Annotated in this window: 55 protein-coding genes, 3 tRNA genes and 3 rRNA genes (2 of these 61 running past the window's edge); 42 read left to right on the top strand and 19 right to left on the bottom strand. The window is 40.2% G+C overall.

Going from position 1 to position 57,671, the window contains the following annotated elements; genetic code table 11:
• The 4 genes in view from ABLB96_RS03345 to ABLB96_RS03360 are tightly spaced (at most 53 nt apart) and all read left to right on the top strand, a layout consistent with a single transcriptional unit that may run on beyond the window.
• Positions 1-2,119: the 3' portion of an outer membrane lipoprotein-sorting protein gene (locus tag ABLB96_RS03345; protein WP_348896880.1), read on the top strand. Its footprint begins 1,628 nt before the window's first position; the window shows 2,119 of its 3,747 coding nt (coding positions 1,629-3,747); the start codon falls outside the window, past its left edge; it ends in the stop codon at positions 2,117-2,119.
• Positions 2,116-3,387: a porin gene (locus ABLB96_RS03350; protein WP_348896879.1), complete on the top strand. Its 1,272-nt coding sequence runs from the start codon at positions 2,116-2,118 to the stop codon at positions 3,385-3,387. Before ABLB96_RS03345 ends, ABLB96_RS03350 begins: the two co-directional genes overlap by 4 nt.
• A gap of 53 nt (positions 3,388-3,440) precedes the next feature.
• Entirely contained in the window at positions 3,441-5,306 is a 1,866-nt protein-coding gene (locus ABLB96_RS03355; protein ID WP_348896877.1) for an alpha/beta fold hydrolase, read from the top strand.
• Positions 5,299-6,060: a 4'-phosphopantetheinyl transferase superfamily protein gene (locus ABLB96_RS03360; RefSeq protein ID WP_348896876.1), complete on the top strand. Its 762-nt coding sequence runs from the start codon at positions 5,299-5,301 to the stop codon at positions 6,058-6,060. Before ABLB96_RS03355 ends, ABLB96_RS03360 begins: the two co-directional genes overlap by 8 nt.
• Positions 6,061-6,236: 176 nt before the next feature.
• Here ABLB96_RS03360 and ABLB96_RS03365 read toward each other — a convergent pair.
• Positions 6,237-6,312 (bottom strand) — tRNA-Gly (locus tag ABLB96_RS03365).
• A 230-nt stretch (positions 6,313-6,542) separates the two neighbouring features.
• Here ABLB96_RS03365 and ABLB96_RS03370 point away from each other — a divergent pair.
• From ABLB96_RS03370 to ABLB96_RS03390, 5 genes are all read left to right on the top strand, one after another.
• Positions 6,543-6,851 carry a BolA family transcriptional regulator gene (locus tag ABLB96_RS03370; protein ID WP_002114074.1) on the top strand — a complete coding sequence of 103 codons (309 nt, stop codon included), beginning with the start codon at positions 6,543-6,545 and terminating at the stop codon, positions 6,849-6,851.
• Between the two features lie 11 nt (positions 6,852-6,862).
• Positions 6,863-7,255, top strand: a complete 393-nt coding sequence (locus tag ABLB96_RS03375; RefSeq protein WP_348896874.1) for a SirB2 family protein — start codon at positions 6,863-6,865, stop codon at positions 7,253-7,255.
• Between the two features lie 76 nt (positions 7,256-7,331).
• Positions 7,332-8,174 (top strand): ParA family protein, encoded by an 843-nt coding sequence (locus ABLB96_RS03380; RefSeq protein ID WP_348896873.1) that lies wholly within the window; start codon positions 7,332-7,334, stop codon positions 8,172-8,174.
• 10 nt (positions 8,175-8,184) lie between these two features.
• Positions 8,185-8,571, top strand: a complete 387-nt coding sequence (locus ABLB96_RS03385; RefSeq protein ID WP_111811517.1) for a hypothetical protein — start codon at positions 8,185-8,187, stop codon at positions 8,569-8,571.
• Between the two features lie 214 nt (positions 8,572-8,785).
• Entirely contained in the window at positions 8,786-9,376 is a 591-nt protein-coding gene (locus ABLB96_RS03390) for a LysE family transporter (protein WP_348896871.1), read from the top strand.
• Positions 9,377-9,384: 8 nt separating this feature from the next.
• Here ABLB96_RS03390 and ABLB96_RS03395 read toward each other — a convergent pair whose 3' ends face one another.
• Positions 9,385-10,032 (bottom strand): DedA family protein, encoded by a 648-nt coding sequence (locus tag ABLB96_RS03395; RefSeq protein WP_348896870.1) that lies wholly within the window; start codon positions 10,030-10,032, stop codon positions 9,385-9,387.
• Between the two features lie 194 nt (positions 10,033-10,226).
• Here ABLB96_RS03395 and ABLB96_RS03400 point away from each other — a divergent pair, with 194 nt between their 5' ends.
• Positions 10,227-10,664, top strand: coding sequence for a DoxX family protein (locus ABLB96_RS03400; RefSeq protein ID WP_004711072.1), 438 nt, complete (start codon positions 10,227-10,229; stop codon positions 10,662-10,664).
• Positions 10,665-10,732: 68 nt separating this feature from the next.
• On the opposite strand, the gene ABLB96_RS03405 is transcribed toward ABLB96_RS03400, so the two are convergent.
• Positions 10,733-11,950, bottom strand: a complete 1,218-nt coding sequence (locus ABLB96_RS03405) for a DUF445 family protein (RefSeq protein ID WP_348896918.1) — start codon at positions 11,948-11,950, stop codon at positions 10,733-10,735.
• 387 nt (positions 11,951-12,337) lie between these two features.
• Here ABLB96_RS03405 and guaA point away from each other — a divergent pair, with 387 nt between their 5' ends.
• The 4 genes from guaA (at position 12,338) to ABLB96_RS03425 (ending at position 16,464) form a co-directional block, all read left to right on the top strand.
• Positions 12,338-13,906, top strand: coding sequence for a glutamine-hydrolyzing GMP synthase (gene guaA / locus ABLB96_RS03410; RefSeq protein ID WP_348896869.1), 1,569 nt, complete (start codon positions 12,338-12,340; stop codon positions 13,904-13,906).
• A 424-nt stretch (positions 13,907-14,330) separates the two neighbouring features.
• On the top strand, positions 14,331-15,278 hold the full coding sequence (locus tag ABLB96_RS03415; protein WP_348896868.1) for a pirin family protein: 948 nt from the start codon (positions 14,331-14,333) through the stop codon (positions 15,276-15,278).
• A complete protein-coding gene (locus tag ABLB96_RS03420; RefSeq protein WP_348896867.1) occupies positions 15,275-15,682 on the top strand; it encodes an OsmC family protein in 408 nt (135 codons plus the stop codon). Before ABLB96_RS03415 ends, ABLB96_RS03420 begins: the two co-directional genes overlap by 4 nt.
• 113 nt (positions 15,683-15,795) lie before the next feature.
• Complete coding sequence (locus ABLB96_RS03425) at positions 15,796-16,464, top strand: glutathione S-transferase (RefSeq protein ID WP_348896866.1); 669 nt, start codon at positions 15,796-15,798, stop codon at positions 16,462-16,464.
• A 43-nt stretch (positions 16,465-16,507) separates the two neighbouring features.
• Here the strand turns inward: ABLB96_RS03425 and ABLB96_RS03430 are convergent, their stop codons facing one another.
• On the bottom strand, positions 16,508-17,131 hold the full coding sequence (locus ABLB96_RS03430) for an SPOR domain-containing protein (RefSeq protein ID WP_348896865.1): 624 nt from the start codon (positions 17,129-17,131) through the stop codon (positions 16,508-16,510).
• A gap of 140 nt (positions 17,132-17,271) precedes the next feature.
• Complete coding sequence (gene argS, locus ABLB96_RS03435; RefSeq protein WP_348896864.1) at positions 17,272-19,062, bottom strand: arginine--tRNA ligase; 1,791 nt, start codon at positions 19,060-19,062, stop codon at positions 17,272-17,274.
• Between the two features lie 496 nt (positions 19,063-19,558).
• On the opposite strand from argS, the gene ABLB96_RS03440 reads away from it, so the two are divergent.
• Positions 19,559-21,256, top strand: a complete 1,698-nt coding sequence (locus tag ABLB96_RS03440; RefSeq protein ID WP_348896863.1) for an NAD-dependent malic enzyme — start codon at positions 19,559-19,561, stop codon at positions 21,254-21,256.
• A 237-nt stretch (positions 21,257-21,493) separates the two neighbouring features.
• Positions 21,494-21,931 (top strand): hypothetical protein, encoded by a 438-nt coding sequence (locus ABLB96_RS03445; RefSeq protein ID WP_348896862.1) that lies wholly within the window; start codon positions 21,494-21,496, stop codon positions 21,929-21,931.
• Positions 21,932-22,068: 137 nt separating this feature from the next.
• Here ABLB96_RS03445 and ABLB96_RS03450 read toward each other — a convergent pair whose 3' ends face one another.
• A complete protein-coding gene (locus ABLB96_RS03450; protein ID WP_348896861.1) occupies positions 22,069-22,989 on the bottom strand; it encodes a Dyp-type peroxidase in 921 nt (306 codons plus the stop codon).
• 157 nt (positions 22,990-23,146) lie between these two features.
• On the opposite strand from ABLB96_RS03450, the gene ABLB96_RS03455 reads away from it, so the two are divergent.
• Positions 23,147-23,773, top strand: coding sequence for a LysE family transporter (locus tag ABLB96_RS03455; protein WP_348896860.1), 627 nt, complete (start codon positions 23,147-23,149; stop codon positions 23,771-23,773).
• A gap of 1 nt (position 23,774) precedes the next feature.
• Here ABLB96_RS03455 and znuB read toward each other — a convergent pair whose 3' ends face one another.
• The 3 genes from znuB to ABLB96_RS03470 are packed head-to-tail and all read right to left on the bottom strand — an operon-like array spanning position 23,775 to position 25,846.
• The gene (gene znuB / locus ABLB96_RS03460) at positions 23,775-24,584 is read right to left on the bottom strand and encodes a zinc ABC transporter permease subunit ZnuB (RefSeq protein WP_348896859.1); all 810 of its coding nucleotides are present in this window, start codon (positions 24,582-24,584) and stop codon (positions 23,775-23,777) included.
• Between the two features lie 3 nt (positions 24,585-24,587).
• Positions 24,588-25,376: a zinc ABC transporter ATP-binding protein ZnuC gene (gene znuC / locus ABLB96_RS03465; protein WP_348896858.1), complete on the bottom strand. Its 789-nt coding sequence runs from the start codon at positions 25,374-25,376 to the stop codon at positions 24,588-24,590.
• Positions 25,349-25,846, bottom strand: coding sequence for a transcriptional repressor (locus ABLB96_RS03470; protein WP_002054239.1), 498 nt, complete (start codon positions 25,844-25,846; stop codon positions 25,349-25,351). Before ABLB96_RS03470 ends, znuC begins: the two co-directional genes overlap by 28 nt.
• 127 nt (positions 25,847-25,973) lie before the next feature.
• On the opposite strand from ABLB96_RS03470, the gene ABLB96_RS03475 reads away from it, so the two are divergent.
• The 10 genes from ABLB96_RS03475 to ABLB96_RS03520 all read left to right on the top strand — a co-directional run bounded on the left by ABLB96_RS03475 (position 25,974) and on the right by ABLB96_RS03520 (position 34,150).
• Positions 25,974-26,813, top strand: coding sequence for a metal ABC transporter solute-binding protein, Zn/Mn family (locus ABLB96_RS03475; protein WP_348896857.1), 840 nt, complete (start codon positions 25,974-25,976; stop codon positions 26,811-26,813).
• Between the two features lie 170 nt (positions 26,814-26,983).
• Positions 26,984-27,382, top strand: coding sequence for an ATP synthase subunit I (locus ABLB96_RS03480; RefSeq protein WP_000084237.1), 399 nt, complete (start codon positions 26,984-26,986; stop codon positions 27,380-27,382).
• Positions 27,383-27,486: 104 nt separating this feature from the next.
• On the top strand, positions 27,487-28,362 hold the full coding sequence (gene atpB, locus ABLB96_RS03485) for a F0F1 ATP synthase subunit A (protein ID WP_309455850.1): 876 nt from the start codon (positions 27,487-27,489) through the stop codon (positions 28,360-28,362).
• Between the two features lie 84 nt (positions 28,363-28,446).
• Complete coding sequence (atpE, locus tag ABLB96_RS03490; RefSeq protein WP_000424060.1) at positions 28,447-28,692, top strand: F0F1 ATP synthase subunit C; 246 nt, start codon at positions 28,447-28,449, stop codon at positions 28,690-28,692.
• Positions 28,693-28,730: 38 nt separating this feature from the next.
• Positions 28,731-29,201, top strand: coding sequence for a F0F1 ATP synthase subunit B (locus ABLB96_RS03495; protein WP_001024691.1), 471 nt, complete (start codon positions 28,731-28,733; stop codon positions 29,199-29,201).
• Between the two features lie 12 nt (positions 29,202-29,213).
• On the top strand, positions 29,214-29,750 hold the full coding sequence (locus ABLB96_RS03500; RefSeq protein WP_348896856.1) for a F0F1 ATP synthase subunit delta: 537 nt from the start codon (positions 29,214-29,216) through the stop codon (positions 29,748-29,750).
• Between the two features lie 46 nt (positions 29,751-29,796).
• Entirely contained in the window at positions 29,797-31,341 is a 1,545-nt protein-coding gene (gene atpA / locus ABLB96_RS03505; RefSeq protein WP_004705937.1) for a F0F1 ATP synthase subunit alpha, read from the top strand.
• Positions 31,342-31,418: 77 nt separating this feature from the next.
• Positions 31,419-32,288, top strand: a complete 870-nt coding sequence (gene atpG / locus ABLB96_RS03510; RefSeq protein ID WP_002114131.1) for a F0F1 ATP synthase subunit gamma — start codon at positions 31,419-31,421, stop codon at positions 32,286-32,288.
• Positions 32,289-32,318: 30 nt separating this feature from the next.
• Positions 32,319-33,713 carry a F0F1 ATP synthase subunit beta gene (gene atpD, locus ABLB96_RS03515; protein ID WP_004705936.1) on the top strand — a complete coding sequence of 465 codons (1,395 nt, stop codon included), beginning with the start codon at positions 32,319-32,321 and terminating at the stop codon, positions 33,711-33,713.
• Positions 33,714-33,730: 17 nt separating this feature from the next.
• Positions 33,731-34,150: a F0F1 ATP synthase subunit epsilon gene (locus tag ABLB96_RS03520; RefSeq protein ID WP_348896855.1), complete on the top strand. Its 420-nt coding sequence runs from the start codon at positions 33,731-33,733 to the stop codon at positions 34,148-34,150.
• Positions 34,151-34,209: 59 nt separating this feature from the next.
• On the opposite strand, the gene ABLB96_RS03525 is transcribed toward ABLB96_RS03520, so the two are convergent.
• From ABLB96_RS03525 to ABLB96_RS03540, 4 genes are all read right to left on the bottom strand, one after another.
• Positions 34,210-34,809 (bottom strand): hypothetical protein, encoded by a 600-nt coding sequence (locus ABLB96_RS03525; protein WP_348896854.1) that lies wholly within the window; start codon positions 34,807-34,809, stop codon positions 34,210-34,212.
• A 145-nt stretch (positions 34,810-34,954) separates the two neighbouring features.
• A complete protein-coding gene (locus ABLB96_RS03530; RefSeq protein ID WP_348896853.1) occupies positions 34,955-35,500 on the bottom strand; it encodes a glutathione peroxidase in 546 nt (181 codons plus the stop codon).
• A gap of 122 nt (positions 35,501-35,622) precedes the next feature.
• A complete protein-coding gene (locus tag ABLB96_RS03535) occupies positions 35,623-36,387 on the bottom strand; it encodes an AraC family transcriptional regulator (protein WP_348896852.1) in 765 nt (254 codons plus the stop codon).
• Positions 36,388-36,408: 21 nt separating this feature from the next.
• Entirely contained in the window at positions 36,409-37,623 is a 1,215-nt protein-coding gene (locus ABLB96_RS03540) for an MFS transporter (protein WP_348896851.1), read from the bottom strand.
• Positions 37,624-37,758: 135 nt separating this feature from the next.
• Here ABLB96_RS03540 and ABLB96_RS03545 point away from each other — a divergent pair, with 135 nt between their 5' ends.
• Entirely contained in the window at positions 37,759-38,412 is a 654-nt protein-coding gene (locus tag ABLB96_RS03545) for a TetR/AcrR family transcriptional regulator (RefSeq protein WP_348896850.1), read from the top strand.
• Between the two features lie 105 nt (positions 38,413-38,517).
• On the top strand, positions 38,518-39,438 hold the full coding sequence (locus ABLB96_RS03550) for a DMT family transporter (protein WP_348896849.1): 921 nt from the start codon (positions 38,518-38,520) through the stop codon (positions 39,436-39,438).
• Positions 39,439-39,828: 390 nt separating this feature from the next.
• Here ABLB96_RS03550 and ABLB96_RS03555 read toward each other — a convergent pair whose 3' ends face one another.
• The 3 genes from ABLB96_RS03555 to ABLB96_RS03565 are packed head-to-tail and all read right to left on the bottom strand — an operon-like array spanning position 39,829 to position 42,759.
• Positions 39,829-40,398 carry a Sua5/YciO/YrdC/YwlC family protein gene (locus ABLB96_RS03555; protein WP_348896848.1) on the bottom strand — a complete coding sequence of 190 codons (570 nt, stop codon included), beginning with the start codon at positions 40,396-40,398 and terminating at the stop codon, positions 39,829-39,831.
• Positions 40,399-40,448: 50 nt separating this feature from the next.
• Entirely contained in the window at positions 40,449-41,585 is a 1,137-nt protein-coding gene (gene dprA, locus ABLB96_RS03560) for a DNA-processing protein DprA (RefSeq protein ID WP_348896917.1), read from the bottom strand.
• 19 nt (positions 41,586-41,604) lie between these two features.
• Positions 41,605-42,759, bottom strand: a complete 1,155-nt coding sequence (locus ABLB96_RS03565; RefSeq protein WP_348896847.1) for a LysM peptidoglycan-binding domain-containing protein — start codon at positions 42,757-42,759, stop codon at positions 41,605-41,607.
• Between the two features lie 122 nt (positions 42,760-42,881).
• Here ABLB96_RS03565 and def point away from each other — a divergent pair, with 122 nt between their 5' ends.
• From def to cysK, 11 genes are all read left to right on the top strand, one after another.
• Complete coding sequence (def, locus tag ABLB96_RS03570; RefSeq protein WP_004705924.1) at positions 42,882-43,412, top strand: peptide deformylase; 531 nt, start codon at positions 42,882-42,884, stop codon at positions 43,410-43,412.
• Positions 43,413-43,448: 36 nt separating this feature from the next.
• A complete protein-coding gene (locus ABLB96_RS03575) occupies positions 43,449-43,877 on the top strand; it encodes a DUF2946 family protein (RefSeq protein ID WP_348896846.1) in 429 nt (142 codons plus the stop codon).
• 73 nt (positions 43,878-43,950) lie between these two features.
• The gene (locus ABLB96_RS03580; protein WP_348896845.1) at positions 43,951-46,065 is read left to right on the top strand and encodes a TonB-dependent copper receptor; all 2,115 of its coding nucleotides are present in this window, start codon (positions 43,951-43,953) and stop codon (positions 46,063-46,065) included.
• Between the two features lie 54 nt (positions 46,066-46,119).
• Complete coding sequence (locus tag ABLB96_RS03585) at positions 46,120-46,326, top strand: hypothetical protein (RefSeq protein WP_348896844.1); 207 nt, start codon at positions 46,120-46,122, stop codon at positions 46,324-46,326.
• Between the two features lie 912 nt (positions 46,327-47,238).
• Positions 47,239-48,775 (top strand): 16S ribosomal RNA (locus tag ABLB96_RS03590).
• Between the two features lie 59 nt (positions 48,776-48,834).
• Positions 48,835-48,911: transfer RNA gene (locus ABLB96_RS03595), tRNA-Ile, on the top strand.
• Between the two features lie 56 nt (positions 48,912-48,967).
• Positions 48,968-49,043, top strand: a tRNA-Ala gene (locus tag ABLB96_RS03600).
• A 360-nt stretch (positions 49,044-49,403) separates the two neighbouring features.
• Positions 49,404-52,295: ribosomal RNA gene (locus ABLB96_RS03605) — 23S ribosomal RNA — on the top strand.
• A gap of 177 nt (positions 52,296-52,472) precedes the next feature.
• Positions 52,473-52,587, top strand: a 5S ribosomal RNA gene (gene rrf, locus ABLB96_RS03610).
• The 16S, 23S and 5S rRNA genes sit together here with 2 tRNA genes alongside, the layout of an rRNA operon.
• Positions 52,588-52,754: 167 nt before the next feature.
• The gene (locus tag ABLB96_RS03615) at positions 52,755-53,297 is read left to right on the top strand and encodes a GNAT family N-acetyltransferase (protein ID WP_348896922.1); all 543 of its coding nucleotides are present in this window, start codon (positions 52,755-52,757) and stop codon (positions 53,295-53,297) included.
• A gap of 274 nt (positions 53,298-53,571) precedes the next feature.
• A complete protein-coding gene (gene cysK, locus ABLB96_RS03620) occupies positions 53,572-54,570 on the top strand; it encodes a cysteine synthase A (RefSeq protein ID WP_348896923.1) in 999 nt (332 codons plus the stop codon).
• 52 nt (positions 54,571-54,622) lie between these two features.
• On the opposite strand, the gene ABLB96_RS03625 is transcribed toward cysK, so the two are convergent.
• The 3 genes from ABLB96_RS03625 to ABLB96_RS03635 form a co-directional block, all read right to left on the bottom strand.
• On the bottom strand, positions 54,623-55,204 hold the full coding sequence (locus ABLB96_RS03625; protein ID WP_348896924.1) for a transglycosylase SLT domain-containing protein: 582 nt from the start codon (positions 55,202-55,204) through the stop codon (positions 54,623-54,625).
• Between the two features lie 541 nt (positions 55,205-55,745).
• Entirely contained in the window at positions 55,746-56,306 is a 561-nt protein-coding gene (locus tag ABLB96_RS03630; RefSeq protein ID WP_348896925.1) for a flavodoxin family protein, read from the bottom strand.
• Positions 56,307-56,324: 18 nt separating this feature from the next.
• Positions 56,325-56,810 (bottom strand): DUF2938 domain-containing protein, encoded by a 486-nt coding sequence (locus ABLB96_RS03635; RefSeq protein ID WP_348896926.1) that lies wholly within the window; start codon positions 56,808-56,810, stop codon positions 56,325-56,327.
• Between the two features lie 81 nt (positions 56,811-56,891).
• On the opposite strand from ABLB96_RS03635, the gene ABLB96_RS03640 reads away from it, so the two are divergent.
• Together ABLB96_RS03640 and ABLB96_RS03645 are read left to right on the top strand one after the other, a co-directional pair.
• A complete protein-coding gene (locus ABLB96_RS03640; RefSeq protein WP_348896927.1) occupies positions 56,892-57,296 on the top strand; it encodes a helix-turn-helix domain-containing protein in 405 nt (134 codons plus the stop codon).
• A 143-nt stretch (positions 57,297-57,439) separates the two neighbouring features.
• A protein-coding gene (locus ABLB96_RS03645) for an esterase-like activity of phytase family protein (protein WP_348896928.1) crosses the window boundary here: on the top strand, positions 57,440-57,671 show its 5' portion. Its footprint extends 1,028 nt past the window's final position; the window shows 232 of its 1,260 coding nt (coding positions 1-232); its start codon is at positions 57,440-57,442; its stop codon lies off the right edge, out of view.

Consider the following 57,671-nt stretch of genomic DNA (forward strand, 5'->3'; position numbering starts at 1 on the left):
CTTTAACATTCCGACTATTCGTTCATTTGGTATTTTTACAGGAATCGGGATCATCAGCACGCTGGTGATTGAAATGACGTTCATCCCGGCACTGCGCTCAATGTTGCCACCACCTTCGGCGACCAAGGTTAAGCGTAAAGGGTTACCGATTTGGGATTGGATCCCAAGCCGTATTGGTGACGCCATTTTATCAGTTCGTCCGCGAATGATATTAATGACTGCAATTGCGGCAGTGGGTGTGTTTCTTGCTATCGGCACCAGCCGTATTGTGGTGGATAACGATAGCCGGAACTTCTTCTCGCGCGATCTACCAATGCAGCAGGATGACAGATTCTTGAATCAGTCTCTTGGTGGCACAAACAGCCTTTACATTATGGTCGATACGAAGGTTCGCGATGGTATTGAAAACCCTGAAATTCTAAAAGCGATTGATAATACAGAGAAGTTCGCCAACTCAATTCCAGAGGTCGGTAAAACCATCTCTATCGTGGACTATATCAAACGCATGAATCAGGCAATGAATGCTGATCAGCCGCAGGCATTTCAGGTTCCTGCAACCAAAGATGTTGTTGCTCAGTATCTGCTGTTGTATTCAATGTCTGGTGAACCGACCGATTTTGATTCATACATTGATACTACTCAACGATATGCCAAGATCACAATCCTGATGAAAACGGGCAGTAATCATCGCATCAAAGAAATTCTTGAGTCGCTAAAAACATATATGGCGGGACAATTGGGCGATAAGGCTGTCATGAGTTTTGGTGGGGATGTGACCCAGACCATTGCTTTAACTGAAACAATGGTTCACGGCAAACTCATGAACATATTACAGATTTCATTTGCCGTATTCTTTATTTCAGCGCTGGTCTTCCGTTCGGTTTCAGCGGGAATGATAGTCCTGACACCACTTTTATTCTCAATTCTTGCGATCTTTGGTGTGATGGGCTGGCTCAACATTCCGCTCAATATTCCAAATTCCTTGATCTCAGCCATGGCTGTGGGTATTGGCGCAGACTATGCCATTTACTTCCTCTATCGCTTGCGTGAAATCTTGCGCGATGAAGAGGGTGATATCAAAGATGCTATTCGTAAAACTTTAAGTACTGCTGGTAAGGCTTCTCTTTTTGTCGCGACTGCTGTTGCTGGTGGTTATGGTGTGCTGGCCTTATCGCAAGGCTTCCATGTACATCAATGGCTAGCGATGTTTATTGTGATTGCGATGCTTTTCAGTGTATTTGCAACTTTAATTATGGTGCCTACAATGATTCTAATATTGAAACCTCGTTTTATTTTTCCCTCAAACAAGAAGAACATTTCCGTTGCACAAACTGTCGTGACTAGCCTTTTGTTGGGTACGGCACTCACCATGTCAATGCCTAAAACATCTTATGCAGATGAAGTTCAAGACATTGTGAGCCGTAGTGATGATGCCTCTAAATTTTTGTCTTCAACTGCGAGTGCCAAATTTATTTTGACTTCTAAAAATGGCGAGCAACGTGTACGTCTGACTAAAAACATGACGAAGCTGGCTGGAAATACCCAGAACAATATGCGTTTGACCGAATTCATCTCACCTGCCGATGTACAAGGAACCACAACGCTATTAATCGAGAATGCAAAAGGCAGTGATAGCATGTTTGTCTATTTGCCTGCATTGAAAAAAGTACGCCGTCTTGCATCGGCGAATAAAGGTGATGCTTTTATTGGTACGGACTTCAGTTATGGTGATGTACTGGGCTATAAGCTAAGTGACTGGAAATACACGAAACTGGCAGATGGCAAATTTAATGGCAAAGATTGCTACATGATTGAAGCAACACCGATCAATAATACGGTGAAGAGTGACTTTGGTTATAGCAAACGTCGTATGTGCATAATGAAAGACAACTTTGTTACAGCAACTATCGACATTTGGGATACCGCAGGTAAGCCATTAAAGCATATTGAGTTCACGGATATTCGCGCTTATGGCAAGGTGAAACCAAGATGGCAGGCCATGAAGTCTATGGCAAAAAATTTGCAAACTCAGCATATGACACAAGTGATCGTCAACGATTTTGTCGCGGAGAAAACCTTATCTGATAAGCTGTTCTCACCGCAGAGTCTTGAAAAATGACGCAAGGTGCCTATTGGGTATTTGCATGCTGCAGTGGCTTTATGCTACTGCAGCATGCTTATGCGGAAGACAGCGAAATGAGTTTTGTGAGCCAGAACTCAGCTAGGCTTGATGTGTGGTCATCTGATCGTGACTTAAGTTCGTTAAAAAACATTGGACAAGCAAGTTTCTGGTCCAATGGTACCCTCAAGTTTAACCCCGCGTTTAAGATCCATTACGACATTAGTATTGGTGATGAAACGGACCATACTGTAAACCCAGATCATGTGACTAAAGTGAATCGCAACTTACGTGAGTTGTATGCGTCTTATAACTGGGATCAGACCTTCTATCTCGACTTTGGCCGGCAGATTGTCGTCTGGGGGAGAGCTGATGGGATTAATCCAACAGACAATCTATCGCCGCGTGACTATACACGTCTAGTGCCTGATGAGACAGATCAGCGTCTTGGAAATGATGCACTCAAATTAACGTATATTCCTGAATCTGGAACCAACAAATGGACCGCATTGTGGTATCCGCGTAGCCGTTCAGATGTAATTCCACTACGTCAGGTTGCTGGTGTTCAATATGAAATAGATCGTAAGAGCCGTCCTGCCTTTGCCATGCGTTGGGATTATTCCGTAGATGGTCTAGATATAGGTGCATCGTATTTTTCAGGTTTAGATCACATGCCTGATCTGTCACTACAATCATTATCTCCGACAGGTGCAACATTACAGCTGAAAAATAATCCTATGTCTGTTTATGGTGTGGATTTCAGTTATAACCATAACGATATCGTGTGGCGAGGGGAAGCTGCGTATACAAAGACTGACTCGGATGGCAGTGAAGATATTACGCATAAGCAAAATAATTTAACTGTGGTCATGGGTCCAGAATGGTCATTAAAGAATTCCACGCTGAGTTTAGTAGGTGTCTACAAGCATACGGAAGATGTAAGGTCTGCCGATAGCTTAACAGATCCATTATTGAGAGAAGTTTATCGTTATCAGCAAACGATCAGTGATCAATATCAGCAGAATCAGTATGGAGCTATGCTGCGTTATGCGCTGAACCTACTGAATGACAACCTAAAGCTCGAGGTAACGGGATTCTATTTTGCACCGAAACCTAATGAATTATTAAGAGTACGTATTAATTATAACCTCAATGATCACTGGCAGTTGAATGCAGGTGGTGACCGTTTCTGGGGTCCAAATGATACGGTGTTTGGACAATTTAAAGATAACAATTTGGTGTACGCACAGGTTCGATACAATTTTTAAGATCATTCGCTCCAAAGCAATGTTGGAGTTTGCAGTCCCTAATAAGGTGATATATGGATAATTTAAATAACGCAAAAAAAGATAATTTTTCACAAAAGACCATATTAGTAACAGGTGCAGCAGGGTTTATTGGCAGCAGACTGATCGTTGAACTTTTACGTGAAGGTCATCAAGTGATTGCTGCACTGCGTAATGCTGCAACCAAGAAAAACAAATTGTTAGGCTTTATTGCAACACAAGGGTTGGCTAATCCATCTATTTCTTTTGTCGAATATGATTTGAGTCGAGACTTTGAGCTAGGCGCTCTACTCTCGGATGCTCAGGCCAAAATCCATGTTGTGTATCATCTTGCTGCATCATTTAATTGGGGTATTGATAAAGCTGAAGCTCATCTTACGAATGTCAAATCCGGTCTTGCTTTGATTGAATGGGCAGCGACATTGAAGCAGCTTGAGCGATTCATCTGGATCGGTGGGTATCGCATGACTATTCCACCGCAAGAATCGGCTGATGAGTTATATCGCAAATACGGTGGTTATGAAGCTTCGAAATTTTTGGGTCATCAAGCTTTCATTGAGGCCTGTAAGCGTTTAAATGTGCCATGGACTGCACTACATCCTGCAACCGTTATTGATGGTTTTTATACGTATGGCGATATGCAATATATTGGTATTGCCGAAATGATTGATAAGTTATATCAGGGGCGTCTACGGGTACTTCCTGGTGGAAGTGATACTTTCTTACCACTATGCAATATGCAGTATATCGTGAGCTTTCTAATTCGAACGATGTTTTATTCTGAAACCATTGCTCAAGAGTATATATTGCTTGATCCTGCGACACCGAAATTTCATCACTTAATTCATCTGGCTGCTGAGTATTTAGGCGTTAGCACACCACAATTACAACTACCTAAAGTTTTGCTCGAGAAATTGCCTGAGGCATTGCTTGATAGTTCTAAAGAGCAACTGGCCTTCATTTCTAATGAGCACTACCATGTCGCTGATACAGAGAGTATGGCCGCGAAGATGGGCATTGCAGACCTGATCAATATTAGTCCATATTTCTCTCATTGGATTGATCGTCTGGTGCTGACACGCTTTGGTCGTATGCAGGTATCGACACCGAATCTTTTTAGCTATCAAAATCGATACTGGACAGAAATTTATACGAAACAGCCGGTTGACTCGGAAAAATCGTCTGCATTATTTTTACATGGAATTCCATTCGATAGCACATGCTGGTCTCCAATCATCAATAGAATCACATATGATCAGGTCGCTATGATGGATTTGCCGGGGCTGGGCCGTTCAGGTAGTTATGAAATGTTGGAAGATAATAACCATCAGTTCATTGAGACCGCTTCAAAACTTTTAGCTCCAAACAGTGTTGTTATTGCACACTCATTAGGCTGTTTCTTTGCCTTGAATCTTGCAAAGAAATATCCAGATAAAGTTGCACGCATTATCCTTATATCGCCTTATTTTGTTCAGGTACAAGCCGCTAAAATGTTTAGAATACAAGCGGTATCCAATCTGATTTTCCGTTTTGTACCAAAAGATGTGATTGCTAAAGATTTACATCCAGATGGACAAAAAAATCTATCAGTGGGATATGCGATGGACTCATTACATCGTGTGTCGGTATCTAAGCATATTAGTGAATATATGCACCACGTTAATTTGCCACAGCAGCGTGCAATTCAGATCGCTTTGCTAAACGAGCTTCGATCTAAAGTTGAAATTATTGTGGGAGAAAAAGACCCAATTGTTAGCACAATCAGCTCTGATATTCCTGTACATATCATCGCTGGTGCAGGTCATAATCCACACATTACCCATGTAGAAGCGGTTTATGACTACCTCACACCAGTTCTGACAAAGTACATCAGCACTACAGCACAGCTTAGTGATGTCTGATCTAGCCCAAGTGCAGGTTTATATTTGCCCAGTTTCACGGGTGCCACAAGACTACTTGATCTTGAGTCATTATCTCAACTTTCTCAGCCCAGCAGAAAAGTTGAGATATGATCAATATCATCCTCATGCTGCACGTCTTTTCTTAATTTCTCGTGTCTTAACAAAATCAGTCTTAGCAGATCAGCTGGGTATTTCACCGCATAAGATCAACATTCAATTACAACCTAATGGCAAGCCTTTTATTCAAGGGCGTAAGCCTGTGTATTTTAATCTGAGTCACTCAGCGGATGTTATTGTCCTTGCTGTGTCTGAAGATGGAGAAATAGGAGTCGATGTTGAACGTGTAGATCGTGAGTTCGACTGGATGCGTGTCGATAGTGTGTTAGCCCTAAGTGAAATTGAATGGATTCAAGAAAATGAACAGATTGATCCATTTGGTGTATATCAGCGATTTTTTCAAATATGGACTTTAAAGGAAGCCTATATTAAATGTACGGGTCATGGGATGAGCAGTCATTTAAAGAAGCTCAACTTTCATGTGTCGCCTGAACATATACAGTTTTCAGATTCAACCAAGAATTCTCAAAATGCAGAGCAGTATCATTTTCAAAGTTATATTTATGATTGCAATTTTATCTTTTCTATATGCTTACAGCAGGGACAAAGCTTAGAAAGTTTTAACTTGGATTTTTTTCAATTATTACCTTGTATATCGCAGCATCAGATAACTCCAGTACCGTGTACATATCACTAGGCTAAATCATTATGATTAATGACTTAAAATCTGAATCTGGTATGAAGTAGCAAATCTATATTTGGCCTTGAGCCGAGTTATTCTCAATAAAGTATACGGTGTATCGATGATCCGTAAAAATTATGAATCATTAGAAAGAAAAAAGCCCCAGTCTTTCGACTAGGGCCTTTTAAATTTGGAGCGGGAAACGAGACTCGAACTCGCGACCCCAACCTTGGCAAGGTTATGCTCTACCAACTGAGCTATTCCCGCGTGCCGCTTATAATACATTAAGCAAAACAAGGGTCAACAACTTTATGCAAATAATTATGCTGATTGCATAAAATAAAAACAGAAATGAGTATTTAGAGCTATTTTTATTGATAAGTTGCCGAATAAATAGACATTTTGTTTGAAGTCAAAGCATACAAGAGCAACTTTTGTTTGTGTGTAGACAGGGTATACTAGGTCTAAATATACGAATAATCGTAAAAGGAAAAGCTATGAGCCTTGAACAACAGTTAATTGAACGGTTACAAACCCTTGCACCTAGCCATCTAGAAGTTATTAATGAATCTGCTGGTCACGGCGGTTATTTTCCAGGTAAAGAATCTCATTTTAAAGTGATTATAGTGAGTGACGAATTCAACGGATTACGTTTGGTTCAACGTCATCAAAAAGTTTATGCCTTGGCTTCTGATTTAATGAATCCGGGACAAATCCATGCTTTAGCTATCCACGCCTATTTGCCAAGTGAGTGGCAAGGTCAAGCGCCTGCGAGTCCAGAATGTGCACATGCACCTAAAAGCTAAGGGCTAATTTCATGGATGCACATTTACTCACTAAAATTATTCATATGACTGCGGTAGCAGCTGCACTTATGGTATTTGTTTTACGCGCTTCTACACTTTTTATTGGTGTACAAGGCCAACAACCTAACCCAGCAGGGCGTAAAGCATTAGTTGCTTTACAGCATTTATCTTTTACTGTGGTTTTTATTACTGGTGCAATTTTACTGGTGATGAAGAACTTTCAAGTTCAACCATGGTTTTACGCTAAAATTATCCTGTTTTTAGTGCTGTTATCGTCATTGATGAAAGCGTTTAAAAAGGATGACACCATTTTGCTGGCTCAGCGTCGTGCAGGTTTAGCCATTAGTGCGATTGCATTTATTGCCATTATTATTTTGGTTATTGTGAAACCGGTTTTTGCTTAATTGTTCTACATTCTTTGCCTTTTTGATTAAGCTCTAGGTTAAACTGCATACAATAAAAAAATATGCAGAGGGAAACATGTTAACTCGTGTGGTGTTTAACCAAAAAGGCGGTGTAGGGAAATCAAGTATTACTGTAAATTTGGCTGCAATTAGTGCCAAACATGGCTTTAGGACCTTGGTTATCGATCTTGATCCTCAAGCCAACTCTAGCCAATACCTTTTAGGCGAAGAAGCAACCTATGCTGCTGATAAAACAGTTTTAGAACCAAATATTGAAAACTTTTTTGAAGATGTGTTGGGGAACAATCAACAAAAAGGCTTAATTGGTAATGCAATCGGCTCAATTTTAAAAGCACCTCGTAACAAAGATATTGACAGTTTTGTACATTCCACACCGTTTGCAAAATTAGATGTGCTTCCTGCAAGCCCAACACTTGGTTCTCTTGAGCATACACTTGAAAGTAAACATAAAATTTATAAATTACGTGATTCAATTCAAAGTCTAGTCGGACGATATGATCGTATTTATATAGACACACCACCTGCATTTAACTTTTTTACTTTGTCGGCTCTAATTGCCGCAGATAAAGTCTTGATTCCTTTTGATTGTGATGTCTTTTCAAAGCGCGCGTTACAAACATTGATTGAAAATGTTCTCGAAACGCAAGATGATCATAATGATCGCTTGGAAATTGAAGGGATTGTAGTAAATCAATTCCAATCCCAAGCAAAACTACCTCGGGAAGTGGTTCAACAATTAAAAGATGAGGGGTTACCCGTACTGAACAGTATGTTACCACCTTCAATTTTAATGAAAGAATCGCATCAGAAAAATTTACCTTTGGCTCATTTGGCACCAGAACATAAATTGACTCAGTCTTATGAGGCATTGTTTGGCGAAATTGAACCAAAACGATAAGAGAAAAACGATGAAAGGCTTATACATTGTGCCTTTGGCAGTAGCCACTTTACTATTGGGCGCTTGTGCCACAACGGTAAAACCGACTTATGTGTCTCCGACACAGTATCAATCTTTAAGCTGCCAACAGCTACAAAGTGAATATAACCGTATTCAACAATATATCGACAATGGTGTACAGACTCCAAAAAGTACAGGTATGGGCGTTGGGCTTGGACTTGGTGGTGGCTGGGGACGAGGTGGTTGGGGATTCGGTCCATCCATTTCTGTAAATATGGGACAATCTTCTTCAACCAAAAATACAGAACTCTCACGTGTTTTAGGTCAACAAGAAGCAATTGTTCAGGCTGCTCAGTTTAAGAATTGCCCAATAATTGTTCGTAAAAAGACGAATTAATAGTCAAATTTTCATCACAATATGCTAACTAAGGTATATTGTGATGAATAAAGTTTAGCAAAATGTTTCATGATAAAATAAATAAAAATCAATAACTTTTTAAAAATTAAACTTAGTGTGAGCTGTATTTTTTCTAATCACAAGTCTCTATAAACTTGCTATATTTTGCCTATTTCGTTTAAGGTGGCCGCATCTTTACCAATGTGGAAACTTTATGATTGAAAGCTGGTTTTTTGTATTAGCAATGTTGGCTGTTTTGCTTATCCCGGGGCCGACTAACGCATTACTTGCAACCGCAGCTCACTCACAAGGTTTATCTAAAACATTCTGGCTTATTCCAATGGAATGGTTGGGTTACGCCTACGGCATAAGTTTTTGGGCCGTGTTCATCCATTTGGCTGCTCCGGTTTGGCCTGCGTTACTGCTTATTTTGCATATCACTAGCGTGTTATATGTGTTCTGGATGGCATTTCGTTTATGGAAAACCACACACTTACAACAATTTAGTCAAAACCACCGTAATATTCGTCCACGCCAACTTTTCTTCTCAACCTTAAAAAATCCAAAATCTTTACTTTTTGCAGCCGGTATTTTCCCAGCCGAAACATGGAATTCACCTGAGAACTTTCTCATGGTATTTGGAGCATTTACATTGACGCTCATTCCAGCAGCAAGTTTCTGGATGATTTTTGGACGTGCTTTATTAACAGGTTCAATGAAAAAAATAAAAGCCGATCATTTGTATAAAGGATCGGCCATGTTGCTGATTTTATGTATGCTTCCGGTGGTCTTTCGTTTCTTCTAAACTTAGTCTTAAACGTTTGTTTTGGCTTTACGATTCTTTAGTTTTTCACGGATAAATCCAATAATACCCGGTAGAATACTAATAATAATGATGCCGAAAATAAGATGAGTAAAGTTGTCTTTAACCACTGGCATATTTCCAAATAGATAGCCTAGCGTTACAAAAGAAGCAACCCAACCTAATGCACCAATGAGGTTGTAGGTGATGAAAAATTTATAATTCATACTACCGGCACCTGCCACAAAAGGGGCAAAGGTACGAGCAAATGGAATAAATCGAGCAAAGATAATTGTTTTGCCACCATGGCGGGCAAAGAATTCTTGAGTTTTGGTTAAATGCTGTTTGTTAATGAGTCGCGAGTTCATTTCAAACACACGTGGCCCGATAAAACGGCCAATGTGATAGTTCACTGTGTCGCCTAGAACTGCTGCAAGGAAGAGTAGCGTACCCAGCAACCATGGATCCATCTTACCTGTAGACGCAGCTAAAGCACCTGCTGCAAATAATAAACTGTCACCTGGTAAAAATGGCATAACCACTAAACCAGTCTCGACAAAAATAATTAAAAATAAAATGCCATAAATCCAGGTCCCGTAATTTGTAATAAAATCGGCGAGATGCTGGTCAACGTGTAGAATAAAATCAAGAAGTTCCATGAGATGACTAAGTGGTAAACCGTGCTCAAATCGTAGCAGTGAGCCTATAGAAAGTCAGTATAAAACATCAAAAATATACAAATTGATCATCCTATTTGTGCAACGATATATATGGATTTTGAGTATTTAATTATCAATGTCCCAAACCTAGAATGAGTTCATCAACAAATAAGCATTTAAATAAAGGTGGCTGTATGTTTAATCCAAATGTGGTGGTCAAAAATATCGTAACGCAACCAGGCGCAGACAGTTTTATTAGTCTTGTTGCTCGTCTTCTTATTGCGTATATCTTCCTTGTTGCTGGCTGGGGGAAAATTACTGGTTATGCAGCAACTGTAGGGTATATGGAAGCTATGGGTGTTCCGGGTGGAATTCTACCATTAGTCATTTTGGTTGAGTTCGGTGGTGGTTTGGCGTTGTTATTTGGTTTCCAAGCACGTTTTGCAGCTTTTGGTCTTGGAATCTTTAGTATCTTGACTGCGTTCTTGTTCCACCAAGGTGGTGCTGATGCCGCAGCGCAATATAACAATGGCATCCATTTTATGAAAAACTTTGCAATGGCTGGTGGTTTATTCTTCTTGATGCTTCACGGCGCGGGACGTATTAGCCTAGACCATGCAATTGAAAAATAATATTCAAGACAAAATAAAAACCGGATGATTAATTCATCCGGTTTTTTTTCATCTCTAGGATTGTAAAGTTAGAGCATGAACTGGATTTGTAATTCCCCAACAACAAAACCAAGTACTGCACCCACAGCAATGAGTGCCCACTCATCTTCTTTGAACGCAGGACGTAACATGCCTTCAAATTCGGAAGGGGTTAATTTTTGCATACGTTCAATTAAAGTACTGCGAATATTCATGGCGTCTTCTGCATAAGACTCAACATATTTCATCGTCTCTGGCAGCTGTTGCATAATACGTTCTGCAACCTGTGTTTTCATATTCTGGTACTTTTCTCCACCAATTGCGTAAACAACAAGTGGTCGAATTACACCAGCTTGCATGTCAATTTCCTGTTTAACATGGCGGTTAACCAGTTCAATCACGCGCGCAGAGTGAGTACCAGAAAACAATTCTTCCATCATATGACGTGAAGTTAAAAGTTGTTTGGAAATTAAGGCAGCATAGTCAGCTGCTACTTCATTTTGACGTTTAATAAATAGACCTTGCCATGTGTAGCCCAATATCTTTTTAGGATAGAGTGGTCTAAACATCATTTGCAGAGCAATCCAGTCACTGAAAAATCCTACAAATCCACCAAAAAGTGGCAACATCCAAGGATATTTGCCTTGAGTGACAATCCAGCACAGCATTTGGATGACACCAATACCAAAGCCAAATACGAAACCAACGTTACTGAAAAATTTAAACTCCTGTTTGCCAACACGTTTAAAAATATTGTTCAGTAGACGTTTATCTTTAAGCAAGTTGCTAATCACTAAGTGCTTAATATCAAAATATCGGTTCACATCACGTTGCACTTCTCTCATGATGTGTTCAACAATTTCCGGTGCTTTTGACTGCACGCGACGGATCAGCCTTTGACGTGCAAACTCAGGCATACCTTCCCATAAACCGGGTTGGTACTCCTGCGCGACTTCACGCGTAATATCTTCTGCTGCTGCCATTAATGGTTTTTCAATTTCTTTGGCGATACGCTTTGGGTCAAGGCGAGCAAAAATTTCTTCGGGCTTAATCAGTTTGGCTGTCATTAGTTCAACAGCGATGGTTGCCATTTTTTCGGCTTTACGAGGCACAATACCTTGCCAGCCAAAAAACGGTTTAATACCTTTAAATTCAAGTGGTGAAAACATCATTTGAATGGCAATCACTTTAGTGACATAGCCAATTAAACCACTCATGAAAGGAATAGAGACATACAACCAAAAATGTTGCTGGAAATCTGCAATCATAGTTTGAAGCATTGTTGTTCCTTAGATTTCTATTGATTTTGATATGGGGCAACAAGCCATAAAAAACGGACCACTGTTTAAGGACAGACAAATATCGCTTAATGGTATTTACCTTTCCATGGTAATGCCTGTTTTATCGGGTCATCTTAACATCAAATTCATAAGGATGTTGCATAGAATGTGATGAATTTATCAATGTAGGTGAAGATTTTAATGGGTATACAGTACATTGATAAATATAAATAAATTTAGATTTATGTCGATCAATCTAAATATAGAAATGATTATAATATGAAAAAAACAAGATATATGCTGATTTGCGGTGCGCCGAAGCGTGAAAAATGTTAAAATGGCGCGCTTAATTCTTTTGCCATTTAGTGGTTTGTCATGACTACCAATACTCAAATTACTGAAGATCGTATCCTGATCCTGGATTTCGGCTCTCAATATAGTCAGCTCATTGCACGTCGTGTACGTGAAGCTGGTGTTTACTCTGAAATGTATGCCTTTGATATGTCTGAAGAAGACATTCGTGCTTTTAATCCAAACGGTATTATTTTGTCAGGTGGACCTGAGAGTGTGCATGAAGAGGGCAGCCCACGAGCACCACAGGTGGTGTTTGAGTTAGGCGTTCCAGTATTGGGTATTTGCTATGGTTTACAAACCATGTCTGAACAGTTAGGCGGTAAAGTTGAGCCGGGTACTGTACATGAGTTTGGTTATGCCGAAGTTGATATCGTTAAACGTGACCAACTTATTGGTAACTTACAAGACCGTGAAAACCAGTTACACGTTTGGATGAGTCACGGCGACAAAGTGAGCCAGATTCCAGAAGGTTTTACGATTACTGCAAGCACACCAAGCTGTCCAGTTGCTGCTGTAAGTGATGAAGCGCGTCGTTTCTATGGCGTGCAATTCCACCCAGAAGTAACGCACACGGCAAAAGGTGAAGAGTTACTTGCAAACTTCGTTCATAAAATTTGTGGATGTGGGGGTCTTTGGACACCTGAACACATCATCGATTTACGTGTAGAACAACTACGTGAACAAATCGGCGATGAAAAAGTTCTTTTAGGCCTTTCAGGTGGTGTTGATTCATCTGTTGTTGCTGCGCTTTTACATAAAGCAATTGGCGACCAGTTAACATGTGTATTTGTTGATAATGGCTTACTTCGTTTAAACGAAGGTGACCAAGTAATGCAAATGTTTGCTGAAAACATGGGTATTCGTGTGATTCGTGCAGACGCTGAACAACGTTTCCTAACTGCATTGGCAGGTGAAGTTGATCCAGAGAAGAAACGTAAGATTATTGGTCGTGAATTTATCGAAGTATTTGCTGAAGAAGCACGTAAACTTGATGGCGTGAAATTCTTGGCTCAAGGTACGATTTACCCAGACGTAATCGAATCTGCTGCAAGCAAACAAGGTAAAGCACACGTTATTAAATCTCATCACAACGTGGGTGGTTTACCTGACGATTTAGAGTTTGAATTGGTTGAGCCTTTACGTGACTTGTTCAAAGATGAAGTACGTAAATTAGGTACTACACTTGGCTTGCCTCACAGCATGATCTACCGTCATCCATTCCCAGGCCCAGGCTTAGGTGTTCGTATTTTGGGTGAAGTGAAAAAAGAATATGCAGATATTCTTCGTCTTGCTGATGATATCTTTATGCAAGAGCTTCGCGACAGTGGTTGGTATGACAAAACAGCTCAAGCATTTGCTGTGTTCCAACCTGTTAAGTCAGTTGGTGTAGTAGGTGATGGCCGTCGTTATGCATGGGTGATTGCTCTTCGTGCTGTTGAAACAGTTGACTTTATGACAGCTCGTTTTGCACATTTACCATACGAACTAGTTGATAAAATCTCAACGCGTATTATGAATGAAATTAAAGATGTATCACGTGTTGTATACGACGTGTCATCTAAACCACCAGCAACGATTGAGTGGGAATAATTTTTCCCCAACTTGTTGGTAAAGAAAAGGACGCATTAGCGTCCTTTTTTATTACTTACATTTTTTAAAATAAAATTAATTTCAATAAATATCAAAAGTATAAGATTAAGCATATGATTTATATCTATTAAAATATATCTTGATAAGCATATTAAAGAAATAAGTGATTTGGTGGGTATGATAGCTATAATCCAAGTGCAGGTATAATTTGGCCAATTTATGAAAAACTTAAAACAACTTGTTAAAACTTAATCCTCTTAAGAAGTTATGTTATCTAGCTTTAATCATTTTCTATAACTAAAAAGCAGATTGTCTCATTCATAGCACCCTGTGTATTACTAAAAGACTATATTGAATAATGAGTGTATTGTTAAGATCAGTACAACGACTCATTGCAAAAGCATAGGTAAAAGAGAGTAATATCATGAGCAATAATAATGATTACGATATTTCTGATTCAAAGGATTGTGAGAAATTTGCCAATCAGTTTATTCAAGAATTTCCAATTCGCTCTGCTGAAATTGGACAGGGGACAGTCATTAAGCGGGCTTTACCTAGCCGACAAAAGCGAATGATTGGGGCATGGTGTTTTCTAGATCATGCAGGGCCAGTAACGTTTCCTGCGGGTAATGGTTTAGATGTAGGCCCACACCCGCATATCGGTTTGCAAACCTTCACTTGGATGATTGAAGGGACCATGATGCATACCGATAGCTTAGGCTCAAAACAACTCATTCGACCTAAGCAAGTGAATTTGATGACAGCAGGTCATGGTATCTCTCATACCGAAGTTGCACCTGATACAGAAACCCAGATGCACGCTGCACAGCTCTGGATTGCCTTACCTGATGATAAGCGCAATATGGATCCGAAATTTGAACATTATCCTGAGCTGCCTGTTGTTGAAAAAGACGGTCTAGAATTTACTGTTCTTGTTGGTGAGTATTTAGCAACTACTTCTCCAGTGGTCGTGCATACGCCGTTAGTTGGTGTTGATTTAATTGCTACCCAAGATACTAAAACACGTATTCCTTTAAATCCTGAATTTGAATATGGTTTTATGGCATTAGACGGCGTAGCGCATGTGAATGGCCATGAACTCACTGCTGACAATATGGTGGTTTTAGATACTGGACTGAACGAAATTGAGATTGAAATCAAAAAAGGTAATCGTGTGCTATTAATTGGCGGTGAACCTTTTGAAACTCCAATTTTGCTATGGTGGAATTTTGTGGCACGTACAATGGATGATTTAAAAGAAGCACGTGAACAGTGGATTAATCATGATGTGCGTTTTGGGGAAATTCCCGATTATGTAGGTGCTCGTTTAGAGGCACCAGTTCTTCCTGAACAAATGAGGGCCTCAAAATGACAGTAGTAATTGCGAGTAGTAAAGCCAAGCCTCTTGCTGAACAGTGGAAAGGCGAGATTACCAGTGGTCGCCATCAATATTTTTGTGATGAGCCGGAAAAGCTAGAAGGGCATGATCAAGGGCCAGCTCCTTATGATTTGCTTACCGGAAGCTTGGCAGCTTGTACACTTATTACTTTAAGAATGTATGCAAAGCATAAAGATTATGACTTTGGTGAATTCTCGATTGAAATTGACTTTCATACCAATCGGGAGCACGAAGAACATATCGAGCGTCGTATTGTTTTTAAAGAACTACCAAATGAAGAACTTCAACAAAAAATCTTAGCGGTATGTAGTAAAACGCCGGTAACAAAAACTTTGTTACGTAGTTTAGACATTCATACTGTGCTTGTTACAGCATAAAAATGCTATTTTGTTGGGGTGGATGATTTTATATCCATCCCACAAATGGAATAAAACAGCATGATCACATGCTGTTTTTTATGTAAAAAAGAAAAATAAAAGCAGGCAATAACATGATTAGTGTACACCACCTGGAATGTTCGCGATCGTTTCGAATCTTATGGGCTTTAGAAGAGTTAGGCTTAGATTATGATATTCATTATTATCAACGTCTTCCCAACTATTCAGCACCAGAAACATTGAAATGTATCCATCCGCTCGGCAAAGCACCGATTTTGACAGATGATGAACAAGTCATTGCAGAATCCGCTGTCATTTTAGAGTATTTGCAGCAGCGTTATGATCAGAAGCAACAATTTAAGCCTAAGCAATCTCAGGATTTGCAGCAGTATATTTACTGGATGCACTATGCTGAAGGTTCACTTATGCCCCTATTGGTGATGACTTTGGTCATGAATAACGTGAACAAACATGTACCTTGGTTAATTCAGCCTGTGGCAAAAAAAATTACAGAAGGGGTTAAGGCAAATTTCGTACGTCCACGTATGAAAGACCATATTAGTTTTTTAGAAAACTATTTGTCAGAGCATGAATATTTTGCTGGAGAGTTTTCATTTGCTGATATTCAAATGAGTTTTCCTCTAGAAGCCCTACAGTCACGTCTTCAAGGGAAATATCCGCATATTCAAGCATTTTTATATCGGATTCAACAAAGACCAGCTTTTCAAAAAGCAAGACAAAAAGGCTTGGGTTCAAACGAAAGGAACTGTGCTGATATTTAAAAGAAAAGGAACAAATATTTGTTCCTTTTTTATTACTTACGCTTTATTTGCGTTTAATCACAATAGAGTCAATGCCGCTATGCTGTAATGTTTGTTGAGCAGCAAGCGCAGCATCTTGAGTATCATATGGACCAGAAATAACACGGTACCAAGTCTTACCATTCTCTGAGCTTTTAATTACATCAGCCGATAAGCCATTTAAAATGATTTCTGCGCGTCGAGCATCTGCTTGATCAGGATCGGCATAGCTACGGACTTGTAAAATGTAATTTGGTTGTTGAGGTGCAGCAGCTGTAGAGTCCGTATTGTCATCAGTACTAGCAACAGCTTCTGATGCAGCAGGTTGAGCTGTGCTAGGTGCCTCTACAATCATAGCGGTGCCTTGGTTTTTGCTCTCTGGAACGGCCTGTTCTGGAATAGGGGTAACTTGTTGCTGAGGCAGTAGGTCATAAAAGCGGTAGTCTTTATTGGTTTCTTCTTCTTTATAGTGATCGGAAGTAATCTGATTTTTTGAAGAAACTGGTTGCCACGGTTTCCATAGCATGAGCATTACTGCGATACATAAGACCGCTAAAATAGCGACAAGTGTCCCTAGCCATTTAGGAATTAAAGGCTTTTTAGGCTTATTCGGTCTTTCAGATACACCGCGCTGCGTTTTGCCAAACACGTGGATTATTCCTCTGTCTTTTGATTGTTCTATTTCGAGTTTACTTTAAAATAACGCTTTGTATGGGTTTTTTCCCTTACAAAGCGTTATTTTTACATCATGCTTGAGTATGTTGCTCTGCTAGATACCCAAGCATTTAATTACATGGCTTCAGGTGCAGAAACACCGAGTAATTCTAAGCCATTACGCAACACTTGTTGTACATTCATTGAAAGTAATAAGCGTGCTTGTGTAAGTTCAGCATCATCACCTAAAACTTTATGTTCATTGTACCAACCATGGAATAGTGCGGCTAATTCTTTTAAGTAGTTACCTACTTGGTGCGGTTCATATGCATTAGCAGCACGTAATACTGCGTCTGGATATGCAGCAAGTTTAGCAAGAATTTCAGTTTCTGCATCAAGTGATAAACGTGCAGCGTGTGAACGAGCAGCACTTACTTCAAATTGTAAGCCAGTGCTTGCTGCTTTTTCTAGCATACGGCAAATACGTGCATGTGCATATTGAATATAATAAACCGCATTGTCTTTGCTTTGTGACACAGCAAGATCTAAGTCAAAGTCAATGTGTTGTTCGCTCTTGCGCATTACATAATAAAAACGAGCAGCATCGTTACCAACTTCTTTACGTAAGTCGCGTAAAGTCACGAACTGACCTGAACGAGATGACATTTGAACCATCTCGCCACCCCGCCATAAGCTTACGAATTGAACTAAAAGCACAGTTAATTTTTTAGAGTCATAACCCATTGCATCAATCGCAGCTTTTACGCGAGAGATATAACCGTGGTGATCAGAACCCCAAATATCAACAAGATCGGTGTAACCACGTTGTAGTTTATTTAAGTGGTAAGCAATGTCAGATGCAAAGTAAGTCGTTTGACCGTTACGACGTTTTACAACACGGTCTTTTTCATCGCCAAATTCAGTCGATTTAAACCAGATATTGCCATCTTTTTCATAAAGGAAGCCGCGTTGATCAAGTGTTTCTAACGCTTCGTCAATTTTGGCACTCAATGATGCTTCGCTAAACCATTGATTAAAGGTTACGCCGAAGTCAGCAAGGTCATCTTTAATGTCATCTAAAATCGCATGAAGCGCTGCTTGATGGAAAACGCGGTAGCCTTCACCTAATAACTGTTGTGAATTGGCAATAAGACCATCAATGTGTTTTTCTTTATCACCAGAGAGTACAACTTTATTGCCTTCGCTATCGAGTTCGTCTGCGTATTGCACATCTTCTGGCACATCTTTGTATACATCTGCCACATCACGTACATATGCATTTTTATCTTTATCAATAATGCTTTGGGCAATCTCTTTAACGTAGTCGCCTTGATAAGCATTTTTTGGGAATACAAGGTTTTGACCCAATAATTCTAAATAACGTAAAAAGGTAGAAGTCGCCAAAATATCCATTTGACGACCAGCATCATTTACATAATATTCGCGATCAACTTTAGCACCTGTTGCTTCAAGCAAGTTTGCAACAGTCATACCATAAGCAGCACCACGACCATGACCTACGTGTAGGCTAGAAGTCGGGTTCGCAGAAACGAACTCAACTTGAATCTTTTTAGCTGCATTTGATTGGCTACGACCAAAGCTTTCTTTTTGAGCTTGAATTTGGTCAAGAATCGCAAAACGCTGATCTGCATTTAAAAAGAAATTGATAAAACCAGGGCCTGCGATTTCAGCTTTACTGATGTCTGCAACTTCTGGTAATGCTGCAAGAATTTTCTCAGCTAAATCACGTGGTTTCATACCAGCAGCTTTAGAGCCGATCATGGCAATATTAGAAGCAAAGTCGCCATGGCTTCGGTCTTTGGTGCGCGTTAAATTGCTTGAATTATTCCAATCCGAAGGAAGCACACCTTCTTGCTGAAGGGTTTGCACTGCATGGTCGAGAGCTGCTTGTATTGCCGTATTCATATCAATCGAAAATAGATGTCGCAGAAAAACGTCAAATATAGCAAATTTCCTATGAGTTAGGGGAGTGCATTTAGCGCTTTCATTGAATTTCTTTCTTGAAGTTTCGTATAACTATTTTTTTTGTAAATATCAAAAAATGAATATGACTAAAATCTAAAAATACGTAAATATAGGCTTTTTGGGCAATATTTTTAAAATTATAAGATAGTAAAACACTAGGTATTTTTTATGAAAATGTAAGAGGGTATTAAAATATAAGAATGTAAGTCGGATATGACCTTAAGAAAGAATGGTTTTTAAAAATATTAAAAACATAAGTTATTAATATTTAATAATTATTTTATTACATGTATTTACTAAATAGTGTTTAATTTTAATATCACAGTTTAAAATACCTATTTCGTATCAAATAGTCTTAAGCTTACACATACACCGAGCTTTAGAGAGTACTGAAACGGTACTTTTTGGAGTTCTAAGCTGGAAAATGAGATAGGCAATGATATCAGGACACCCAAGTAAACACCCACTTTATATCCCTTATGCAGGCTATACACTTTTAGAGTTACCCCTTTTAAATAAAGGGTCCGCTTTCACTCAAGAAGAAAGAAGTAACTTTAACTTACATGGGTTACTTCCACATATTATTGAAACTATTGAAGAGCAAAGCCAACGCTCTTATCAGCAATACTGCGCTTTCAATGATGATATTAATAAGCACATCTATTTGCGTAATATCCAAGATACAAACGAAACTCTGTTCTACCACTTAATTGAAAATCATCTTGAAGAGATGATGCCAATTATTTACACCCCAACGGTGGGTGAGGCATGTCAACGTTTCTCTGATATCTATCGCCGTCACCGTGGTGTTTTCATTTCATATCCAGATCGCGATGTAATTGATGATATTTTGCAGAACGTAAATAAAAATAATGTCAAAGTCATCGTGATTACTGATGGCGAACGTATCTTGGGTCTTGGTGACCAAGGTATTGGTGGTATGGGTATTCCAATTGGGAAACTCTCACTTTATACCGCATGTGGCGGTATTAGCCCTGCTTACACATTGCCAATTACAATTGATGTAGGGACGAATAACCCTCAATTATTAAATGACCCGATCTACATGGGATGGCGTCAACCACGTATTAGTGGTGATGAGTATTACGATTTTGTTGATATGGTGATTGAAGCTGTAAAACGTCGTTGGCCAAAAGCACTCATCCAGTTTGAAGATTTCGCGCAAAAAAATGCGATGCCACTTTTAGAAAAATATCGCGATAAAATTTGTTGTTTTAACGATGATATTCAAGGAACGGCAGCGGTTTCTGTGGGTAGTTTAATTGCTGCAAGTCGTGCAGCAGGCAAACAGTTAAAAGATCAGAAAATTGCTTTCTTAGGTGCAGGTTCGGCTGGTTGTGGTATTGCCGAGCAAATCGTTGCACAAATGATTGCTGAAGGTCTAACTGATGCTGAAGCACGTGCTCGAGTTTATATGGTAGACCGCTTTGGTTTGATCACTGAAAATCAGCCAAATCTATTAGACTTCCAACGTAAGTTGGCACAAAAAGCGGAAGTGGTAGATCAGTGGGGCAATATTGAAAAAGTGATTTCACTCCTTGATGTTGTTAAAAATGCTAAACCTACAGTGTTAATCGGTGTTTCTGGTCAACCGGGTCTATTCACCGAAGAAATTATTAAGACTATGGCTGCCAATTGTGAACGACCAATTGTGATGCCGTTATCTAACCCGACTTCACGTGTAGAAGCAGTACCTGCTGATATTGTGGAGTGGACTGAAGGGAAAGCATTAATTGCAACGGGTAGCCCATTTGCACCTGTAAATCATCACGGCAAGCTTTACAATATTTCGCAGTGTAATAACTCGTATATTTTCCCAGGCATAGGTTTGGGTGTAGTGGCATCAGGTGCTAAACGCGTTACAGAAAACATGCTTATGGCATCAAGTAGTGCTTTAGCAGACTGTTCGCCGTTACTCAACGATCCACAAGCTGACTTATTGCCACCTTTAGGCGAAATTCAACAAGTCTCTAAAGTGATTGCATTTGAAGTGGCAAAAGCTGCAATGGCAGACGGCGTGGCTGTAACTATTAGCGATGATTTGTTACAGCAAAAAATTGATCAATCATTCTGGAAACCAGAATACCGTAAATATAAGCGTATTCCTTTCTAAAATCTTGGATGTGTAAAAAGGGAGTAAAATGCTCCCTTTTTTATTAACTTAATTTGGATATAAAGGCTTTTAAATCTTCTAAAAATAAAATAGATGATTCACTTTTATAAAATATTACTAATCTAAAATGATAAGTTATTTGTAAGTTTTGCTTCAGTTAATATTAGATATACTTGCTAGGTAATGACTTTAATTAAGATCAATTTTTAAATAACACATAATTATGAGTACTTTTTCATGAAAAATATTTATATTTTAATTTTTATAGGCGCTTTAATGGCTTGTAGTGATAAAAGTCCAGATAAAACTCAACATGATGCTCACCATAAGTCAAATGTGATGCAGGTGGATGAAAATCAATCAGGCTCTGCTGTAAGTGAAAAGAAAGAGAGTGCGGATAAGGCGGTTAAAACAGTTGATCAAGCGGGGGAAATCTCTTGTTCAAATCCAAATATTACGCAATGGTATGGTTTTAATGAAAGTGTTGCTGAGCCTAAATGTGAAGTCGTAAAGAACTTTCAACTGTCAGCTTATAAGTGTGATATTTCTAAAAACGCCTTTGGTGAAAATAAAGATGCCATTTTGCTAGAAAATCAAGATAAACGAATTTTTGTTTATTCAACTTCTAAAGACTGTAATGAAATGCTTGAAATAAGAAATGCGAATGGGCCTTAAATTTATATTTAAGAGTAATTTTTATTAATTTATAAAGGTAAAGATAATATCTTTGTAAAATGTCAAAGTACTTGTTTTTTTGTTCTTTGGGTTTAAATAAAAAAAGTAGCTACCGTGATAGCTACTTTTTAAAAAACTTAACCTTCTAAAACTTCCTCTAATAATTCTTCGCTTGGCGCAAAGTAATATGCGCCGTCTAGTGGCGTCACGAAATGCAAGAGGCGGTCATGAATGCCATCGCCACTTGTACCAAACATGCGTTTTAACATGGCATCAATAATGGTGAGATCTTTAGTGTAGGCAATAAAAAATAGACCTTGATCACCTTTACCATCGCCATAAGGTAGGCTGTGGCGTAAAATTTCCATTTCTTCGCCTTCATCATCTTCAACAACAGTACGAGCGACGTGAGCATTTTGTGGTTTAACATCATCATTTAATTCAATAGATTCAAGCTTGGTACGTCCCATCACATTTTCTTGTGCATCAACTTTAAGTTTTTTCCATTTTTCCAAGTCATGTGCATAGCGCTGCGCAAATATGAAACTACCATCTGCAAATACTCCAGCACTTTCTGGGAGAAGAGCTGTTTCCGCGCGGTCATCCGGAAATTGAGGGTTTTCAGTACCATCTATAAAGCCAGTAATATCGCGACCATCAAAATAACGGAAGCAAACACGCTCATCCAGAACTTCAACTTTATCTTGAATTCCCTCAAAAAATGCTTGGCTTAATGCAAAACAAATATCTGAACGCATACTGGCAATGTGAATAAGCACATCGGCTGGTACGACAGGCATGTTGAATGCGCCATTTTCTGGCTCAAGTTGTTTGAAGCCCATAGGAGTTTGGCTATAAAGCTGTTTCCAAAGTTCTGGACCAAAAGCGACTGCTGTTTTGATTTGCGCGTCTGAATGCTGAGTAATGAGACGGTCACGTGTTTCGAATAAAGCTTCGAGTTGTTCTTTTAATTCAGCAAGTGTTAAATCTTTTAAACGAAGAACAATAAAACGGGCATGATCAGATGGTAATGGCAAAATGACAGATTGAGCAGTCATTGGAAGGTATCTCCTCAATTATAATTTAGTATGAGCTTCAATTATTGTGCCTGATGCAAACAGCCGTTAGTAGTCTATTTATTGATTTTATTGTTTGAATTATCGCCGCGATAGTTTTATAAAGCGGTATAATTCCACTTTTATTGTTTATTTCACTATGTCTTTGCAAGTTTGGTTTGCTTATATGCTGGCCTGTTGGGTCATTAGTATTTCTCCGGGAGCGGGGGCGATTGCCTCTATGTCGAGTGGTCTAAATTATGGCTTTAGACATGGTTACTGGAATGCAATCGGTTTGCAAATTGCTTTGTTAATTCAAATCATGATTGTAGCGGCGGGTGTGGGTGTTTTATTTGCAACGACACCGTTAGCTTTTCAAGTCGTTAAATGGTTTGGTGTTGCCTATTTATTGTATTTAGCCTATTTACAGTGGACAGCACCTATAAAAGATATAGAAATTCAACATGAAAAAAAGAATAAGTCTATTTCTGCGCTGTTGTTAAATGGCTTTGTAGTTAATATTAGTAATCCTAAAGCTATCGTATTTTTATTGGCGGTTTTGCCGCAGTTTTTAGATTTGGGCAAGCCTCAATGGGTACAATATCTCATTATGGCAGTGACTATGATTACGATTGATTTAATTGTAATGGCAGGATATACGGGACTAGCTTCAAAAGTTTTAAGATTACTTCGTTCGCCTAAACAGCAAAAATATTTAAATCGTGGTTTTGCTGTCATGTTTAGTTGTGCAGCTTTATTGCTAAGCACAGTTCATCAAGCGACCTAACTTAGGCCGCTTGAGTTTGGTTTTTAATTTTTTGAAGCATAAAAATAAGAGCAAAACTTAAAGCCATGCATAAAACAATACTGAGACCAGTTGAGATATTGAGTGCTGCGCTTGACCAAAGGCCAACACTGACACCGAGTTGAGCTAAAACAAAAGCCCAAATAACCATTTGCTTTGGTGAATGAGCAAGTAGACGAGCGCTCAATGCTGGAATAACGAGTAATGCGCCCATTAATAGTGAACCTACTGCACGTAAAGCTAATACTGTAAATAAGGCTAGCAGTAACATAAAAATGAGGCGCTGCCATTTAGCATTCACGCCTTCACTAATCGCAATGTCCGGATCAATTGCAATTTGGATTTGCGGCTGCCAAAAGCGATAAAGAATGACCAGTGATACCGCAATAATTAATGTAAAAACAGGTAAGTCTGGCCAGTCAATACTCAGCAAGTCGCCAAACAAGTAACTTAAAAGTTCTGGTCTTAAGCTTGGAACATGCTGAATAAATAGAAGTCCGCTACATAATAATGTCGCTGAACATAAGGCAAGTAGGGCATCGTTTGGCAAACGATTGTCATGTAAGGCCCACAAAATAGCGACTAATAAAATAGCCGTACCTGCCACACCCAGCCAGAGAGGAAGGCTTAAAGCGCCCGCAATAGCTACCCCAAGTAAGGTTCCATGCGCCATGGTGTCTGCAAAAAAAGACATACGTCTCCAGAGCATGAGACAACCAAGCGGTGCGGTCAAAAAGACCAATAGGGTTCCCATAATCCATGCGGGCAACAATAATTGTAACCATTCCATCATGGCTTAAGCTTCCGGTTCAGGGTGAATGTGAGGTCTACTATTGTGAGGGCAGGGGTGTGCCGCATCACCATGCGCACAGTGGTCATGATGATGTTGATAAAAGACTCTTTGGGTTCCAAATATTGCCTGATATTCAGGATGCTGCTGAATATTTTCAGGTAATCCGCTGCAACATATATGTTTGTTTAAGCAAACAACTCTATGGGTGCCTTGCATAACCCATTGTAAGTCATGAGAAACAATTAAAATGGCGCATCCATAACGCTCAGGTAAACTGCGAACATACTCATAAAGCTCAGCTTCTGATTGAATATCCAGACCTTGCATAGGTTCATCAAGAACGAGAATGTCTGGTTTTCTGAGTAGGGCACGTGCCAATAGTACGCGTTGGCGTTCACCACCAGAAAGCTGTTGTACTTTTGATTGTTGTAACTTCGCAATGCCCGTATCTTGAATAATTTCTTGGCGTAGGGCAGGGCTGCATTTTTCGAGATCTAATAGATCTTGAACACGTAAAGGAAGGCTATGAGAGGGATTAAATTTTTGAGGGACATAAGCCATTTTTAGATTTTTATTACTTATGACGCGTCCGCTACTTGGCTTTAAAATTCCAAGTAGAACTTTTATTAAAGTCGACTTACCTGCACCATTGGGACCAATTAAAGTCACAATTTCATTTTGATGCAGATCAAAATCGACTTTCTTTAATATATCCCGATCATCACGGTGAACATAAACCTGTTCAAGCTGAATTAATACAGGATTTAGCGAGCTGTGCGGCACTGCTGGCATTTCCCCGAAATTTCAATAATGCTGTGTTGTGCTGTGAAGTCATCTAAAGCTGCAAGTTGGTCGAGTTGTTGAGTCAGACCTTGCGAAGATGCTTCTTTAACAGTATGACATTCCGTACAAATCAAAAATGCAGCCTGATGCCCTTCACGTGGATGACAACATGGAATATAAGCATTAATAGATGTTAAGCGATGAATTAGACCTTTTTCTAATAAGAAGTCTAAAGTTCTATAAACAGTAGGCGGAGCGGCAGGACGATCTGTTTGACTTTTAATACGTGCTAATAAATCGTAAGCACCCATTGGGCCTGAAGCATTTAAAATGAGTTCAAGAACTTCTTTGCGCAAAGGCGTAAGACGTGCACCAACCGCAGAACATAAAGTTTCTGCTTCAGCTAAACGACTTGCGACATTATGGTGATCATGTACACCATGCAAAGAATCATGATGTTCATGCGTGCAAGAACTCATAGAAATAACCTCAAATTTTTAATGGAATATTAGCATGAAGCAGTGCTTCATTCGATTAATCTTAGGTATTTTTGTAACTTTGTTATATTATAACATGCTTCGAGCTATTACTAATTGATGGTCTGTCATGTTCCGCGTTTTTGTTTTCAGTATGTTCTCACTTTTGAGTACGTTAGGTTGGAGTCAGGGTTTGGTTGTCTCTACACACCCAATCTATTTGATTGCAAAAGAAATTACCAAAGGCGTTGAAGAGCCACAGTTATTACTGCAAGGGCAAAGTGGGCATGACGTTCAACTCACCCCAGCACATCGTAAAGCAATTAATGATGCTTCTTTAGTAATCTGGTTGGGAAAAGCCCATGAAGCTCCGCTAAACAAATTGCTGAGTAACAATAAGAAAGCAATTGCCTTATTAGATAGTGGTATTCTTTCTGTTTTGCCACAGCGTAATACGCGTGGTGTTGCTTTATCAAATACTGTAGATACACATGTTTGGTTAGAGCCAAACAATGCTGTGCGTATTGGTTTTTTTATTGCAGCTTTACGTTCGCAGCAGCATCCTGAAAATAAAGCGAAGTATTGGAATAACGCCAATGCATTTGCTCGGAATATGTTACAGGCAGCTCAAGCTTACGATAGCTCAAGTAATGGTAAACCTTATTGGTCTTATCATGATGCTTATCAATATTTGGAACGTTCGCTTAATTTAAAGTTTGCCGGTGCTTTAACGGATGATCCGCATGTTGCTCCTACAGCGGCTCAAATTAAGTATCTTAATGATAATCGACCAAAACCTCAGATGTGCTTACTTGCAGAAAGTTTCACAACAAAGGGTCAATATCAGAAATTAGGTACTATTACCTTCCAACCCGTTGATGAAAGTATGAATAATGAGGACGATTTTGTAACAGCATGGAAGAAACTGGCTATAAAAACCGATAAATGTGTATTAAATACGCAAAAGTAAGATAAAAATTAAACAAAGGCTGACTGTAGCGTCAGCACCACCTGTCACGAAAAACCCCGACTAAAGTCGGGAAAAGATTGCATGTTCAGGGGTGTAACTCTATAATGCCTGCGATTAAAAGCGATCATCAGCTAAACTTGTCAAGCATTTATGCTGTGAGTGGATAAATAATGAGCCAAACTAGTCGCTTGATTGACCGACGATTAGCAAAAGCTTTGGTCTTCTTACAAGCATGCATGATCCCTGTTTCCGCACTCGTGGCGTGGAGCATAAAAGACATGACAGCAGCATTAAGTGCGGCACTTGGTGCATTGGTCTGCTGGCTTGCTACGAGTTATTTTGCGTGGCAATCCTTCAGGACGGCAGGTGCGAGAGCATCTAAACAAGTGCTGTCTAACATGTATAGGGGCATGTTAGGTAAATTTGCAATTATGATCGTTGGATTTATTTTGATTTTGAGCAATGTTAAACCTTTATCACCGTTAGCATTGCTGTTTGGTTTTATCCTCGTTCAAGCGATGTCGTGGGTTGCTCCTTTTTGGGTTTCACGTCTACAAAAACGAGTATAGAAACAAGAAGAATTGAAGATTTTTTGGAGGGTGGCGAGATATCGACAGTACGCCGATGTTCGTTTCCCTTCTTTTTAGTAATTGACATTGACCAGGTGTGATTTATGGCTGCTGAAGAACATGCCCTCACTTCGACAGAGTATATCAAGCATCACTTGACCAATATGACCTATGGCAAAATGCCAGATGGTACATGGAAATTGGCTGAGACTGCTGAAGAAGCTCATTCGATGGGGTTCACTGCAATTCACTTGGATTCAATGGGTTGGTCAATTGGCCTTGGTGTGATTTTCTGTTTGTTATTTTGGATGGTTGCGAAAACTGCGAAAGCTGGTGTTCCAACAAAATTCCAATCTGCAATTGAAATGATCATTGAGTTTGTTGACTCAAGTGTCCGTGATACTTTTCATGGCAAATCACGTTTAATTGCTCCACTTGCACTCACTATTTTCGTGTGGATTTTCCTCATGAACTTAATGGACTTGATCCCAGTTGACTGGATTCCTCAAGTTGCTGCATTTGTGGGTACACACGTATTTGGTATGAACCCTCACCACGTTTACTTCAAGATCGTTCCATCTACAGATCCAAACATTACTCTTGGTATGTCTTTATCTGTATTTGTACTTATCTTGTTCTACAGCATCCGCGAGAAGGGTGTTGGCGGTTTCGTAGGCGAGTTGGCACTTAACCCATTTAACCCAAGTAATCCAGTTGCAAAAGCGTTGCTTATTCCAGTGAACTTGATTTTGGAATTGGTAACATTCCTTGCTCGTCCTATTTCATTGGCTCTCCGACTATTCGGTAACATGTATGCCGGTGAGTTAATCTTTATCCTGATTGCATTATTGCCGTTTTGGATTCAATGGGCGTTATCTGTGCCTTGGGCGATCTTCCACATTCTTGTAATCACGTTGCAGGCATTCATCTTTATGATGCTTACCATCGTTTACTTGAGCATGGCAAGCGAAAAACATTAATGGTATTGCCTAACTATCAAATGATGGTTGGGCTGAATTTTTTTAATTTAATTTGGTAATAACCTAACCTCTGAGGAATTTTTCATGGAACTCACTTTAGGTCTAGTTGCAATTGCATCTGCTATCTTGATCGCTTTCGGTGCTTTGGGTACTGCGATTGGTTTTGGTCTTTTGGGTGGTCGCTTTTTAGAAGCTGTTGCTCGTCAACCAGAATTGGCTCCACAACTTCAAACTCGTATGTTCTTAATCGCGGGTCTTCTTGATGCTGTGCCTATGATCGGTGTTGGTATTGGCTTGTTCTTCATCTTCGCTAATCCATTTGTAGGTTAATCATCTTAATTCCTAAATCCACTATTTGAGGAATTGCAATGAATATCAACCTCACATTGATTGGTCAAGCGATTGCATTTGCGTTTTTTGTCGCATTCTGCATGAAGTTTGTTTGGCCACCACTAATCAATGCGATTAGTGAGCGTCAGCGTAAAATCGCTGATGGCTTAAATGCAGCAGAAAAAGCGAAAGCTGACCTTGCCGATGCACAAGCGCAAGTAAAGCAAGAGCTTGATGCAGCTAAAGCACAAGCGGCTCAATTGATCGAACAAGCGAACCGTCGTGCAGCGCAATTGATCGAAGAAGCTCGTACTCAAGCTGCGGCTGAAGGTGAGCGTATTCGTCAACAAGCTAAAGAAGCTGTTGATCAAGAAATCAATTCTGCTCGCGAAGAATTACGTCAACAAGTAGCTGCCTTGGCAGTAACTGGTGCAGAAAAGATCCTGAACCAACAAGTTGACGCAGAAGCTCATAACGCCATGCTGTCTCAGCTGGCTGCTAAACTTTAAGCGAGGCGAATTATGGCTGAACTCTTGACGTTGGCACGTCCGTATGCCAAAGCAGCATTTGCTTATGCTTCTGAGCAAGGTGCAACAGACAATTGGTCGAATGCGTTACAAGTGCTCAGTGCTGCGGTGCAAGACGAAGCATTTTCCGCTTATTTAAATCGCCCTGAACTTACTCCTGCGGAGCAAGTGAAGCTTTTTGCTAAAGTTTTAGGTGAAGATCAATCTCAAGCGGTGTCTAACTTTTTGACACTTCTTGCAGATAACGATCGCTTAGTGTTGTTACCTGAAATTGCAGCAGAATATGAACAGCTTAAATCACAGAATAACAATACGGTTGATGTCGTGATTGAATCGGCGTTTCCGTTAACTTCTGTTCAGGAACAATTGCTTGCACATGCGTTAGAAAAACGCTTCAACGCAGCAGTTAATGTTTCTGTAGAAGTTAATCCTGCGCTTATTGCAGGTGTTGTAATTCGTGCAGGCGATCAAGTGATAGATGATTCTGCGCTTAACAAGCTTGAAAAAATGCGTACTCGTCTTCTTGCATAATGCAAATGATGAAGACTGAACTAATAAAAGATTGAGGAATAGCGCAATGCAACAACTGAATCCATCCGAGATCAGTGCGCTCATTAAACAGCGTATCGGAGATCTGGACACCAGCGCGACCGCTAAAAACGAAGGTACCATTGTTATGGTATCCGACGGTATCGTGCGTATTCACGGTCTTGCTGATGCAATGTACGGTGAAATGATCGAATTCGACGGCGGCTTATTTGGTATGGCACTGAACCTAGAACAGGATTCAGTGGGTGCCGTTGTTTTAGGTAACTACCTAAGCCTTCAAGAAGGTCAAAAAGCTCGTTGTACAGGTCGTGTTTTAGAAGTTCCAGTTGGTCCTGAACTTCTTGGCCGTGTAGTAGATGCTTTGGGTAACCCAATTGATGGTAAAGGCCCAATTGATGCAAAATTAACTGATGCTGTTGAAAAAGTAGCACCAGGCGTAATTTGGCGTCAATCTGTAGACGAACCTGTTCAAACTGGTTATAAATCAGTTGATACCATGATTCCTGTGGGTCGTGGTCAGCGTGAGTTGATTATTGGTGACCGTCAAACTGGTAAAACAGCAATGGCGATCGATGCGATTATCGCTCAGAAAAACTCTGGCATTAAATGTGTATACGTTGCGATTGGTCAAAAACAATCAACAATTGCAAACGTTGTACGTAAGCTAGAAGAAACTGGCGCTATGGCGTATACAACTGTTGTCGCTGCTGCGGCTGCTGATCCTGCTGCAATGCAGTATTTAGCTCCGTACTCTGGCTGTACAATGGGTGAATACTTCCGTGACCGCGGTGAAGATGCTCTTATCATTTATGATGATTTGTCTAAGCAAGCTGTTGCTTACCGTCAAATTTCATTGCTTTTACGTCGTCCACCAGGTCGTGAAGCGTATCCGGGTGACGTATTCTATCTTCACTCACGTCTTCTTGAACGTGCTTCTCGTGTATCTGCTGACTACGTTGAGAAATTCACTAATGGCGCAGTAACTGGTCAAACTGGTTCTTTAACTGCATTGCCAATTATTGAAACTCAAGCAGGTGACGTATCTGCATTCGTACCAACGAACGTAATTTCGATTACTGACGGTCAGATCTTCTTAGAAACATCATTATTCAACGCAGGTATTCGTCCTGCTGTGAACGCGGGTATCTCTGTATCTCGTGTTGGTGGTTCTGCTCAAACTAAGATCATCAAAAAATTGTCTGGTGGTATCCGTACCGCTTTAGCACAATACCGTGAATTGGCTGCGTTTGCTCAGTTCGCTTCTGACCTTGATGAAGCAACTCGTAAGCAACTTGAACATGGTCAACGTGTAACTGAGTTAATGAAGCAAAAACAATATGCTCCTTACTCAATTGCTGACCAAGCTGTTTCTGTTTATGCATCTAACGAAGGCTATATGGCTGACGTAGAAGTTAAGAAAATCGTAGACTTTGATGCTGCGTTAATTGCTTACTTCCGTTCAGAATATGCTCCGTTGATGAAACAAATCGATGAAACTGGTGATTATAACAAAGACATCGAAGCAGCAATCAAAGCAGGTATTGAAAGCTTTAAAGCGACTCAAACTTACTAAGTTCAGTTTTAGTTAAGTTTGGTTCACGGATCAACCTTCGGAAGCTCGAAAGGGCTTTCGAATACTAGGTTAAGCGTATGGCAAATTTAAAAGAAATTCGCGCCAAAGTAGCTAGTATCAAGAGCACGCAAAAGATTACTCGCGCGATGCAAATGGTAGCTGCTTCTAAAATGCGTCGTGCGCAAGAGCGCATGGCTCAAGGCCGTCCGTATGCCGATAATATGCGCCGTGTAATTGCTCACTTGGTACAAGCAAACCCTGAATATAAACACCGTTATATGGTTGACCGCCCAGTTAAGCGTGTTGGCTATATCGTAGTGTCTTCAGATCGTGGTTTGGCAGGTGGCTTGAACATTAACTTGTTCAAGAAAGTTGTGCAGCATGTCAAAGCACAACAACAGCAGTCAATTGAAGTTGAATTTGCTTTAATTGGTCAAAAAGCGGTTTCGTTTTTTAAGAATTACGGCGGTAAAGTGCTTGGTGCAACTACCCAACTTGGCGACGCGCCGAGTTTGGAACAGTTAACTGGCTCAGTGCAAGTTATGCTTGATGCATTTGATAAAGGCGAATTAGATCGTATCTACCTCGTATCAAATGGTTTCGTTAATGCAATGACTCAGCAGCCTAAAGTAGAACAACTTGTTCCTTTAGCACCAGCAGAAGAAGGCGATGATCTCAACCGTACTTATGGTTGGGACTATATCTACGAACCAGAAGCAGAAGAATTGTTAAATGGTTTGTTGGTTCGCTATATCGAGTCTATGGTTTATCAAGGTGTGATTGAGAACGTTGCATGTGAGCAGTCAGCTCGTATGGTCGCAATGAAAGCAGCGACAGACAACGCAGGACAATTGATTAAAGACCTACAACTCATTTACAACAAGCTGCGTCAAGCCGCGATTACTCAGGAAATTTCCGAGATCGTTGGCGGTGCCGCTGCCGTTTAACATTATTAAGTTTGAATTGAGGAGACAGCAATGAGTAGCGGTCGTATCATTCAGATCATCGGCGCGGTTATCGACGTCGAGTTTGAGCGCACAAGCGTTCCTAAGATCTATGACGCTCTCCAAGTTGACGGTACTGAAACTACTTTAGAAGTTCAGCAACAACTTGGTGATGGTGTTGTTCGTACCATCGCAATGGGTTCTACAGAAGGCCTTAAACGTGGCCTTAATGTAACTAGCACAAACGCACCGATCTCTGTTCCAGTGGGCCCAGCTACGCTTGGCCGTATCATGGACGTTTTAGGTCGTCCTATCGATGAAGCAGGTCCTGTTGCGACTGAAGAACGTTTGCCGATTCACCGTCAAGCGCCTTCTTATGCTGAACAAGCTGCTTCTACTGACCTTTTAGAAACTGGTATTAAAGTAATTGACTTACTTTGCCCGTTTGCAAAAGGTGGTAAAGTTGGTTTATTCGGTGGTGCGGGTGTTGGTAAAACCGTTAACATGATGGAATTGATCAACAACATCGCAAAAGCACACTCAGGTTTATCTGTGTTTGCTGGTGTTGGTGAGCGTACTCGTGAAGGTAATGACTTCTATCACGAAATGAAAGATTCTAACGTTCTTGACAAAGTAGCAATGGTCTACGGTCAGATGAACGAGCCACCAGGTAACCGTTTACGCGTAGCGTTAACTGGTTTGACTATGGCTGAATACTTCCGTGATCAAAAAGACGAAAATGGTAAAGGTCGTGACGTATTATTATTCGTCGACAACATTTACCGTTATACACTTGCAGGTACTGAAGTATCAGCATTGTTAGGTCGTATGCCATCTGCGGTAGGTTACCAACCTACACTTGCAGAAGAAATGGGTGTTCTTCAAGAGCGTATTACGTCTACTAAATCTGGTTCGATCACTTCGATCCAAGCAGTATACGTACCTGCCGATGACTTAACAGATCCATCTCCTGCAACTACATTTGCTCACTTAGATGCAACAGTAGTATTGAGCCGTGACATCGCATCTTCTGGTATTTACCCAGCGATCGATCCACTTGACTCAACTTCACGTCAGTTAGACCCATTAGTTGTTGGTCAAGAGCACTATGAAATTGCGCGCGCAGTACAAAACGTATTGCAACGCTATAAAGAGCTTAAAGACATCATCGCAATCTTGGGTATGGATGAATTGGCAGAAGAAGATAAATTGGTTGTTTACCGTGCGCGTAAAATCCAACGTTTCTTCTCTCAACCATTCCACGTAGCTGAAGTATTTACTGGTGCTCCTGGTAAATTAGTACCACTTAAAGAAACGATTCGTGGCTTTAAAGGTCTATTAGCTGGTGAATACGATCACATCCCAGAACAAGCGTTCTATATGGTTGGTGGTATTGACGAAGTGATTGCTAAAGCTGAGAAACTCTAATTTAAGGAGATCATCTCATGGCGACTATGCAATGTGATATCGTAAGTGTTAAAGAGTCAATTTACTCTGGCGCAGTAACGATGTTAATCGCGAAAGGTGCAGGTGGTGAACTTGGTATTTTACCAGGACACGCTCCACTTGTTACTTTGCTTCAACCGGGCCCAATTCGTGTTCAGTTGGAAAATGGTACAGAAGAAATCGTCTATGTATCTGGCGGTGTTTTAGAAGTTCAACCTCATGTGGTAACGGTTCTTGCAGATACTGCAATCCGTGCTGACAATTTGGATGAAGCTGCAATTTTAGAAGCACGTAAACATGCTGAACAATTGCTTGCAAACCAAAAGAGTGATTTGGACTCGGCTGCTGCTTTGGCATCTCTTTCAGAGATCTCAGGCCAGCTTGAAACAATCCGTAAAATCAAAAACCGCGCTCAATAAGACGCGGTTCGAGATTGAAAAAGCCACCGTTAAGGTGGCTTTTTTTATAAGTAGATTTCTTAAGAATCAGTTTTTGAATCTGATTTTTCATCTCCTGCCATAATTAGGGCAGCGAGTTTAACCATATCCATTTGGATGGTATTAAGTTGCTTTTCAATTTGATCAAAATCAATTTGTTCTAATTTTCCATTTAATAAAGGCATGCTTAAAGCTTGTTGGTTTGCTTCTAGCAAGTTTTGACGAATACTTTCAACTTCCTCAGTTTTGATATCTAAAGAGAGTAGCGCTTGATTTAAGCCTTTGAGTTGCTGTTTTAAGGTCGCCACAGTTGTTTTTAGCTCACCCTGATCTTGATCTTGAATAGCTTGCTCAACATCAAGTTGAGTGTCTTTAAGCTTCTCGATATAGTCACCAGTTTTTAACTGTAGGTTAGCCGCGTCACGAACAATATAAAAAACATTACCGCTTTTTAACTCAGCTTTATTTTTGGTAGGTGGGGTTTCTTGTTGAGAATCATCAGTTTGCTCTGATACTTGGTCATTAGTTTGAGCAGACTCTTGTTCCTTAGCATGGTCCTGTGCCTGATCGCATCCAAGTAACAACATACCGGAAGCAAAAATCACAAATGGAAATAAGGCGCCTTGTAAAACTTTTTTCATAACTACAAACAATACCAAGTAAAGCAAGTGCGTACTATATGCATAAAATATGTAGAAATAAGGTATTGTTGCAAATGAACAACATTTTGACCAGACAATAAAAAAGAGTGCTGTAGCACTCTCTTTTATTAAATTGCTATAAAAATTATTTAGCTAACTCTGCTTCAACTGCTTTTACAATCTGTTCGTCGTCTGCTGTTAAGTTTGGTGCAAAACGAGCAACAACTTCACCATTTTTATTAATTAAGAATTTTTCAAAGTTCCATAAAACTTCTGGTGCTGGGTTAGTTGGAATACCTAAGCCTTCCAAACGCTCGCGGAAAGGACCTTCACCAACGCGTTCTGGTTGAGCTGTTGTAAGCGCTTGATAAAGTGGGTGCTTATCTTCACCAGCTACAGAAATTTTAGAGAAAAGTGGGAAATGAACATCGTAGTTTAATGAACAGAACTGCTGAATTTCTTCATCCGAACCAGGTTCTTGCTCTTTAAAGTTATTTGCAGGGAAACCTAAGATTTCAAGGCCTTGATCTTTCTTTGCTTGATAAAGCTTTTCTAAGCCTTCGTATTGTGGAGTTAAACCACACTTAGATGCTGTATTTACGATTAATAAAACCTTACCTTTATATTGGTCAAGGTCAACCGCTTCGCCTGAAATGGCTTTTACTGGGATGTGATATACAGATTGAGTCATTAGTCTTTCCTGAAGATTGTAATTGATATCAAGTAACGCATTTGTTTTAACTGCTATTCTTGAGTAGTGCAATAATATTCGTGTTCAAAAAATAAAAAGATATGAAAAAGCAGCTTTGTTCTCTAATTGTTTCTGATTTGAACAGGTGTTTGACCTGTATACCTTTTAAAAAATTCAATAAAACTCGAACTGTGTTGATAGCCGAGGTCGTATGCTAAACGCTTGATCGGCGTACCTTGGCGAATCTGATGAAGGGCATAAACAATCTTGGCTCGATTACGCCATTCGGATAAAGAGAGTTGTAACTCTTGCTGACTTAAACGCAATAAATGACGATCACTGACTGAAAAATTCTGAAGTAACTGTTGTAGAGAGTGGTTAAAGAGCAGTGGATCTGAAAGCTTTTCCAAAATTGGCAGTAAAACCGGATGGCGCGTCTGTGGTAAGTAATGAGAATATGCAGGAGCTTGTTGTAATTGGTCGAATAAAACTTGTAAAAGATGTTCTAAATATTCCGGTTTTCCATTTTGTTTTTGCTGTTCTAATATTTGTAAAACTAAGGTTCGGAAGAAAGGCTGAATACTAAAGCATTTACAGACATCCCCTAAAATAGAACATAGGCGAGGGTGTAGTCGAATACAAATATAGTGAATTTCATGGTCAATATCTGTTGATTGATGGACAGTTTGAGGTGGAATCCAAAGCCCGTAACTCGGAGGAGACAAGTATATTTGTTCCTCTACCTGCATTTCCAAAATACCATTTAAACTAAAATTAAAATCTCCCCAAAGTGAGGCATGAGGACGAACAATATCTTCTTTTTCATATAGAAATTCATGAACTTCTATATCGTTCAATAAGGAAAATTGCTGGTCCTCATTTTTCATCTATTTACTCTGAATAATATTTTAATTTTCACAAGTCGCTTTAGGATTATTTAAGCCTTTGGCAAAGGTAAATGTACTAATTAATGCTAAAGCAACGAAGCTTAATACGCCATAAATTAAAGTATTTTCATTGAAATGATCAACTACATAACCACCTAATAATGAACCTGTAGCAATCATGACTTGGAACATACCAACAAAGAGCGGCATACCTTTTTCTACTGCATTTGGCGCATGAACAAACATCCAAATATTGGCAGAAGTAGGAAAAGCACCAAATGCGAAGCCCCATAATGCAGTCAGCACGATAGCACCAAACTCATGAATAGCAAAAATTGGAAAGCCGAAAAATACGATTGCAAAACATGTTCCAACAAATGCGAGTGTGTAACGGACATTTAAATTGCCGCTATATCCTGCAAATGCGTTTCCAAAAATACCAGCAATTCCGTAGAGCAATAATAGGGAACTAATAGTTGTACCGTTGAATCCTGCAATATTTTTAAAGAAAGGTGCCAAGTAACTATAAGCACAGAAGTGAGCAAGACCAATTAATAAAACAATGAGCATACCGCTACGTGCTTTAGGTGTGCGCAATAATGCAGGCAAATCACGAATATGAATTGCCGAATCTGGTATGAGTTTAGGCAAGAAAATAAGTTGAAGAACCAATACCACCAGACCAATTACTGCTGTAATTCCAAAAGCACTACGCCATCCATAAAACTCGCTAAGCCATGTTCCAATCGGGACCCCTAGTACAGTTGCAAACGTTACACCAGCCATGACTACAGCAGTTGCCTTGGCAATAGGTAAATGTGGTGGTGCGAGCTTACCGCTTAAGGCAATCGCTGTTGCCCAGAACCCACCGATTGAGATACCTAAAATGAGGCGGCTGAGTAACAAAACATGGAAGTTTTCAGCAAAGGCAGTAATGGTATTGGCAATTACCATAATTGCAGTCAGTAAAATAAGAACATAACGACGGTCAAGTTGTTTTACTGAAACAGGTAATAGTGGGGCGGCAATCGCTGCCATAATGCCGGGCACAGTAATAATAAGACCAGCTGTACCTACAGAAATATGCAAATCAGCTGCAACGCTATTTAAAACACCAACAGGTAAAAATTCACTTGTTACTAGTGCAAATGCTGCAATGGCAACGGCCAAAATGGCAAACCAGCTCCCTTGAGTGGAGGTCGTGGGTCGCGCTTTAGAGGTAGTAGATTGGTCCATAAGAAATCCTGACTTGGCTAAATTCGAAGTGAAGAAAGGCAATTTTTTAATTAAATAACGATCGTTATGAAAATAAAATAGTTGATAAAAAATCGAACGTCAATTAATTTAATAACGATTGTTATAAAAATAGATGTGATCTTTATGACAAATAGGTATGAAACAGATCTTGCTGTTAATGAGGACACGCTGAAAAAGAAGCGTGGACGCCCTAAATGCTTTGATGAGCAACAAGTGTTAGAGAAGGCAATGTTACTCTTTTGGGAACATGGCTATGAGGCAACATCTATTAGTGACTTAACGCAGGCTCTCGAAATTACAGCGCCGAGTTTATACAGTACTTTTGGTGATAAGGCAGGTTTGTTTTATAAGAGTATTGACTATTATTTAGCTCATGAAGCATGTCCTATTGAAACGATCTTTTTAGAAGCTAAAACTGCAAAAATTGCTTTTGAGTTATATCTTTATGACAATGTGAAACGACTAGTTCAACCCAATAAACCCGCTGGTTGTATGTTGGTTGTCGCTGCTATGAATTGTTCTGACGCAACGCAAGATGTACAGCAAAATTTATTAGATAAGCGCATAAAGACCAAAGAGAAATTATTAAAGCGTCTAGAGCAAGGTGTAGAGCAGGGTGATTTATCTACTGGTGCTCCTCTACAGGAAATCACAGATTTTTATGCAACTGTCATTCAAGGTCTCACTATTCAAGCGAGAGACGGTGCGACTACCGAGCAATTACATAAAGTGGTAGAACATGCCATGAAAGCTTGGACATTATTTTAAAAAATTAATGATGTCCTAAGTTCAATATCAATGTCGGAAATACGATATTTCAATTTATTAAGACATTCTTCAAAATAAAATCTCTTTTGTAGAAGGTGTATTACTATGAGTCAGGTCATGAAATATCATAAATGGGCATTTATCTTTCCCATTTTGGCAGTACTGATTTGGTCATTAAATATTGTAGTCACCCGCTATGTCTCGGATTATATCTCTCCTGTCAGCATTAGTTTTTATCGGTGGTTAATCGCCTTTATTATTTTGACCCCATTTATGTTCTTGCAAGTTTGGAGACAAAGACAACTGGTAAAAGCCTATTTACCTAAACTTGCTGTGCTAAGTGCGTTTGGAATGGTGCTTTATCAAGGCCTTGCTTATACGGCAGCCCATTATACCAGTGCAACCAATATGGGTATTGTTAATGCATTCATTCCCGTTTTTACTATTTTTGTTTCTCTTGCCATTTTAAAAGATGTACCTAACAGATATGCAGTTTTTGGCAGTATTTTGTCTTTCGCAGGTTTGTTATATGTCATGTGTCAGGGCGACATTAACCAGTTATTAAGTGCTGGCGGCCATCTTGGTGATGCACTCATGATTGTTGCTGTGTTCTTCTATGCATTTTATGGGGTTTTCCTTAAAAAATGGCAGCTTCCACTTCCAATCATGACAAGCCTATATGTTCAGATTGGGTTTTCTGTGCTGTTCCATCTTCCTTTAATTTTCTGGTTTGGTCTTGATGGTTTAAATGCACAAAATGCGCCAAGTGCAATTTATGCAGGTGTATTTGCTTCTTTAATTGCGCCGTTAGTTTGGATGTTAGCAGTACAACAACTTGGGCCAAATAGAACCAGTATTTTTATGAACCTTGTACCTGTTTTCACAGCCATTATTGCAAGTATCTGGTTATCTGAGCAATGGACGATCTATCACACTTTAGGCGGAGTTATGATTTTGGTCGGTATTATCATGGCACAAAAGAAGGTAAATACTAAAAAAGTAGGTCTATTACCCGAGCAAAACTAAGAGTTATGAAAAAACCATGGCATATTTTGAAAAAAACTAATGAAAATATGCCAGTTTTTTCTTAGTTAAAGTTTTTCTATATGATTTATAAATAGTTTATAAAAATAGGTTGAAATATAAATATTAAAAAAGCCGAGTAAAAATATTAATATAATTTTAATTTATCTGCTAAAAATGGCAAAATCTCTACACTTTTCATGCTTTTTTTAGAGAAATAATATATTTCTCTCCTTTAGACTGTTGCCACATAATAGCGACCACTACGGAAGACGCTATTTTAAGAAATTTTTCTTTCGTTCCAGAGATATCCAAACCCTCTGGATGTGGTATATACCCATCCTTTTTTATGCTCAGTTATCCCTATATAACTGAGCTTTTTTTTGTCTAAAATTACGAACGAATGACTTCACCAGTTAAGGCATTAATGATTCGGCTTGGCTGCTGACTTTGCCCTAAATCACCATTAAGATAGTTTAATTGTGAACCAAAGTATTGGCAGGCATCTTGTAATGAATGAGCAGGCTCTTGTCCACTCGGGTTAGCACTTGTCGATACAATGAAACCATGAAAAGCATTGCATAAAGCCACACATAAAGGATGTGTTGTGACTCGTACCGCAACAAGAGGGTGTTCGCCTTTAATCCATGAAGGAATGTGTTGATCAGCCGGTAATAGCCAAGTTGTCGCTCTTTCTGATGGTTGATGGTTAGACCAGCCATCAATAATTTCTTGTTGAGTTGCTTCTGGTAAAGAAGTAAGTAAATGCTCGACTTGACTAATATGTCCTGCTAATAAAATGACGCCCTTTTCAATAGGGCGCTGTTTCAACTCAAGTATTTTTTGAAAAGCTTGCTCATTAAATGGATCGCAACCTAGTCCCCAGACTGCCTCAGTTGGGTATGCCAAAACTTGGCCTTGTTGTAAACATTCGGCTGCTTCGGTCACTGAGGTCGTAATCATGGTAATACTTTCCTTTCAATCAAACAGAATTGCTATTGTGCGCCCTAATACTAAGAACGACAACGTAAATACAGTCCTGATTGTTGCATACATAAACCAAGTAGTTCTAGTTCCATAAGTGAAGAAGTGAGTTCAGAAACAGGAACATGATGTTGAATCACGAGTTGGTCAATATCTTGTCCCACCCAATCTAAGGACTGATAAAGACCAATTAAATGCTCTGGGATTTCTGGAGTATTCACATTAACTTCAACTTCATCAGTTTGGTTTTGTTGCTGACTTTGCCATTGGGTTGGCAAGGCAAGATCTTCAATAATCTGTTCAGGATGATCGACTAAAATTGCTCCCTCGCGAATAAGTTGGTGACAACCTTGATGAAACTCACTGTAAATATGGCCGGGAATTGCAAATACGGTTTTACCTTGTTCAGCAGCTTTATTAGCAGTAATAAGTGAGCCACTTTTTAAAGTTGCTTCTACAACTAATACGCCTAAACTTAGGCCGCTGACAATTCGGTTTCTACGTGGGAAATGCTGTTGTAACGGTGGTGTCCCCGGTAAAAACTCGCTAATGATGGCGCCGTTCTGAGCCAAGATATGTTCTGCAAGGTTTTTATTTTGAGCTGGATAGGTACTGTCTAGGCCTGTTCCCGTCACTGCAATTGTGCGTTGATGTGCTGAAGCTCCTTGATGGGCAGCTTCATCAATCCCATAAGCTAAGCCGCTACTGACATAAAAACCTTTTTCACTTAAATAATATGCAAAATCATAAGCCACCTGACGTCCATGCGGACTGGGTTTTCGACTACCGACAATCGCGATTTGAGGTTGTAATAAAGCTTGTGCTTGGCCTTTTCCAAAAATAATCGGCGGGTGATCTGTATAAGGTAGTAATTGAGTAGGGTAGCCTGAGTCATCGGGTGTCAAAATAAAGTCAGTATGCTGATGAACTTGCTGCACAAGCTGTTCAAACTGAGCCTGACCTTGGGCGGTTTGAAACTCGTTTACACGTTTTAAATGATTAGCATGTAGCCCAAGAGAGGGCCACTCTGTTAATCCATGAGGTTGAGTTGCTTTTTCACAGTTTCCAAAATAATCAATAATTTTTTTAAAGCTAACTAAAGAGTGCTGCACCAAATACCACACTTTAAGGGTGTGGTAGTGGTGTGAAGAAAGTTGGGTGAGCATCGTAAAAGGTACACCCGCATTAATCATTAAAACGAGGTGGTTGAATGCTTGAACCGATTTTAATAGGTAAATCACTTTCTAGAACATAGGCATAACTCAACTGATCAAAAGTTCTAAAAACCATTAGACTACCAATTTGTTGACCCGGTAGTTGAATTGCTTCTTTTGTTTTAGGGTCACGAATGGTTTCACCTTGTTGGTTAATGTCAAAAACTTGACCTACCTGAACACCTTGTGCTGTACCACGGTCTAAAGTCACAACACTATTTTTTGCAGCTCTGCCAATTGAACCCATTACACGGATAATTTTGCCGCCATCTAGCACTTGTTTGGCATCTACTGGATAAAATAATGTAGGTAATGTTGCTTGTTCTTCAGGCATAACACGATCACCGCGACGTACTTCAGCGTTATAACTATCTGTAAGTTCTAGATTCGTGATGTCTTTTTCAGAAGAGACTGCAATACCTGAGGCAACCTGTAATAACTCAATACCTAAGCTATGCTTTTTACCTTTGCTATCTGTGAAATAGTAAGGTTCACCTTCACGATAAACTGCATAACGTTGACCATCAACCAAGCCTTTTCCTCGTGCATAGATCATCTGACCTTTTGCAGCAAGTACACGTTGATCAGCTGTACCAACAATATAAGGCGTATTAGTAATTGCGTCGGCTGGTAAAATAGTACTGTTTTCTAACCACTGTTTAATATGTTCAAGTGGAATAACTGGCACACTATTATTTAATGCTTCGACGCGAACTTGTGGTTGCAAGTTTGTGGTTTGACCCGTGTAACGACGGATAATCCCTACACAGCCATCTCCCTCATCTTTACCGACTAACGGGCGTCCATCTAAGCTACATAACAGTAATCGGTCACCTGGATAGATCCAGTGCGGATTTTTTACATGTTGATTGCTTGCCCAGATTTCAGGCCAACGCCATGGTTTATTTAGAAAATGTCCTGAAATATCCCATAGGGTATCCCCACGTTTTACAATGTACACATTCGGTGCATTGCTTTTAAGTGAAGGAGGATTATGGTTTGGGCTGGCAGCATGAACCTCTGCTACTGTACCAAATGCAACCCCTGTACAGAGTGCTAAAGCAAGTAAATGCTTCTTTATCCCCAAAGCATGAAATTGAACCATGCCGTCAAAAACCTTTTTCATTATGATAATTCCTAAAAATTATGCGTGCAGATGCGTTATAATAGGCGGCTAACACACAATTTTTCGATGAAGTATTTCCTTCATTTGGTTTTTTAATCAATGGCATAAGTGAGGACGTCAGTATGGCCTTATTACCTATTTTAAGTTTTCCTGATCCCCGTCTTCGTACCATTGCTAAGCCTGTTGAAGAAGTTACTGATGAAATTCGTCAACTTGCAGCAGATATGCTTGAAACCATGTATGCGGCACCAGGTATTGGTTTAGCAGCTTCTCAGGTCGATCGTCATATTCAGCTTATCGTCATAGATTTGTCTGAATCTAAAGATGAACCTTTGGTTTTCATTAACCCCAAAATAACTCCACTGACTGAAGAGACGCAGCCGTACGAAGAAGGCTGTCTATCAGTGCCCCAAATATACGACAAAGTTGATCGCCCGTCACGTGTGAAAATCGAGGCAATTAACCTTGAAGGTCAAGCATTTGAGATAGAAGCTGACGGACTTCTCGCTGTTTGTATCCAACATGAAATGGATCACTTAAAAGGCAAATTGTTTGTGGATTATTTGTCGCCACTTAAACGCCAGCGTGCCCGTGAAAAAGTCGAAAAGATTGTTCGCCAACGCGAGCGTGAGAAAGTTGCGGTAAAACGTTAAAAGTTTTCAAACATCAATATAGTGTGGATGTGATTTTTGGTTTTTCGTAGTGGTCTGTTACTCGCATGTGTAGCAGTGTTTTTGCAGATTGCGGTATTTCTACAACCGCTATTACCGAAGCAATATCAAATTGCTCCGGTCTGTGAAACTATTACCCGTGCTTTGCTTAAACCCAAAGCACAGACGGAAACCATGTCACATGCCATGCACCATTCACATCACGAACATCATATCGAACAGGCACAAGTACCTGAACATCATGACCACCATGATGCAAACCACCAGTGTCAATATTGTACCGTCTATGCCAATTTGGTTTTACCACCTGAATTTGGTGTAAAAGAAGTACTTGTTCGTATACAAGTTCGCTTAGTCGCCTATCAACAAGCATTTCGACATGTTTATTTTGCGCTACAGCGACTTTTCTTACTCCCGCAAGGGCGTGCGCCGCCTCTATTTGCATAAATAAAAGCAATTTTTTGTTGGGGTCTTCATTGACTTCAATATCACTTTATTTATGTTTTAGAGCGTATAAAAAATGCCACATTCTAAATTCTTATTACAACCTTTATGGGTTGCGATGCTTGCTGTCTCTCATTCGGGTTTAGCTTTTGCTGATTCGGATAAAAATGATGCCGATACAAAATCATTTCATTCATTAGCCCCTATTGTTGTTACAGCACAACAAGGCAACGATACAAATGGCTTGATTGTGCATGCAGATCCAAAGCAGCCAATTCAGCCAGTACCTGCAACTGATGGCGCAGACTACCTACAAAGTATTATGGGTTTTAACTCGATAAAAAGTGGTGGAACCAATGGTGATGTGACATTCCGAGGTATGTTTGGTTCACGCATCAAAATTTTGACAGATGGAACTGAAAATCTAGGTGCCTGTCCAAACCGAATGGATGCACCAACTTCTTATATTTCGCCAGAAAGTTATGATCGTATTTCTGTCATTAAAGGTCCGCAAACAGTTCAATATGCTAATACTGGGTCGGCAGCAACCGTACTTTTTGAACGTCAACCTGAAAAGCTCACCTCAGATAAGCCTTATCGTGGGCAAGCAAGTGTATTATTAGGGTCCTATGGGCGTATTGACCATAATGTTGAAGCAGCAATTGGTGATGAAAAGAAATATATCCGTTTAAATGCCAACCGTTCAGAATCCAACAGTTATCAAGATGGTGATGGCAATACTGTGCCTTCAGCATGGAAGAAATGGAATGCTGATGTAGCACTCGGTTTTACTCCAGATGAAGACACTTGGATCGAACTCACAGGCGGAAAATCTGATGGAGAATCGCTTTATGCTGGACGCTCTATGGATGGCTCTCAATTTGCTCGCGAAAACTTAGGTCTACGGTTCGAAAAGAAAAATATCACTGATGTGATTAAGAAAATTGAAGGGCAGGTGAACTACAGCTATAACGACCATATTATGGATAACTTTAGCTTGCGCACACCGCCATTAGTGGAAATGACACATGGTGGTATGACCATGCTGATGCCGAATGCTATGGCAATGCAAGTAACGCGCCGTACACTAAACTCGCGCTTAGCCATGACCTCTGAATGGAATAAGTGGAGTTTGATTACAGGTGTAGATTCTCAATTCAATAAACATGGCGGTAGCATGTCATCGCCAAATATGCCCTCTATGAATATTCCATATCGTCAAGATATGCGTTTTCAATCATACGGTGCTTTTGGTGAGCTTGGTTACCAGTGGAATGATCTCAATAAACTAGTTACAGGTGTACGTTTAGATCGAGTAACAGTTGAAGATGAACGTGCTGATTCCCAAGCAAAAGGTTTTAATACTAAACTTGACAAGACTTTACCGAGTGCCTTTGTACGCTGGGAAAATCAACATCCTGAGCATGATCTAAAAAGCTATATCGGTTTAGGTTATGTGGAACGTATGCCCGATTATTGGGAGCTTTTCTCGCCTAAACATGGAAATGCTGGCTCGACCAATACATTTAACGGGGTGAAGCCTGAGAAAACATTGCAGTTAGATCTGGGCTTCCAACAAAAACATGGTGCTTTAAGTACTTGGGCTTCTGCTTATGCTGGTTTAGTTGATGATTACATTTTAATGAGTTATCACCATCACCCAAGCATGGGAATGGATGGGCATGATATGAGCCATGATATTACTGCGGGAGCTAAGAATGTCGATGCAACTATCGCAGGAGCGGAAGCTGGTATTGGCTATCAATTTACTGACCATATTCAGGCAGATTTGAGTGCTATGTATGCATGGGGTAAAAACACTACAGATGACAAACCACTGCCTCAAATTTCACCTTTAGAAGGTCGCCTAAATATTCGTTATGTGGCTGATAAATATAATTTAGGTTTGCTGTGGCGAGCGGTTGCTGAGCAAAACAGTGTGAGTCTACATCAAGGTAACATCGTGGGTTACGATCTAGGTCCAAGTAAAGGTTTTTCAACCCTTTCTTTAAATGGCAGTTATAACCTGCGTAAAGATATTGATGTCTCTGTCGGTATCGATAATGTCTTAGATAAGACTTATACCGAGCATTTAAACAAAGCGGGTAGTGCAGGCTTTGGATTTGCGAGTGAAGAGCAGTTCAACAATATCGGAAGAAATTACTGGGTTCGTATGAGCATGAAGTTTTAATAAGCTGTCACGAATTAAATGAACTGAATAAATTAATTTAATGAGAGAAATGAAATGACAAATAAATTATCGCCTGAACAATCTTGGTGGGGATGGAAGTTACTTATTGTGGCTTCTATCTTGGCTTTATTGTTTATGCTTATTTTTTACTGGGCAATTAACAATGAGCCTGACTACATGCCTAGTCAAAAGAATAAACAGATGATGGAGTCACCTGAGCAAATGAATCACGCTGAAATGCATAGTTCATCAGCTCAATAAATTCCTTAATATTTGAAAATGGAAGTCTGGTTAACAGGCTTCCATTTTTAGTTTTTAAGTACCGAAAATTATTAATCCAATACTCGCCAAGGTTTTTACCTTGCCTCAACAAAGCTTTAAACCAAGTTTTTGTATATTGCGGCCTGATTTGAATAAAAACTTTTCAAGTATGCTGAAAGCTTCGTAGAACTATTTGAGGTAATGAATTACACAATCGGATAATAAGCAAAACATGAGACAGGCTACTCAGACAATCCAGATAGTTCCATTTATTCCTTATCAATAAATCCTTTATAACTATTAACGACACGCTTTTTACAATGATGCGCTATGTAAGACATAATAATTTTCTGATGTTAAAACAATAGCTTAGGTGATAAATACACAGCATAGTGCTGGTATATTTAAGTTAAAAATAAAAAATAAAAATAATTAATGATATAAAACAATGTGTTATTTATTATGTTGATTTAAAATTAAACGCTCGGTTCACTAGTTTTAAATTTTCACTTGCAAAGGGTTAGTAATCCTCTATAATGCACATCCATCGGCGGTGATGCAGATAGAAACTTGTTGAAAAACAGTTACTTGTGATTAAGTTGGTTGCGTTAAGTGATGAATTTGATGATGAGATGGTTTAGAAAATAAGTTTTAAAAAATATCGAAATTACCTGTTGACTTTTAAGAGATTAAGAGTAATATAGCCGACCTAGCTTGCTGGTGACGAACCAGGAAGAAGATCATTAAGAGAATTGAAGAACAACTTGTGTGGATTTTTACTGATTGATTAATCGAAATAATTTTCATTGATTGATTGGTTTAAATTACTCGAAGTTTATTTGAGCGAATTTAAGTCAGTAATTGATGAGCCAGAATTGGCACCTTGTCTTTAAATAAGGTGCAAAATGATTTTAACTGAAGAGTTTGATCATGGCTCAGATTGAACGCTGGCGGCAGGCTTAACACATGCAAGTCGAGCGGGGAAGGGTAGCTTGCTACCTAACCTAGCGGCGGACGGGTGAGTAATGCTTAGGAATCTGCCTATTAGTGGGGGACAACATCTCGAAAGGGATGCTAATACCGCATACGTCCTACGGGAGAAAGCAGGGGATCTTCGGACCTTGCGCTAATAGATGAGCCTAAGTCGGATTAGCTAGTTGGTGGGGTAAAGGCCTACCAAGGCGACGATCTGTAGCGGGTCTGAGAGGATGATCCGCCACACTGGGACTGAGACACGGCCCAGACTCCTACGGGAGGCAGCAGTGGGGAATATTGGACAATGGGGGAACCCTGATCCAGCCATGCCGCGTGTGTGAAGAAGGCCTTATGGTTGTAAAGCACTTTAAGCGAGGAGGAGGCTACTTTAGTTAATACCTAGAGATAGTGGACGTTACTCGCAGAATAAGCACCGGCTAACTCTGTGCCAGCAGCCGCGGTAATACAGAGGGTGCAAGCGTTAATCGGATTTACTGGGCGTAAAGCGCGCGTAGGCGGCTAATTAAGTCAAATGTGAAATCCCCGAGCTTAACTTGGGAATTGCATTCGATACTGGTTAGCTAGAGTGTGGGAGAGGATGGTAGAATTCCAGGTGTAGCGGTGAAATGCGTAGAGATCTGGAGGAATACCGATGGCGAAGGCAGCCATCTGGCCTAACACTGACGCTGAGGTGCGAAAGCATGGGGAGCAAACAGGATTAGATACCCTGGTAGTCCATGCCGTAAACGATGTCTACTAGCCGTTGGGGCCTTTGAGGCTTTAGTGGCGCAGCTAACGCGATAAGTAGACCGCCTGGGGAGTACGGTCGCAAGACTAAAACTCAAATGAATTGACGGGGGCCCGCACAAGCGGTGGAGCATGTGGTTTAATTCGATGCAACGCGAAGAACCTTACCTGGCCTTGACATAGTAAGAACTTTCCAGAGATGGATTGGTGCCTTCGGGAACTTACATACAGGTGCTGCATGGCTGTCGTCAGCTCGTGTCGTGAGATGTTGGGTTAAGTCCCGCAACGAGCGCAACCCTTTTCCTTATTTGCCAGCGAGTAATGTCGGGAACTTTAAGGATACTGCCAGTGACAAACTGGAGGAAGGCGGGGACGACGTCAAGTCATCATGGCCCTTACGGCCAGGGCTACACACGTGCTACAATGGTCGGTACAAAGGGTTGCTACACAGCGATGTGATGCTAATCTCAAAAAGCCGATCGTAGTCCGGATTGGAGTCTGCAACTCGACTCCATGAAGTCGGAATCGCTAGTAATCGCGGATCAGAATGCCGCGGTGAATACGTTCCCGGGCCTTGTACACACCGCCCGTCACACCATGGGAGTTTGTTGCACCAGAAGTAGCTAGCCTAACTGCAAAGAGGGCGGTTACCACGGTGTGGCCGATGACTGGGGTGAAGTCGTAACAAGGTAGCCGTAGGGGAACCTGCGGCTGGATCACCTCCTTAACGAAAGATTGACGATTGGTAAGAATCCACAACAAGTTGTTCTTCATAGATGTATCTGAGGGTCTGTAGCTCAGTTGGTTAGAGCACACGCTTGATAAGCGTGGGGTCACAAGTTCAAGTCTTGTCAGACCCACCATGACTTTGACTGGTTGAAGTTATAGATAAAAAGATACATGACTGATGATGTAAGCTGGGGACTTAGCTTAGTTGGTAGAGCGCCTGCTTTGCACGCAGGAGGTCAGGAGTTCGACTCTCCTAGTCTCCACCAGAACTTAAGAGAAGTTCGGATTACAGAAATTAGTAAATAGAGATTGAGATCTTGGTTTATTAACTTCTGTGATTTAAGTATCACGGTATTAAGCATGACCTGACGAAGGCATGTTTATTCATTAACAGATTGGCAAAATTGAGTCTGAAATAAATTGTTCACTCAATAACAAAGAGAGATGAAGTAATTCTGATCTTGGAGTTAATTGAGAACTAGCAAATTAACTGAATCAAGCGTTTTGGTATATGAATTTAGATTGAAGCTGTACAGTGTTTAAGTACACAGACAACAGATAGTAGCGATGAAGAATCGCACGGACAACACTCACTTGTAGGTGTTGACGACTGTTTGGGGTTGTATAGTCAAGTAATTAAGTGCATGTGGTGGATGCCTTGGCAGTCAGAGGCGATGAAAGACGTGATAGCCTGCGAAAAGCTCCGGGGAGGCGGCAAATATCCTTTGATCCGGAGATTTCTGAATGGGGGAACCCACCTACTTTAAGGTAGGTATTGCAACATGAATACATAGTGTTGCAAAGCGAACGAGGGGAAGTGAAACATCTCAGTACCCTTAGGAAAAGAAATCAATTGAGATTCCCTCAGTAGCGGCGAGCGAACGGGGATCAGCCCATTAAGTTATGTGTGTTTTAGTGGAACGCTCTGGGAAGTGCGAACGTAGAGGGTGATATTCCCGTACACGAAAGGGCACACATAATGATGACGAGTAGGGCGAGGCACGTGAAACCTTGTCTGAATATGGGGGGACCATCCTCCAAGGCTAAATACTCCTGACTGACCGATAGTGAACCAGTACCGTGAGGGAAAGGCGAAAAGAACCCCTGTGAGGGGAGTGAAATAGATCCTGAAACCGCATGCATACAAGCAGTGGGAGCCGACTTGTTCGGTGACTGCGTACCTTTTGTATAATGGGTCAGCGACTTATATTCAGTAGCGAGGTTAACCGTATAGGGGAGCCGTAGAGAAATCGAGTCTTAATAGGGCGTTTAGTTGCTGGGTATAGACCCGAAACCAGGCGATCTATCCATGAGCAGGTTGAAGGTTGGGTAACACTAACTGGAGGACCGAACCCACTGTCGTTGAAAAGCCAGGGGATGACTTGTGGATAGGGGTGAAAGGCTAATCAAGCCTGGTGATAGCTGGTTCTCCCCGAAAGCTATTTAGGTAGCGCCTCGGACGAATACCATAGGGGGTAGAGCACTGTTTCGGCTAGGGGGTCATCCCGACTTACCAAACCGATGCAAACTCCGAATACCTATGAGTACTATCCGGGAGACAGACTGCGGGTGCTAACGTCCGTAGTCAAGAGGAAAACAATCCAGACCGCCAGCTAAGGCCCCAAAATCATAGTTAAGTGGGAAACGATGTGGGAAGGCATAGACAGCTAGGAGGTTGGCTTAGAAGCAGCCACCCTTTAAAGAAAGCGTAATAGCTCACTAGTCGAGTCGGCCTGCGCGGAAGATGTAACGGGGCTAAAACTATGTGCCGAAGCTGCGGATTTGACATTAGTCAAGTGGTAGGGGAGCGTTCTGTAAGCCGATGAAGGTGTATTGAGAAGTATGCTGGAGGTATCAGAAGTGCGAATGCTGACGTGAGTAACGACAAAACGGGTGAAAAACCCGTTCGCCGAAAGACCAAGGGTTCCAGTCCAACGTTAATCGGGGCTGGGTGAGTCGACCCCTAAGGCGAGGCCGAAAGGCGTAGTCGATGGGAAATTGGTTAATATTCCAATACTTCTGTGTAATGCGATGAGAGGACGGAGAAGGTTAAGTCAGCCTGGCGTTGGTTGTCCAGGTGGAAGGATGTAGGTATGTATCTTAGGCAAATCCGGGGTACTCTATACTGAGATCCGATAGCAAGCTGTACTTGTACAGTGAAGTGGCTGATACCATGCTTCCAGGAAAAGTCTCTAAGCTTCAGTTACACAGGAATCGTACCCGAAACCGACACAGGTGGTCAGGTCGAGTAGACCAAGGCGCTTGAGAGAACTCTGCTGAAGGAACTAGGCAAAATGGTACCGTAACTTCGGGAGAAGGTACGCTGTTGTTGGTGATGGAACTTGCTTCCTGAGCTGATGACAGCCGCAGAAACCAGGCCGCTGCAACTGTTTATTAAAAACATAGCACTCTGCAAACACGAAAGTGGACGTATAGGGTGTGATGCCTGCCCGGTGCTGGAAGGTTAATTGATGGGGTTAGCGTAAGCGAAGCTCTTGATCGAAGCCCCAGTAAACGGCGGCCGTAACTATAACGGTCCTAAGGTAGCGAAATTCCTTGTCGGGTAAGTTCCGACCTGCACGAATGGCATAATGATGGCGGCGCTGTCTCCAGCAGAGGCTCAGTGAAATCGAAATCGCTGTGAAGATGCAGTGTACCCGCGGCTAGACGGAAAGACCCCGTGAACCTTTACTGCAGCTTGACACTGAACTTTGACCTTACTTGTGTAGGATAGGTGGGAGGCTTTGAAGTTGGAACGCTAGTTCCAATGGAGCCGTCCTTGAAATACCACCCTGGTAATGTTGAGGTTCTAACTCTGTCCCGTTATCCGGGACGAGGACCGTGTCTGGTGGGTAGTTTGACTGGGGCGGTCTCCTCCTAAAGAGTAACGGAGGAGTACGAAGGTGCGCTCAGCGTGGTCGGAAATCACGCGTAGAGTATAAAGGCAAAAGCGCGCTTAACTGCGAGACCCACAAGTCGAGCAGGTACGAAAGTAGGTCTTAGTGATCCGGTGGTTCTGTATGGAAGGGCCATCGCTCAACGGATAAAAGGTACTCTGGGGATAACAGGCTGATACCGCCCAAGAGTTCATATCGACGGCGGTGTTTGGCACCTCGATGTCGGCTCATCTCATCCTGGGGCTGAAGCAGGTCCCAAGGGTATGGCTGTTCGCCATTTAAAGAGGTACGCGAGCTGGGTTTAGAACGTCGTGAGACAGTTCGGTCCCTATCTACCGTGGGCGCTGGAAATTTGAGAGGATCTGCTCCTAGTACGAGAGGACCAGAGTGGACGAACCTCTGGTGTACCGGTTGTGACGCCAGTCGCATCGCCGGGTAGCTATGTTCGGAAGGGATAACCGCTGAAAGCATCTAAGCGGGAAGCCTACCTCAAGATAAGATTTCCCTAGGACTTTATGTCCTCTAAAGAGCCGTTCGAGACTAGGACGTTGATAGGTTGGATGTGGAAGCATAGCGATATGTGAAGCTGACCAATACTAATTGCTCGTGAGGCTTGACTATACAACACCCAAGCAGTTGTATATAAAGCATCAATCGATTCATTATCATACTAAGTAACTTGATTTAGTTATTCCACTAGTTAAAATGAACAAGTTCAGATTCAATCAGCCCATCTGTAAAGATTTGGAAAACGCATTGGCAGACAATAAGACCAAGGCAAGTATCCATAACAGTTGTGCTGGCGACCATAGCAAGAGTGAACCACCTGATCCCTTCCCGAACTCAGAAGTGAAACCTCTTAGCGCTGATGGTAGTGTGGGGTTACCCATGTGAGAGTAAGTCATCGCCAGCTCATTATTCAAACACCCCAATCTCAAAAGAGATTGGGGTGTTTTTTTATGCCTGAAAAACATTAAATTCAATCTAATAAATATCTCATTTCTTATGTTTTTAAAAAAACATTTCATAATATTCCAATCTTTGCTTAATCTATAAATAGCTAAAATTGAGTTTTCATCTATGCAGTTCAAAATTATTGCAGCCCAAGATCTAGATAAAAAGCAACGTCAGCAAATTGCTGAGTTAAGTTTTGCTGCTTTTGAGGAAGATCCTTGGAGCCAATATGCCTTTATGCAAAAAGCTATCCATGTCGTCGGTATATTGAATGAAAAAATTGTTTCACATGCTTTATGGACAGATAGAATTTTCACCATAAATGGCAGTGTTAGTGTAAAAACTGCTTATGTAGAATATGTGACTACCGATTATGAGATGAGAGGTAAAGGGCTTGCATCACAATTATTAAGATATTTAGCTGATGCATTAACTGACTTGGAATATGGGCTTGCGGCATTGCAACCGGAAGATGAGGCATTTTATAAAAAATTAGGCTGGACTACTTGGTGGGGGGACTTGTACATCAAACAAGATGCTTCTACTTATCTAACTGATGATTATGAAATTATGCTATATCCTTTGAGCACTAAAGTGAAAAAATTGCTATCACATAGTTCAGAGAAGGATACTATTTGTGCGGATTGGCGAGAGGGTGAACCTTGGTAGTATTAACTACATGATTTTTAATCTTGCATAAAGATAAGCTTTTTCAGCCAAAATATGAGTACTGTAAAGATATAAATATATGTTTTATATTATCTTTAATTTAGAGGCTCTTATTTTATTTTCACGCTGGTCTATATTTATCGAGTTAGTAAATTAAATCAACATGATACTAATATAAGGGTCTTTTTTATATTGCTTAATTTTTTCTACTTTCTTGTTTATTTGACAAGCCTATAATGGTTCAGAATCATTCCAAATCTAATAAGGATATAACATGTCTACTGATCAGCAATTCCCGACACCAAACAATCTAGGTATCGCAGTTTATTCCAATAATGCTGAGGCTATTGGTAATACTCCTTTAGTACGCATTAATCGTTTAATTAAAACAGGTGCTACTGTATTAGCAAAAGTGGAAAGCCGTAACCCTGCATTTTCTGTAAAATGTCGTATTGGAGCAGCACTTATTGCAGATGCAGAAAAACGTGGTGTATTAAAAGAAGGCATGCATATTGTTGAGCCAACCAGTGGTAATACTGGTATTGCATTGGCATTTGTTGCTGCGGCAAAAGGTTATCCAATTACTCTAACTATGCCTGCAAGTATGAGTCTTGAACGTAGAAAAGTATTAAAAGCTCTTGGGGCTAATTTGGTTTTAACTGAACCCGCTAAGGGAATGAAAGGAGCAGTTGATGAGGCTGTACGCTTAGCTACTGAACAGCCAGATCTTTATTTCTTGCCACAACAGTTTGAAAACCCAGCGAATCCTCAAATTCATGTAGACACAACTGGTCCTGAAATCTGGCAAGCTACAGGTGGGCAAGTCGATATTTTAGTGGCGGGCGTTGGTACTGGCGGTACGATTACGGGTATTTCTCGTTATTTTGAACAGGTTCAAAATAAACCTTTGTATTCAGTAGCAGTTGAACCTGCTGAATCTCCAATTATTACGCAAACTAAAAATGGTGAGAGCATTACGCCTGCACCCCATAAAATTCAGGGAATTGGTGCAAACTTTATTCCAAAGAATCTTGATTTGGACCTTGTGGATGAAGTTTTACCAGTGAGTAGTGAAGAAGCAATTCAATGGGCGAGAAACTGTGCAACCCAAGAAGGTATTTTAGTGGGTATTTCAAGTGGAGCTGCATTGGCAGCCGCTGCAAAGATTGCAGAGCGTCCTGAAAATGCTGGTAAAACGATTGTTGTTATTCTGCCAGATAGTGGTGAGCGCTATTTATCCTCTGTGTTATTTGAAGGTTTATTCGACGAATAAAATTAATTGTATAAAAAAGCCCATCTAGTGATGGGCTTTTATTTAATCTCATTTATAGCGCACTTTTTAAATTCTTTTGATGATGTTTAATAGATCGAGCATATTTTTTTGCTTTGTGACGTGTCCAGAAACTTCTCTCATAACCAGTTGGCCCAACATTATAATAAGCCGTGGCTTTGAACCAACTATCTGCGGTTTGATAGTAATGATTTAAAATATAAGCACCACATTGGATATTAGTAGATTCATCATATAAATTACCAGCGCAAGTTTGCTGCCAATAGCTTGGAATAATTTGAGTTAGTCCAACAGCTCCAGTTGGAGAACGGGCATTACTATTGTAGTTAGACTCTTGTCTGATGACTGCCGCGAGTAAAAGTGGAGGAACATTATATTTGTCAGCACTTTGGATAATCAGTGGAGATAATCGATTCGCTGTACTCGGTGGAACGGAATAAGCTTTTTGTAAACCAGATGAGAGCTTATTTGAACGCCAAGAAAATGAGCCGCTATTGGGACCTAAGCTTGTGCATCCCGTCATTATTGTCATTAAGGCAATAATAAAAAATTTGAGACTAAAGATGTGTAATTGTGTTGGTTCAAAACGATTTTGGGTTAAAGATGGGATAAGCAAAATACAAAACCAATAATCAAGTTTTAAATGAAATCAATGGTATTTAGGCATTACAATCAGATCAATATCAGTTCTGTTGCTCAGCACATCTAAAAAGTAAGAATTTTGTATAACTGAAATGAAAAAACCCCGACATCCTGTCGAGGTTCCTTCGTATTCAGCTTTATGTAGCTAACTCCTGTCAACTACCGCTTCCTGCGTTCTTATTCTTCTTCAATGAGACATCCTGTCTCTCTATGATTCATATATTATGAAAAAATACTAAAGCTGAATATCCGCAAATTACCGCAAGTTTTGTAGGTTTTTACTTACAGAGATACCCTTTTTAGCTTTCTTAAATACGATGTTGACTCGTTACTGAGTTATAAGAACATAAATTAAAACTCTTGGGAAAGCCAACATCCCAGCAGATGACCACAATGAAAAGAAAACCATAATTCAGCTCTAATCCTTGAAAAGTTAAAATACCTGAAATCATAAGAGACATCATTTCTGATAAAACCATGAAGATTAAAACCCATGTATTTTCATTGTGTTATGTCTAATGGTAGGCGTTTAAGGTTAACGCAAAATTCTCCCCAAATTGTTGAGCAGTTTTTATGTCTCCCTCATCAAATCCATTTGCATTACTGCCGTGTTCAGGTTGAGCCATTAAACCTGACCATGAACCGAGACGATTAGCTGCTTGAGCATAGGGAATACCTTGATGCTGCTCTGGCAAAATTGGATTGCCGATCCATAACATGCCATGTTGCATACAAAAGGTAAAAAGTGAAATTAGTGTCGATTGTTTATCTCCAGCAGGAAGAGAGGAAACGGTAAAACCGGCTGCCAATTTTCCTTTAAAGTTCTGTTTTTTCCATAATGGACCCGTTGCATCCATGAGTTGTTTTAACTTAGAAGATACTCCACCTAAATAAGTAGGAGATCCCCAAATTAAACCATCATATTTGATAAGAATTTCTGGAGTGTTGATAAGATCTTCAGCATTAAGCAAATCTACTTCAATATCTTGATGGCTCAAAATACCAGTTTGAATTTGCTGGGCAATAAATTGGGTGTGGCCTTGGCGACTATAGTAAATAATGGCAACAGTTTTCATGAGCAGTTTCCGCTTTATTTAAATTTGAAATAGTTTTGCAGTGAGATATAAACCACAGCCAAAAACACTATGGTTAAGTAAACTTTTGAAGCAATTCAAAAAAGGATGAGGTGTTTTTGATGAAGCAAAACCACTACCCATGGCAGGTTGCATAATAAAAAAAGGAATGAGAACTGTGATTAATCCAAACAGAAGTGCTAAGTAGAATTGAGGATGAATGAGCCAAGTTTCCCCTATAATTAAAAGAAAGCTGAATGCAAAAATAACCCCGACACTGTAGTGTGTTATCCAACCTAATAAATATTCACCTTTAACTTGAGGACTTTGTGCAATAGATGGATGGATGAGTTTCCCTTGAAATATCCAACCGAACCATCGTCCAAGAAAGGCAAAATTTAAGGTCGGAATCTTAAATATTTTTAGTATTAACAGCCAAATATCCATAAATACTGTTGCACCAACACCAAGATATAAAGCTTGTAAGAACAATGTGGAGATATTCATTTTTACACCTTACTTTTATACATATGAAACGTGATAAATTTATTGTGCAAGTTCAAGTTCACTTGAAGTCAAGAGGTTGTTATGGATATCGGTGAAGTCGCTAAAAAGGCAAAAGTCACAACAGCAACGCTACGTTTTTATGAAGAGAAAGGATTAATTAAGTCGATAGGACGACAAGGTTTACGTCGGCAGTATGGGAAACAAGTGCTTGATCAACTGGCACTCATTGCTTTAGGCCGTGCTGCGGGTTTTTCTTTAAATGAAATCGCAACAATGTTTGGACAAGATGGTAAACCAGATCTTGATAGGCAAAAATTAAAAGAAAAAGCTGAACAATTAGAGCAAATGGCAAAGCGGTTACATTTTATTAGTCAAGGATTAGAGCATGCTGCGGTATGTCCCGCTGAAAATCATATGAAATGTCCAACGTTCCAGAAATTTTTGAAAGCAGCAATTGCTGGAGAATATCAGCCAACAAAACTTTAATCTGCGTTTCCTGAAGGAATACAATTTTGGATATTGAACAGTTCGCTGTCATATTTTCGCCATAAAGATTTCATCTTTTTGAAGCAAAAACTTCATAGAAGCTTGATTAAATTTGCTTAATTTTTTACCAATTGGATAAAATTATGAGCAAAAAAACTTTAGTAGCATTATTGTGTTGTGCCAGTTTAGGATTGACGGCATGTAATGATAATAACGATCAAGAACAAACGCCACCAACTGAAAATGTTACTGAACCCACCTTAATTTCTTTTGCCAAATTACCTGTCGAAACCTATGCTGCTGGTCCAGACTCTGGTGCATATGTAAAAGGAGCAAATGGCATTTATCCTCCATTTAAAGGTCAACCTGTACAAG

The organism is Acinetobacter sp. XH1741 (genome assembly GCF_041021895.1).
Lineage (GTDB): Bacteria > Pseudomonadota > Gammaproteobacteria > Pseudomonadales > Moraxellaceae > Acinetobacter.

Bases quoted from the DNA above. Each gene is read 5' to 3' on its own strand.
- ABLB96_RS03350 (WP_348896879.1), top strand. From the start codon at position 2,116: ATGACGCAAGGTGCCTATTGGGTATTTGCATGCTGCAGTGGCTTTATG.
- ABLB96_RS03355 (WP_348896877.1), top strand. From the start codon at position 3,441: ATGGATAATTTAAATAACGCAAAAAAAGATAATTTTTCACAAAAGACC.
- ABLB96_RS03360 (WP_348896876.1), top strand. From the start codon at position 5,299: ATGTCTGATCTAGCCCAAGTGCAGGTTTATATTTGCCCAGTTTCACGG.
- ABLB96_RS03370 (WP_002114074.1), top strand. From the start codon at position 6,543: ATGAGCCTTGAACAACAGTTAATTGAACGGTTACAAACCCTTGCACCT.
- ABLB96_RS03375 (WP_348896874.1), top strand. From the start codon at position 6,863: ATGGATGCACATTTACTCACTAAAATTATTCATATGACTGCGGTAGCA.
- ABLB96_RS03380 (WP_348896873.1), top strand. From the start codon at position 7,332: ATGTTAACTCGTGTGGTGTTTAACCAAAAAGGCGGTGTAGGGAAATCA.
- ABLB96_RS03385 (WP_111811517.1), top strand. From the start codon at position 8,185: ATGAAAGGCTTATACATTGTGCCTTTGGCAGTAGCCACTTTACTATTG.
- ABLB96_RS03390 (WP_348896871.1), top strand. From the start codon at position 8,786: ATGATTGAAAGCTGGTTTTTTGTATTAGCAATGTTGGCTGTTTTGCTT.
- ABLB96_RS03395 (WP_348896870.1), bottom strand. From the start codon at position 10,032: ATGGAACTTCTTGATTTTATTCTACACGTTGACCAGCATCTCGCCGAT.
- ABLB96_RS03400 (WP_004711072.1), top strand. From the start codon at position 10,227: ATGTTTAATCCAAATGTGGTGGTCAAAAATATCGTAACGCAACCAGGC.
- ABLB96_RS03405 (WP_348896918.1), bottom strand. From the start codon at position 11,950: ATGATTGCAGATTTCCAGCAACATTTTTGGTTGTATGTCTCTATTCCT.
- guaA (WP_348896869.1), top strand. From the start codon at position 12,338: ATGACTACCAATACTCAAATTACTGAAGATCGTATCCTGATCCTGGAT.
- ABLB96_RS03415 (WP_348896868.1), top strand. From the start codon at position 14,331: ATGAGCAATAATAATGATTACGATATTTCTGATTCAAAGGATTGTGAG.
- ABLB96_RS03420 (WP_348896867.1), top strand. From the start codon at position 15,275: ATGACAGTAGTAATTGCGAGTAGTAAAGCCAAGCCTCTTGCTGAACAG.
- ABLB96_RS03425 (WP_348896866.1), top strand. From the start codon at position 15,796: ATGATTAGTGTACACCACCTGGAATGTTCGCGATCGTTTCGAATCTTA.
- argS (WP_348896864.1), bottom strand. From the start codon at position 19,062: ATGAATACGGCAATACAAGCAGCTCTCGACCATGCAGTGCAAACCCTT.
- ABLB96_RS03440 (WP_348896863.1), top strand. From the start codon at position 19,559: ATGATATCAGGACACCCAAGTAAACACCCACTTTATATCCCTTATGCA.
- ABLB96_RS03445 (WP_348896862.1), top strand. From the start codon at position 21,494: ATGAAAAATATTTATATTTTAATTTTTATAGGCGCTTTAATGGCTTGT.
- ABLB96_RS03450 (WP_348896861.1), bottom strand. From the start codon at position 22,989: ATGACTGCTCAATCTGTCATTTTGCCATTACCATCTGATCATGCCCGT.
- ABLB96_RS03455 (WP_348896860.1), top strand. From the start codon at position 23,147: ATGTCTTTGCAAGTTTGGTTTGCTTATATGCTGGCCTGTTGGGTCATT.
- znuB (WP_348896859.1), bottom strand. From the start codon at position 24,584: ATGATGGAATGGTTACAATTATTGTTGCCCGCATGGATTATGGGAACC.
- znuC (WP_348896858.1), bottom strand. From the start codon at position 25,376: ATGCCAGCAGTGCCGCACAGCTCGCTAAATCCTGTATTAATTCAGCTT.
- ABLB96_RS03470 (WP_002054239.1), bottom strand. From the start codon at position 25,846: ATGAGTTCTTGCACGCATGAACATCATGATTCTTTGCATGGTGTACAT.
- ABLB96_RS03475 (WP_348896857.1), top strand. From the start codon at position 25,974: ATGTTCCGCGTTTTTGTTTTCAGTATGTTCTCACTTTTGAGTACGTTA.
- ABLB96_RS03480 (WP_000084237.1), top strand. From the start codon at position 26,984: ATGAGCCAAACTAGTCGCTTGATTGACCGACGATTAGCAAAAGCTTTG.
- atpB (WP_309455850.1), top strand. From the start codon at position 27,487: ATGGCTGCTGAAGAACATGCCCTCACTTCGACAGAGTATATCAAGCAT.
- atpE (WP_000424060.1), top strand. From the start codon at position 28,447: ATGGAACTCACTTTAGGTCTAGTTGCAATTGCATCTGCTATCTTGATC.
- ABLB96_RS03495 (WP_001024691.1), top strand. From the start codon at position 28,731: ATGAATATCAACCTCACATTGATTGGTCAAGCGATTGCATTTGCGTTT.
- ABLB96_RS03500 (WP_348896856.1), top strand. From the start codon at position 29,214: ATGGCTGAACTCTTGACGTTGGCACGTCCGTATGCCAAAGCAGCATTT.
- atpA (WP_004705937.1), top strand. From the start codon at position 29,797: ATGCAACAACTGAATCCATCCGAGATCAGTGCGCTCATTAAACAGCGT.
- atpG (WP_002114131.1), top strand. From the start codon at position 31,419: ATGGCAAATTTAAAAGAAATTCGCGCCAAAGTAGCTAGTATCAAGAGC.
- atpD (WP_004705936.1), top strand. From the start codon at position 32,319: ATGAGTAGCGGTCGTATCATTCAGATCATCGGCGCGGTTATCGACGTC.
- ABLB96_RS03520 (WP_348896855.1), top strand. From the start codon at position 33,731: ATGGCGACTATGCAATGTGATATCGTAAGTGTTAAAGAGTCAATTTAC.
- ABLB96_RS03525 (WP_348896854.1), bottom strand. From the start codon at position 34,809: ATGAAAAAAGTTTTACAAGGCGCCTTATTTCCATTTGTGATTTTTGCT.
- ABLB96_RS03530 (WP_348896853.1), bottom strand. From the start codon at position 35,500: ATGACTCAATCTGTATATCACATCCCAGTAAAAGCCATTTCAGGCGAA.
- ABLB96_RS03535 (WP_348896852.1), bottom strand. From the start codon at position 36,387: ATGAAAAATGAGGACCAGCAATTTTCCTTATTGAACGATATAGAAGTT.
- ABLB96_RS03540 (WP_348896851.1), bottom strand. From the start codon at position 37,623: ATGGACCAATCTACTACCTCTAAAGCGCGACCCACGACCTCCACTCAA.
- ABLB96_RS03550 (WP_348896849.1), top strand. From the start codon at position 38,518: ATGAGTCAGGTCATGAAATATCATAAATGGGCATTTATCTTTCCCATT.
- ABLB96_RS03555 (WP_348896848.1), bottom strand. From the start codon at position 40,398: ATGATTACGACCTCAGTGACCGAAGCAGCCGAATGTTTACAACAAGGC.
- dprA (WP_348896917.1), bottom strand. From the start codon at position 41,585: ATGCTCACCCAACTTTCTTCACACCACTACCACACCCTTAAAGTGTGG.
- ABLB96_RS03565 (WP_348896847.1), bottom strand. From the start codon at position 42,759: ATGAAAAAGGTTTTTGACGGCATGGTTCAATTTCATGCTTTGGGGATA.
- def (WP_004705924.1), top strand. From the start codon at position 42,882: ATGGCCTTATTACCTATTTTAAGTTTTCCTGATCCCCGTCTTCGTACC.
- ABLB96_RS03580 (WP_348896845.1), top strand. From the start codon at position 43,951: ATGCCACATTCTAAATTCTTATTACAACCTTTATGGGTTGCGATGCTT.
- ABLB96_RS03585 (WP_348896844.1), top strand. From the start codon at position 46,120: ATGACAAATAAATTATCGCCTGAACAATCTTGGTGGGGATGGAAGTTA.
- ABLB96_RS03615 (WP_348896922.1), top strand. From the start codon at position 52,755: ATGCAGTTCAAAATTATTGCAGCCCAAGATCTAGATAAAAAGCAACGT.
- cysK (WP_348896923.1), top strand. From the start codon at position 53,572: ATGTCTACTGATCAGCAATTCCCGACACCAAACAATCTAGGTATCGCA.
- ABLB96_RS03630 (WP_348896925.1), bottom strand. From the start codon at position 56,306: ATGAAAACTGTTGCCATTATTTACTATAGTCGCCAAGGCCACACCCAA.
- ABLB96_RS03635 (WP_348896926.1), bottom strand. From the start codon at position 56,810: ATGAATATCTCCACATTGTTCTTACAAGCTTTATATCTTGGTGTTGGT.
- ABLB96_RS03640 (WP_348896927.1), top strand. From the start codon at position 56,892: ATGGATATCGGTGAAGTCGCTAAAAAGGCAAAAGTCACAACAGCAACG.